General features: G+C 41.3%; 61 protein-coding genes and 2 pseudogenes. 20 read left to right on the forward strand and 43 right to left on the reverse strand.

Translation table 11 applies throughout. From position 1 onward, the window contains the following. Window positions 1–115 precede the first annotated feature (115 nt). Window positions 116–1570, reverse strand: coding sequence for an ankyrin repeat domain-containing protein (locus C7B70_RS12985; RefSeq protein WP_106369461.1), 1455 nt, complete (start codon window positions 1568–1570; stop codon window positions 116–118). Window positions 1571–1886: 316 nt separating this feature from the next. Between C7B70_RS12985 and C7B70_RS12990 the strand changes: the two genes are divergently transcribed. Further along, window positions 1887–3209, forward strand: coding sequence for a glycosyltransferase family 2 protein (locus C7B70_RS12990; RefSeq protein ID WP_106369462.1), 1323 nt, complete (start codon window positions 1887–1889; stop codon window positions 3207–3209). 9 nt (window positions 3210–3218) lie between these two features. Beyond that, window positions 3219–3800, forward strand: coding sequence for a Uma2 family endonuclease (locus tag C7B70_RS12995; RefSeq protein WP_106369463.1), 582 nt, complete (start codon window positions 3219–3221; stop codon window positions 3798–3800). A 5-nt stretch (window positions 3801–3805) separates the two neighbouring features. On the opposite strand, the gene C7B70_RS13000 is transcribed toward C7B70_RS12995, so the two are convergent. Genes C7B70_RS13000 through C7B70_RS13015 form a run of 4 tightly spaced genes read right to left on the reverse strand, consistent with a single transcriptional unit; the run spans window position 3806 to window position 6847 of the window. Beyond that, complete coding sequence (locus C7B70_RS13000) at window positions 3806–4369, reverse strand: Uma2 family endonuclease (protein WP_106369464.1); 564 nt, start codon at window positions 4367–4369, stop codon at window positions 3806–3808. 6 nt (window positions 4370–4375) lie between these two features. Next, window positions 4376–4969, reverse strand: a complete 594-nt coding sequence (locus C7B70_RS13005; protein ID WP_233220919.1) for an SAM-dependent methyltransferase — start codon at window positions 4967–4969, stop codon at window positions 4376–4378. Continuing rightward, the gene (locus C7B70_RS13010) at window positions 4947–5678 is read right to left on the reverse strand and encodes a PIG-L deacetylase family protein (protein WP_106369466.1); all 732 of its coding nucleotides are present in this window, start codon (window positions 5676–5678) and stop codon (window positions 4947–4949) included. The genes C7B70_RS13005 and C7B70_RS13010 overlap by 23 nt, the downstream gene beginning before the upstream one ends. Beyond that, the gene (locus tag C7B70_RS13015; protein ID WP_106369467.1) at window positions 5657–6847 is read right to left on the reverse strand and encodes an acyl-CoA dehydrogenase family protein; all 1191 of its coding nucleotides are present in this window, start codon (window positions 6845–6847) and stop codon (window positions 5657–5659) included. Before C7B70_RS13015 ends, C7B70_RS13010 begins: the two co-directional genes overlap by 22 nt. Before the next feature lie 388 nt (window positions 6848–7235). Between C7B70_RS13015 and C7B70_RS13020 the strand changes: the two genes are divergently transcribed. Further along, complete coding sequence (locus C7B70_RS13020; RefSeq protein WP_106369468.1) at window positions 7236–8111, forward strand: DUF5895 domain-containing protein; 876 nt, start codon at window positions 7236–7238, stop codon at window positions 8109–8111. A gap of 99 nt (window positions 8112–8210) precedes the next feature. Here the strand turns inward: C7B70_RS13020 and C7B70_RS13025 are convergent, their stop codons facing one another. Beyond that, on the reverse strand, window positions 8211–9401 hold the full coding sequence (locus C7B70_RS13025; RefSeq protein ID WP_106369469.1) for a murein transglycosylase A: 1191 nt from the start codon (window positions 9399–9401) through the stop codon (window positions 8211–8213). A gap of 6 nt (window positions 9402–9407) precedes the next feature. Next, window positions 9408–9659 (reverse strand): hypothetical protein, encoded by a 252-nt coding sequence (locus C7B70_RS13030; protein WP_106369470.1) that lies wholly within the window; start codon window positions 9657–9659, stop codon window positions 9408–9410. 500 nt (window positions 9660–10159) lie between these two features. Between C7B70_RS13030 and C7B70_RS13035 the strand changes: the two genes are divergently transcribed. Next, window positions 10160–10465, forward strand: coding sequence for an RNA-binding protein (locus C7B70_RS13035; protein WP_106369471.1), 306 nt, complete (start codon window positions 10160–10162; stop codon window positions 10463–10465). Between the two features lie 146 nt (window positions 10466–10611). On the opposite strand, the gene C7B70_RS13040 is transcribed toward C7B70_RS13035, so the two are convergent. From C7B70_RS13040 to C7B70_RS13050, 3 genes are all read right to left on the reverse strand, one after another. Further along, window positions 10612–11580, reverse strand: coding sequence for a protochlorophyllide reductase (locus C7B70_RS13040; RefSeq protein WP_106369472.1), 969 nt, complete (start codon window positions 11578–11580; stop codon window positions 10612–10614). 206 nt (window positions 11581–11786) lie between these two features. Further along, a complete protein-coding gene (locus C7B70_RS13045; protein WP_146134039.1) occupies window positions 11787–12386 on the reverse strand; it encodes a hypothetical protein in 600 nt (199 codons plus the stop codon). A gap of 204 nt (window positions 12387–12590) precedes the next feature. Then, window positions 12591–14195 carry a CHAT domain-containing protein gene (locus tag C7B70_RS13050; protein WP_106369474.1) on the reverse strand — a complete coding sequence of 535 codons (1605 nt, stop codon included), beginning with the start codon at window positions 14193–14195 and terminating at the stop codon, window positions 12591–12593. A gap of 204 nt (window positions 14196–14399) precedes the next feature. On the opposite strand from C7B70_RS13050, the gene C7B70_RS13055 reads away from it, so the two are divergent. Further along, window positions 14400–15866 (forward strand): HlyD family efflux transporter periplasmic adaptor subunit, encoded by a 1467-nt coding sequence (locus C7B70_RS13055; RefSeq protein ID WP_106369475.1) that lies wholly within the window; start codon window positions 14400–14402, stop codon window positions 15864–15866. A 28-nt stretch (window positions 15867–15894) separates the two neighbouring features. Here the strand turns inward: C7B70_RS13055 and C7B70_RS27730 are convergent, their stop codons facing one another. Both C7B70_RS27730 and C7B70_RS27735 read right to left on the reverse strand, forming a co-directional pair. Further along, complete coding sequence (locus C7B70_RS27730) at window positions 15895–16275, reverse strand: hypothetical protein (RefSeq protein ID WP_233220920.1); 381 nt, start codon at window positions 16273–16275, stop codon at window positions 15895–15897. Window positions 16276–16314: 39 nt separating this feature from the next. After that, a complete protein-coding gene (locus C7B70_RS27735; protein ID WP_233220921.1) occupies window positions 16315–17265 on the reverse strand; it encodes a hypothetical protein in 951 nt (316 codons plus the stop codon). Window positions 17266–17539: 274 nt separating this feature from the next. On the opposite strand from C7B70_RS27735, the gene C7B70_RS26345 reads away from it, so the two are divergent. Next, window positions 17540–17701, forward strand: a complete 162-nt coding sequence (locus tag C7B70_RS26345; RefSeq protein ID WP_158260489.1) for a hypothetical protein — start codon at window positions 17540–17542, stop codon at window positions 17699–17701. 6 nt (window positions 17702–17707) lie between these two features. On the opposite strand, the gene C7B70_RS13070 is transcribed toward C7B70_RS26345, so the two are convergent. From C7B70_RS13070 to C7B70_RS13115, 13 genes and pseudogenes are all read right to left on the reverse strand, one after another. Next, window positions 17708–18394: a hypothetical protein gene (locus tag C7B70_RS13070; protein WP_106369477.1), complete on the reverse strand. Its 687-nt coding sequence runs from the start codon at window positions 18392–18394 to the stop codon at window positions 17708–17710. Between the two features lie 9 nt (window positions 18395–18403). Then, window positions 18404–18658 (reverse strand): hypothetical protein, encoded by a 255-nt coding sequence (locus C7B70_RS13075; RefSeq protein WP_106369478.1) that lies wholly within the window; start codon window positions 18656–18658, stop codon window positions 18404–18406. 9 nt (window positions 18659–18667) lie between these two features. Then, window positions 18668–19363, reverse strand: a complete 696-nt coding sequence (locus C7B70_RS27740) for an RHO alpha subunit C-terminal catalytic domain-containing protein (protein WP_233220922.1) — start codon at window positions 19361–19363, stop codon at window positions 18668–18670. Beyond that, on the reverse strand, window positions 19300–19737 hold the full coding sequence (locus tag C7B70_RS27745; protein WP_233220923.1) for a Rieske 2Fe-2S domain-containing protein: 438 nt from the start codon (window positions 19735–19737) through the stop codon (window positions 19300–19302). The genes C7B70_RS27740 and C7B70_RS27745 overlap by 64 nt, the downstream gene beginning before the upstream one ends. A 95-nt stretch (window positions 19738–19832) precedes the next feature. Further along, complete coding sequence (locus tag C7B70_RS25925; RefSeq protein ID WP_146134040.1) at window positions 19833–20030, reverse strand: hypothetical protein; 198 nt, start codon at window positions 20028–20030, stop codon at window positions 19833–19835. A 175-nt stretch (window positions 20031–20205) separates the two neighbouring features. Then, on the reverse strand, window positions 20206–20481 hold the full coding sequence (locus C7B70_RS13085; protein ID WP_233220924.1) for a pentapeptide repeat-containing protein: 276 nt from the start codon (window positions 20479–20481) through the stop codon (window positions 20206–20208). Between the two features lie 60 nt (window positions 20482–20541). Then, on the reverse strand, window positions 20542–20823 hold the full coding sequence (locus C7B70_RS28345; RefSeq protein WP_339376716.1) for a pentapeptide repeat-containing protein: 282 nt from the start codon (window positions 20821–20823) through the stop codon (window positions 20542–20544). Continuing rightward, window positions 20824–20949: pseudogene (locus C7B70_RS28350) on the reverse strand (pentapeptide repeat-containing protein); the annotation flags it as partial. Between the two features lie 15 nt (window positions 20950–20964). Then, entirely contained in the window at window positions 20965–21219 is a 255-nt protein-coding gene (locus C7B70_RS27755; RefSeq protein ID WP_106369480.1) for a hypothetical protein, read from the reverse strand. A gap of 24 nt (window positions 21220–21243) precedes the next feature. Further along, complete coding sequence (locus C7B70_RS13100; protein WP_199192244.1) at window positions 21244–21531, reverse strand: pentapeptide repeat-containing protein; 288 nt, start codon at window positions 21529–21531, stop codon at window positions 21244–21246. Between the two features lie 60 nt (window positions 21532–21591). Continuing rightward, window positions 21592–22035 carry an HlyD family efflux transporter periplasmic adaptor subunit gene (locus C7B70_RS13105; RefSeq protein WP_106369482.1) on the reverse strand — a complete coding sequence of 148 codons (444 nt, stop codon included), beginning with the start codon at window positions 22033–22035 and terminating at the stop codon, window positions 21592–21594. A 407-nt stretch (window positions 22036–22442) separates the two neighbouring features. Then, on the reverse strand, window positions 22443–22976 hold the full coding sequence (locus C7B70_RS13110) for a hypothetical protein (protein ID WP_106369483.1): 534 nt from the start codon (window positions 22974–22976) through the stop codon (window positions 22443–22445). 42 nt (window positions 22977–23018) lie between these two features. Next, complete coding sequence (locus C7B70_RS13115; protein WP_106369484.1) at window positions 23019–23396, reverse strand: hypothetical protein; 378 nt, start codon at window positions 23394–23396, stop codon at window positions 23019–23021. 1041 nt (window positions 23397–24437) lie between these two features. Here C7B70_RS13115 and C7B70_RS13130 point away from each other — a divergent pair. Then, window positions 24438–25496 carry a glycosyltransferase family 1 protein gene (locus C7B70_RS13130; RefSeq protein WP_106369487.1) on the forward strand — a complete coding sequence of 353 codons (1059 nt, stop codon included), beginning with the start codon at window positions 24438–24440 and terminating at the stop codon, window positions 25494–25496. Window positions 25497–25502: 6 nt separating this feature from the next. On the opposite strand, the gene C7B70_RS13135 is transcribed toward C7B70_RS13130, so the two are convergent. Next, window positions 25503–28025, reverse strand: coding sequence for a peptidase domain-containing ABC transporter (locus C7B70_RS13135; protein WP_106369488.1), 2523 nt, complete (start codon window positions 28023–28025; stop codon window positions 25503–25505). Further along, the gene (locus C7B70_RS13140) at window positions 28025–28786 is read right to left on the reverse strand and encodes a peptidylprolyl isomerase (protein ID WP_106369489.1); all 762 of its coding nucleotides are present in this window, start codon (window positions 28784–28786) and stop codon (window positions 28025–28027) included. The genes C7B70_RS13135 and C7B70_RS13140 overlap by 1 nt, the downstream gene beginning before the upstream one ends. Before the next feature lie 368 nt (window positions 28787–29154). Between C7B70_RS13140 and C7B70_RS13145 the strand changes: the two genes are divergently transcribed. Next, a complete protein-coding gene (locus C7B70_RS13145; protein ID WP_106369490.1) occupies window positions 29155–29607 on the forward strand; it encodes a hypothetical protein in 453 nt (150 codons plus the stop codon). Window positions 29608–29668: 61 nt separating this feature from the next. Here the strand turns inward: C7B70_RS13145 and C7B70_RS13150 are convergent, their stop codons facing one another. Then, on the reverse strand, window positions 29669–30838 hold the full coding sequence (locus C7B70_RS13150; RefSeq protein WP_106369491.1) for a trypsin-like peptidase domain-containing protein: 1170 nt from the start codon (window positions 30836–30838) through the stop codon (window positions 29669–29671). Between the two features lie 487 nt (window positions 30839–31325). On the opposite strand from C7B70_RS13150, the gene C7B70_RS13155 reads away from it, so the two are divergent. Next, window positions 31326–32831 (forward strand): hypothetical protein, encoded by a 1506-nt coding sequence (locus tag C7B70_RS13155; protein ID WP_106369492.1) that lies wholly within the window; start codon window positions 31326–31328, stop codon window positions 32829–32831. A gap of 114 nt (window positions 32832–32945) precedes the next feature. Here C7B70_RS13155 and C7B70_RS13160 read toward each other — a convergent pair whose 3' ends face one another. Beyond that, entirely contained in the window at window positions 32946–34310 is a 1365-nt protein-coding gene (locus C7B70_RS13160; RefSeq protein ID WP_106369493.1) for a phospholipase D-like domain-containing protein, read from the reverse strand. Window positions 34311–34580: 270 nt separating this feature from the next. Here C7B70_RS13160 and C7B70_RS13170 point away from each other — a divergent pair, with 270 nt between their 5' ends. The 4 genes from C7B70_RS13170 (at window position 34581) to C7B70_RS13185 (ending at window position 38881) form a co-directional block, all read left to right on the forward strand. Then, a complete protein-coding gene (locus tag C7B70_RS13170) occupies window positions 34581–35750 on the forward strand; it encodes a cysteine desulfurase family protein (RefSeq protein ID WP_106369495.1) in 1170 nt (389 codons plus the stop codon). Between the two features lie 9 nt (window positions 35751–35759). Then, window positions 35760–36494, forward strand: a complete 735-nt coding sequence (locus C7B70_RS13175; protein WP_106369496.1) for a DUF1995 family protein — start codon at window positions 35760–35762, stop codon at window positions 36492–36494. Between the two features lie 60 nt (window positions 36495–36554). Next, entirely contained in the window at window positions 36555–37184 is a 630-nt protein-coding gene (locus tag C7B70_RS13180) for an FMN-binding negative transcriptional regulator (RefSeq protein WP_106369497.1), read from the forward strand. 158 nt (window positions 37185–37342) lie between these two features. Continuing rightward, window positions 37343–38881: an RluA family pseudouridine synthase gene (locus C7B70_RS13185; protein WP_106369530.1), complete on the forward strand. Its 1539-nt coding sequence runs from the start codon at window positions 37343–37345 to the stop codon at window positions 38879–38881. Here C7B70_RS13185 and C7B70_RS13190 read toward each other — a convergent pair. From C7B70_RS13190 to cimA, 7 genes are read right to left on the reverse strand one after another with little or no spacing between them, the layout of a single operon-like run. Beyond that, window positions 38878–39663 (reverse strand): tryptophan-rich sensory protein, encoded by a 786-nt coding sequence (locus C7B70_RS13190; RefSeq protein ID WP_106369498.1) that lies wholly within the window; start codon window positions 39661–39663, stop codon window positions 38878–38880. The genes C7B70_RS13185 and C7B70_RS13190 overlap by 4 nt on opposite strands. A 3-nt stretch (window positions 39664–39666) precedes the next feature. Next, on the reverse strand, window positions 39667–39978 hold the full coding sequence (locus C7B70_RS13195) for a hypothetical protein (protein WP_106369499.1): 312 nt from the start codon (window positions 39976–39978) through the stop codon (window positions 39667–39669). A gap of 29 nt (window positions 39979–40007) precedes the next feature. Beyond that, window positions 40008–40646 (reverse strand): Uma2 family endonuclease, encoded by a 639-nt coding sequence (locus C7B70_RS13200; RefSeq protein WP_106369500.1) that lies wholly within the window; start codon window positions 40644–40646, stop codon window positions 40008–40010. A 24-nt stretch (window positions 40647–40670) separates the two neighbouring features. Then, complete coding sequence (locus C7B70_RS13205; RefSeq protein ID WP_106369501.1) at window positions 40671–41699, reverse strand: folate-binding protein YgfZ; 1029 nt, start codon at window positions 41697–41699, stop codon at window positions 40671–40673. A gap of 16 nt (window positions 41700–41715) precedes the next feature. Then, window positions 41716–42222 (reverse strand): hypothetical protein, encoded by a 507-nt coding sequence (locus tag C7B70_RS13210; RefSeq protein ID WP_106369502.1) that lies wholly within the window; start codon window positions 42220–42222, stop codon window positions 41716–41718. A 7-nt stretch (window positions 42223–42229) separates the two neighbouring features. Further along, the gene (locus tag C7B70_RS13215; RefSeq protein WP_106369503.1) at window positions 42230–42748 is read right to left on the reverse strand and encodes a hypothetical protein; all 519 of its coding nucleotides are present in this window, start codon (window positions 42746–42748) and stop codon (window positions 42230–42232) included. A 9-nt stretch (window positions 42749–42757) separates the two neighbouring features. After that, window positions 42758–44359 (reverse strand): citramalate synthase, encoded by a 1602-nt coding sequence (gene cimA / locus C7B70_RS13220; protein WP_106369504.1) that lies wholly within the window; start codon window positions 44357–44359, stop codon window positions 42758–42760. Window positions 44360–44409: 50 nt separating this feature from the next. Here cimA and C7B70_RS13225 point away from each other — a divergent pair, with 50 nt between their 5' ends. The 4 genes and pseudogenes from C7B70_RS13225 (at window position 44410) to psb34 (ending at window position 47901) form a co-directional block, all read left to right on the forward strand. Beyond that, window positions 44410–44748 carry a 2Fe-2S iron-sulfur cluster-binding protein gene (locus C7B70_RS13225; protein WP_106369505.1) on the forward strand — a complete coding sequence of 113 codons (339 nt, stop codon included), beginning with the start codon at window positions 44410–44412 and terminating at the stop codon, window positions 44746–44748. 170 nt (window positions 44749–44918) lie between these two features. Beyond that, window positions 44919–45620 (forward strand): cytochrome b/b6 domain-containing protein, encoded by a 702-nt coding sequence (locus C7B70_RS13230; protein WP_106369506.1) that lies wholly within the window; start codon window positions 44919–44921, stop codon window positions 45618–45620. 71 nt (window positions 45621–45691) lie between these two features. Next, a pseudogene (gene thiO / locus C7B70_RS28620) lies at window positions 45692–47599 on the forward strand (glycine oxidase ThiO). Between the two features lie 122 nt (window positions 47600–47721). Beyond that, a complete protein-coding gene (gene psb34, locus C7B70_RS13245) occupies window positions 47722–47901 on the forward strand; it encodes a photosystem II assembly protein Psb34 (protein ID WP_106369509.1) in 180 nt (59 codons plus the stop codon). Here the strand turns inward: psb34 and C7B70_RS13250 are convergent. Both C7B70_RS13250 and C7B70_RS13255 read right to left on the reverse strand, forming a co-directional pair. Further along, on the reverse strand, window positions 47898–48767 hold the full coding sequence (locus tag C7B70_RS13250; RefSeq protein ID WP_106369510.1) for an NAD(P)-dependent oxidoreductase: 870 nt from the start codon (window positions 48765–48767) through the stop codon (window positions 47898–47900). The two genes, psb34 and C7B70_RS13250, sit on opposite strands and share 4 nt — an antisense overlap. Window positions 48768–48770: 3 nt before the next feature. Then, window positions 48771–49637 (reverse strand): alpha/beta fold hydrolase, encoded by an 867-nt coding sequence (locus tag C7B70_RS13255; RefSeq protein ID WP_106369511.1) that lies wholly within the window; start codon window positions 49635–49637, stop codon window positions 48771–48773. A gap of 152 nt (window positions 49638–49789) precedes the next feature. Here C7B70_RS13255 and C7B70_RS13260 point away from each other — a divergent pair, with 152 nt between their 5' ends. The 3 genes from C7B70_RS13260 to C7B70_RS13270 all read left to right on the forward strand — a co-directional run bounded on the left by C7B70_RS13260 (window position 49790) and on the right by C7B70_RS13270 (window position 52655). Further along, complete coding sequence (locus tag C7B70_RS13260) at window positions 49790–50611, forward strand: DUF1206 domain-containing protein (RefSeq protein ID WP_106369512.1); 822 nt, start codon at window positions 49790–49792, stop codon at window positions 50609–50611. A 213-nt stretch (window positions 50612–50824) separates the two neighbouring features. Then, entirely contained in the window at window positions 50825–52132 is a 1308-nt protein-coding gene (locus tag C7B70_RS13265) for a glycoside hydrolase family 10 protein (protein ID WP_106369513.1), read from the forward strand. 313 nt (window positions 52133–52445) lie between these two features. Continuing rightward, entirely contained in the window at window positions 52446–52655 is a 210-nt protein-coding gene (locus C7B70_RS13270) for a hypothetical protein (protein ID WP_106369514.1), read from the forward strand. Window positions 52656–52673: 18 nt separating this feature from the next. Here C7B70_RS13270 and C7B70_RS13275 read toward each other — a convergent pair whose 3' ends face one another. The 5 genes from C7B70_RS13275 to C7B70_RS13295 all read right to left on the reverse strand — a co-directional run bounded on the left by C7B70_RS13275 (window position 52674) and on the right by C7B70_RS13295 (window position 56827). Further along, window positions 52674–53180, reverse strand: a complete 507-nt coding sequence (locus tag C7B70_RS13275; protein ID WP_106369515.1) for a hypothetical protein — start codon at window positions 53178–53180, stop codon at window positions 52674–52676. Window positions 53181–53282: 102 nt separating this feature from the next. Beyond that, on the reverse strand, window positions 53283–54362 hold the full coding sequence (ribD, locus tag C7B70_RS13280; RefSeq protein WP_106369531.1) for a bifunctional diaminohydroxyphosphoribosylaminopyrimidine deaminase/5-amino-6-(5-phosphoribosylamino)uracil reductase RibD: 1080 nt from the start codon (window positions 54360–54362) through the stop codon (window positions 53283–53285). Between the two features lie 126 nt (window positions 54363–54488). Then, entirely contained in the window at window positions 54489–55043 is a 555-nt protein-coding gene (mreD, locus tag C7B70_RS13285) for a rod shape-determining protein MreD (protein WP_199192245.1), read from the reverse strand. A 21-nt stretch (window positions 55044–55064) separates the two neighbouring features. After that, window positions 55065–55820, reverse strand: coding sequence for a rod shape-determining protein MreC (gene mreC, locus C7B70_RS13290; RefSeq protein ID WP_199192246.1), 756 nt, complete (start codon window positions 55818–55820; stop codon window positions 55065–55067). Window positions 55821–55822: 2 nt separating this feature from the next. Next, window positions 55823–56827, reverse strand: a complete 1005-nt coding sequence (locus tag C7B70_RS13295) for a rod shape-determining protein (RefSeq protein ID WP_106369533.1) — start codon at window positions 56825–56827, stop codon at window positions 55823–55825. Between the last annotated feature and the right edge of the window lie 53 nt (window positions 56828–56880).

Here is a 56880-nt window from a genome sequence, read left to right on the forward strand (position 1 = left end):
GTTTCATCATTGTGGTCTGTTTTTCAGCCCTATTAAATAGCTCTTTTTGTGGCTGGTTTGATCGCAAATTGCTGTAAGTGCGCTTAAATTGATAAACCTTTTGTATAAGTTCGTTTTATTGTTTTGATTTCAACAATTGCACTATAGCTTTGTAACCATTAAATTCTGCCAATGCCAAAGCTGTGTAACCACCGCGATTTTTTAGGTATAGATCAGCTTTAGCAATCACTAGCAATTGCACCGCTTGAAAGTCACCTCTTGAAGCTGCCCACATCAAAGCTGTAGCTTGAGACCCATCTTGTAAATTTACATCGGTCTTTGGTGCTAATATCTGCATTACTTCTAGGCGATCGCACTCTGCGGCTTTAATTAAAGCCGTCTTGCCATCTTGAGCTTGGAGGTTAGGATCGGCTCCAAAATAGAGTAACGTCTGTACAGTAGCGCGATTTCCTTGGGCGGCGGCGATGTTTAACAGGGGTTCGTCTAGAGCTTCGCCCTGATTAGCTCCGTGACTCAACAGCGCGGCAACAATTTCGCTGTGACCTTGCAACACCGCTAGGAGTAAAGGTGAATCGCCTAGCTGATTGGTTAATAAGGGATTAGCACCACGCTCTAGTAAAATTTGTGCAACTTCAAGATAGCCTTCAACGGCGGCAAGATGTAGGGCTGTATCCCCATTAATGTCTTGGGCATTGATGTCAGCACCGCTAAGGATTAAGACCATCGCCAGGGAGCTATAACCCCCTGCTACTGCCACCATTAGAGCCGTTTCCTGGGCTGCGTTTTTTAGGTTTACATCTGCTCCATGCTCTAGCAATATTTGGACAATTTCTAAATTGCCCAAGTCGCAACTATGTATTAAAGCTGTTTCTCCGTCACTATCGGTAAGATTAGCATCGGCTCCCTTAGTCAACAATAATGTCACTACCGAGGAAGACGAGACAGCTTGCATCAAAGCTGTTCTTCCCTCTAAGTTCTGATTATTTACGGCGGCTCCATACTCCAACAATACCTGTACTATTGGGCTGTGACCTTGGGCGGAAGCAAGCATTAAAGCTGTTTCGCCATTTTTAGTCGAGTTTATAGCCGCACCCGCTACTAGCAGCGATCGCGCTATTTCAGTATGACCTTGCTGAACAGCTACGATTAGAGCTGTATCCTCGTCTTGATCTTTGATTTCAATATCTGCCCCAGCACCTAAAAGCAGCCCCAAAACTTCAAGATCGTTTTTTAACGCCGCAACCATTAACGCTGTACTACCATCGTCATTTTGAGCATTGACCTCCGCCCCGTGACGGATCAAAATTTGGGCAACGTCAATTTGATGATTTGCCGCCGCTAACATTAAAGCCGTGATGCCGAATTTACGGCGGGCGTTGAGGTCTGCTCCACTCTCAATTAGCAGGCGGACAATTTCGTTATAGCCAGCAATAGTGGCATACATTAAAGCCGTAGTGCGACTTTTTGTTGAAACATTAACATCTGTACCCGCCGTTATTAGCGCCTGTACTTGCTGAATATCTCCACTTTTTGCCGCTTTAATCAACAAAACATCCTGATTATAAGCCATCGCCTATTTAGCACCCTGCCAGATTAATGCTAAAAATTATACTTGATAGCTTCCTATCTATTATCAGTTTCGGGCTTATTTGCCCAAGGAGTTGTCTGGAGGAAAAAATTTAACCAACATTGGTCAATTGTTTCGCCTTCAAGGGTTAAAATCAAAAACCAAAAAGTCACTACGGAGAAATCTTGAGGTTTCTATCCCAGCAATGGCTTTAATTATTACCAATCTTCCACCAGATAGATTTAGAACTAAGTATAAAAAGACAAAATAGTGTTTATAAATCTTCATAAAAATATTATGTCCTGCAATCAAAAGTGCGATGGGAGATGAGCGCTTAGAATTATTTGCCGACTTAGCAAGTAATTCATTCCGGCAATCTCTACCGCCTCTAGTTTCAAAACTGCCCCTAGCTCAATGCGAAATCTGCGTCATTGTCCCCGTTCGGAATGAAGCGGAAACTTTAGAAGCCACTCTTAAAGCCCTAACCTACCAAATTGACTTGAAGGGAAAGAAACTCGACTGGCAGCGCTACGAAGTTATTTTATTAGCAAATAACTGTAGCGATAATTCCGCAGAGGTTGCCCGTTGTTTTGCTAGGTTGCACCCCGAATTAGTTTTGCACGTAGTCGAATTAACTTTACCTCCGGCAGAGGCTTACATTGGCAGAGTACGGCAAATTTTGATGGATGAGGCTTATCGCCGTTTGATTTATTTGGGGCGTGAGCAAGGCATAATTGCTTCAACAGATGGCGATTCGCAAGTTACACCAACTTGGATTGCGGCTAACACCGCCGAAATTGCGGCGGGTGCGGATGCAGTAGGTGGAAGAATTTATACAACCAAGAGCGATCGCGCTACTTTAAATCCTTACGCCAAAGCTTGTTATTTGCGCGAGGTGGGGTATCGATCGCTGATTGCCGAATTAGAAGATTACATTGACCCCGACAAGTGTGATCGCTTTCCGCGCCATTATCAACATTATGGAGCCAGCCTCGCTGTAACTGCCCAGATGTACAACCGAGCAGGAGGCTTACCCGCCGTCCGTACGCCGGAAGATGTAGCTTTTTATCAGGCTCTATTGCGGGTAAATGCGCGTTTTCGTCATAGTCCTTTAGTAAAAGTAGTGACTTCGGCAAGGCAAACTGGACGCGCCGCTTTGGGGTTGTCAAATCAATTAAATGAATGGGCATTGATGGGCATTGATGAGCAGCCTTATTTAGTAGAACCTGCAAAGGCAATCGCGCTTCGGTTGCAAGTACGTCACCAATTGCGAATACTTTGGGCGGGAATTTTGGACGGGTATCAGCCGGATATTACTCCTATCGCTGCCGATTTGGGCATAAATGTGCAGTGGTTAGCACAAGCATTGACCAAACCTTATACTTTTGGATTATTGTTTGAAAAGATTGAGCAACGTCAGCAACAAGAAGGGATTTGGACGCAACGTTGGCAAAAGGTAGAGATTAGACAAGCGATCGCCCAATTAAGACTGTACCTTGATAAGCTGCGTAAACAGGGCGATCGCGCGATCGCCCTTAAGTTGCCTAGTTATTCAGTGGGGAGTTTGATTAATTTACAGATTGAACCTGTAAAGCCTAGGGAGTGTCAAAGTACAATCAATACTAAATCGTCAATTTGTTAGGTGTCTGCAATGACGGCAATTACTCTTAACCTCAAGCCTTTTGTAGAACTAAGTGATGACCAGTTTTACCAACTATGCCTCAACCATCGGGAATTAAAATTTGAACGTACAGCCGCCGGGGAGTTGGTAATTATGTCACCAGTGGGAGGCGTTGGAGGAAGCCGAGAGGCTGACTTAATAGCCGATTTAGTGTATTGGAACAGGCATTCACAACTCGGCGGTAAGGTTTTTAGTTCTTCAACTTGCTTTAAACTCCCCGATGGTAGCGATCGCTCTCCCGATGCAGCCTGGATTACCAAAGAAAATTGGAATCGACTTACAACAGAGCAGCAGCATAAATTTCCGCCAATTTGTCCTGATTTTGTAATTGAGTTGCGCTCAAAAAGTGATGCGATCGCACCATTACAGCAAAAAATGCAGGAGTATATTAATAATGGTTTGCGTTTGGGGTGGTTAATTAATCCTCAAGACCGACAAGTGGAAATATGTACAGCTAATCAATCTAAGCGGGTTATAGACTGTCCCCAACAGATTGATGGAGCGGATATTTTGCCAGGTTTTGTACTTAATCTCTCGTTTTTGTGGGACTAAAAATGTCAATTTAGAAGCAAGTTAAACAACTCTCCTACTGTAAGCTTAAAATCTTGGGCAAATTCAGGTACTGGTAAACGTACATCTAACCCGTCAAAAACTGTTGTTCGTCTATCTGGTAAATAAACAAACACCGATTGCTCTTGAGGATCTATCAACCAACCCATTTGAGTTTGGTAATTGAGACAATGGAGAATATTTTTAGTAACTTTCGTTTGACTTTGATCGGGGGAAAGAATTTCTATTGTCCAATCTGGAGGCTTAGTAAAAATATTAGCAACTCTACCACTTTCCTGACGGGGAATTTGCTGCCAAGTAAATACGGAAATATCTGGGATAATCGAGCGACTTCCAAAAGTACAACGAAGTTCTGTAAAAGCTCGTGCAATCTGCTTTGGCCTAGTTACAGCATTAATTGCCGTTGCTAACTCGGTTTGAATCGCGCTATGTTCTCCTTGAGGCATTGGTTTCGGTACAATTTGCCCATTAATATATTCGCTGGCGGGTTCTGTTTCTTGTAATTGCAGAAACTCGTCTAAAGTTAAGGTTTTAGTCTGTATTTGTACCATTTCGTCCTATACTCGCTCAAATAAATCGAGCCGATATTGTTCTTCTTTTTGCCCTAATAAATGCCGTAATTTAGTAGGAGCAAGTTCAAAAAACGAGTCGTGAACTTCATCGCCACTTAAAGGATAATCACAAGCGTAGAGCGTCCAATGAACTAAAAGCAAATGTCCGCCCAGTTCTAAATGTTCTAATATTAACTGTTGGGCTTTTTTCAAGTCTTGCCAACTCCAGTAATAGCCAACCTCCGAAACTAGCGTTAAATCGAACATTTGAGCGGGGAATTGCTCTGGTACAGACATAATCTCAAAACTTACTTGAGTTAAATTCTGACAGCGCTCGATTGCTTGCTGTTGGGCTAATTTTGATACGTCAATAGAGAGCAAAGCGTCGCAACGCTGGGCGAGTTTCTGAGTTAATACACCAATAGATCCGCCAATTTCAAAAGCCGAGCGATAGTGTTTTTTAGGTAAAGCGGCAACTGTGGCAGCATATTTGTTAGCTTCGTACTCGCTACTCTCAAATTTCCAAGGGTCTGGATCGCTACTATAAAGTTTGTCAAAGTAGCTAGGAGGTAAAGAGTTAGGTTGCGATTCGTTCATCATATTCCTCTAAATACACTTCTACAGGGCGGTTAAAATTTGCTAACATTTCCGGTGTTAGTCGAAACCCCTGGGGGTCATCATCAATTAAATTAGTAATTTGAGAACGATAGGATGCGATCGCCTGTTGTTTCAATTCCACCACCGAACTAATATCTAATTGCCAGCTAGTAAGCTTGTTATTATCCCAGTTTGTACTTTGGGAGTCATCCCAATCCCAGATGGGATACTCTAGCAAACGTGGAGTCATATTTAAGCTAGTTAAAGCCTTACTAACTAACTGAAAACTGGCACGATGATCGGGGTGAGGATCGTAGCGCAGAGGTAAAAATACAATTTCTGGGGTAATTTGCGCTAAATAGCTACTAATATCGGCATTTTGGCTAGAAACAGAGCCGTCTTGTAAACGGAGAAACTTAATCGCCGTTGCTTCAACTCCCAATATTGCTAAAGCTGAGATTGTCTCACTTTCGCGTAGTTCTTGCAGCGCTAGGCGCGGATATTTTCGGGAATTGGGATGAGATAATGTACCGTCGCTAATTACCAGTACGCGCACATCACAGCCTATAGAGCGTAACAAGGCGATCGCTCCTCCACAGCCTAAAGTCTCATCATCGGGGTGGGGTGCAACAATTAGCGCCTTAGCAACAGCAATTTCTGCTACTGCAATCAATGGTAATTCTGGACTTGTTAAGAGAAGTCGGGCAACCATAGGGAATTAACCGGGGTAGTTTCTGTGATGGCGTACTTACCAGCGCTTCCCAAGGCTGCATCAAAAGCAGGTTGGCGCAGATATAAACTTAAATCGCGGATAATGCGCTCCATCGGATAAGGAGGTAGTAAGCCACGAGTACCAACAATTCGTTCGCATAATTGCATCGCATCCATACAAATTTGCTCAATCGCTGTTCGTACCATATTGGTATAAGCTACTAACTTTTCTACTTGGGGATGGTCAATATTAGGATAGCCGCCAAAAATCGGTGCGTAGAGCGCAACTAAGTCCGCCGCACCCCGTAGCCAAAGATTCCCGCTTTCAATTGCGATCGCCATTTTACCAATTCGGGCTTGTTGATGCGCGTCTTCCGTCCTATTTAGCTCGTGCAAATACTGCCGCGTCGCGTCAAATAATGCCTCTGCTCCCCCCAACTGCACGGCGGCAAATCTAATTACTCCCGCCGTCAACCAAGGTTGCCGATAATAATCTCCTGGTTTACCAATCAACCACTTAGCATCTAATTCTACGCCGCTAAAATCTACTTTATAACTAGCCGTTGCCCGCATTCCCATCGGTTGCCACCACGCCGGATCGCTAACTGTCGCTACTTCTTCCATCGGCACAATACACATTTGCCACGTGCCATCACTCAGCGCTCCATTGACAAAAGGGCGCTCGACGTATCCGGAGCCGGAAGCAAAGGTTTTCGAGCCTTCTAGCCTGTATCGTCCATCGCTGAGAGGGATAATTTTTACACCGTCTTCCGCTTCCGCATTCCATACCCCAAAGATTTTTTGGTCGCGCGCATCTGCTGCTAATTCCTCAATTTGTTCTTTTGTCCCAAAACTCTGCACCAGTTGTAAGGCGTTAACGTGTCCTTCATAAATCCGTCCTACCGCTAAATTACCGCTCCCGATTTGCTTAAGCAACATCAGCGTTTCGTAAATGGTACTTGCGTCTATTCCTGCACCCCATCCACCTAAATGTTGTTGCAGTGGCGCGTCTAGCAAGCCACCATTAGCAATTAATTCAAATTCCTGCACTGGAAAAGCGCCTAGGCGATCAATAAACGCAGCATTATTTGCACAATAAGCCGCTATTTCTTTAGCTTTAGCTAGGTGGCTAATAGCTGTACAGCTAACTTTTGACTTCGTGCTATACAATTGAGTGTTGATAGTTCCCCCTTCTGAAACAGCCTTGACAGTACTGCTAAGAATAATGACTTAATAGTCTGCTTTAACACCTCTACCTTCTGCGTGATTTGACGGCTCAGTTGAGTTTTTAGCAGATTTTGCCTTCATCTACTTGTATTTATTTTTTTGCTGTAACTACATAGCCTGTAGTAAGTCACAAATTTAGGCTTTTAGCAGCTAAACCTCCTTGCAGCCTCAGTCCATCATAAATTTGCTATAAAAAGTGCCGATTTTTACAATGAGCAATAATTAAATCAATAATTATATTAAGCTGACTTTTTTCCGTAGTTTACCGGATTCCCTGCTACTTGTAGAATAGATAAGCTTAATTAGCAATCAAATTTTTTATTATCAAAACATGAATTTACCAACAACTTTCGATTTTGAAGACGATAAATTTAACGCTCCACCATCGCAAGTCATTCCTTGGTGTCAACTGATTAATCCCAGGTATGATAACGGTGAAATGCAACCCTATGGATTAGCGATTAAAGTAGACAATGCTGAAGCTGTGGGTTTTACTCCCGATTCAAACTGGCGAGAAGTTGATTATGCTTTTAGCACGGGAGAAATTCAACAACTATTTATTACTAATACACCACGATTAGTTATTATTCGCCGGGGGCCATTGTCGCTAAAAAACCGCGAAACTGGAGAAAAAATTGGTACACTTAAAGACCATTACGATGCTTTTTTAACAGACAAAATTAAATTTAAAACCTACACGCGCCACCTAATTTATTTAGTTGATAGCAACAAAAAATTTCTGCATAAGTCTCCCTTGCAGTTAACAGTAAATGGTGCAGCCGGAGCAAGTTTTAGCAAGGCTTATTACGATTACAATAAGCAAAATAGAGAGTTAACTGGATTTTTGGGCGAATTAGAAAAAGCTTACGCTCAGTATCGTCAACAACCAGTTTCCGCCAAAAGTGGTTTGTTTTACGCTCACGGAATTTTTTGCCCAATAATTGCTTCTGAAGAAAGAGGAAGCGGCGAAAATACGGCTTTAGTTGCGACGACTACAGACTATGAACAGCCTACGGTTGATACTTTAAGTAAATACTTAATTGCGGCTGATGTGGAGGAGTCGCAGATAATTACTCAGGCTTTTGAAGAACATAAAGAGTTTGGTAAAGAAAACATTAAAGTTGAACCTCCTAAAATGGCGATCGCCACCGCTTCTAATTCGTATACTTACGCTGATGACGATGAATTTGATTCTCCACCCTATTAAGCAACGTAGTTAGCTGTTAGTTTTTGCTCGGCTAAGAAAAACAATTACAGCCTGGAATTATTGCTAATTTCAGGCTGCTTATAAAAAATTAAGGCTTTTTCACTTCAGGAGTAAGTAATATAGGTGACCTCTACTACCTGTGACTCCCGCGCGATCGCCTGCAAGTTTGCCCGTACCCATAAAATAATCTACTCGTCCCGCGCCTTTAATGGCACTACCTGCGTCTTGATCCAAAACGTAACGGCTAACATTGCGATACTGCATTGTTGTGGGGGAATTATTTTTAAATAGCGCTGTAGAATACTCCGCAAAAGGCAAGCTAGTATGAATCAGTGCTAAAGCCCCTGGCGGCATTAAAGCCTTATCGGTGGCAATTGAGCGCTCGGCGGTTACAGGTATGCCCAAGCTTCCTGTAGCTGGCGCTCCGTAAGTTTTGCGAAAAAATACAAAGCTGCGGTTGCGAGGTAAATAACTGCTTAATTCCCAAGGTTTTTGCGTAAAATAATTAATCATTACAGGTAAAGTTAGCCCTGGAAGCGGCAATTTGCCATCTTTGGCTAATTCCTTGCCAATACTGGTGTAAGGATAATCAGTTTTAGCCGCATACCCAATACTCATTTGAGTTCCATCAGTGAGATTAAACCTAGCCGAGCCTTGAATTTGAGCTAAAAAAGCTTCTAAGCGATCGCTTAACCAAACTAATTCTAAGCCCTTGAGCTTGCTTTTTACCCCCAATAAACCGTCCCGCCCTTCTAACTGAGCGCGAGTAGGATGAGGCTTAGACCACTTTTTAAAGTTGCTAGGCATTTGATACAACGGAAACCGATACTTCTCCGTTTTGAAGCGACTAGCCTCGTACATTGGCTCGTAATAGGCAGTAAATAAGACTTCTCCTTTACCATTTCTACCCGTCGAACGATAAAAAACAAAATCCCGTTTTACCGCCTGCTGAAGATCGGCGGGGGTTTTGGCTGTAATTACCAATTTGCGGAAGTGGACTAAACTGCGCCGGACGCGATCCCGGGTAATGCCACTAGCGCTATATTTGCGGTAAGCTTTCAACGCGCCAGGGGAATTGACATAACGCAAACTGCTATCGACAGATTTTAGTACCTCTTTCCAGTCACCTTCAACACCGTTTTCACCCCATATTTGCTCGTCTAGTCCCAAATTGTCATTTTGCGTCTGTTGATGAGCTTTTGTGGCTTGCAGTACACCAGCATTTGCGGGAATAGGCGCAAGAGCAATCGCTATCCCTACCGAGGTCAGTAAGCTAATTATTCTTTTCATTAATTACTAATATCTTTCTACGCTAGAACTAAACACTGGTTCTACTCGAATTGCCACAATTTTAGATGGACGCACCACCATGTACTCTCCCTGGACGTTTTTAATCGGTACGCTAATAAATTCACTGGAAGCTGACTTAGGCACAAGTTCGCTACTGTACCATTTTTGAAATTCCTGGATATTACTAAAACGTATTTCTTCCCGGTGTCCACCTTCAATCATTAGGTGTACGACGTACTCGTTAGGAGTTCTGGGCATAGAATCGAGCTACCTTAATTAGTGACGACGAACTGTTATTCAAGGGTAAGTTTACCTAAAAAATGAATGGTTTAACCCCAGTCGAGGTTAGCCAAACAAGTAAATACTAGAGGCGATCGCGCACATGACAATCAATTAACCACGATTAACGCAAATTTTGCAACCGCAGATATAATTTTTTGGTCAGACAACCTCTCTCTAAGCTAAGACGTTCGTTTAGCTAATAATTGTGCCTGAGTTTGCATCGGTTGGAGCTTTTGGGGGAGAGGCGAAACTCTGCGGTCGCGCTCTGTAAATCTTTGAGAAGTCAGATAAAGGTAAAAGTAAAACCCTTAATTTAACTTTTTTAACGATTTTTACTGGTTTAGCAACACAAGATCGATATTTGTGTTAACTTCTTAAATGAAGATTACATTCGGTTGTGCAGTTTATTTTTATCTATAACGATAAGTCTCTCTCCGAATCTAACTCTCATCAACCTATGATTCCAGAGAGCTCTTATGTCAATTTACGTCGGTAATCTATCCTATGAAGTAGGACAAGATGACCTCAAACAAGTTTTCGCTGAATACGGAACTGTCAATCGCGTTCAAGTTCCCACAGACCGGGAAACTGGCAGAGCGCGAGGCTTCGCTTTTGTAGAGATGGGTACAGAAGCAGAAGAAACAGCAGCAATTGAAGCTCTCGATGGCGCTGAGTGGATGGGTCGGGCATTAAAAGTCAATAAAGCCAAGCCCAAAGAAGATAGAGGCGGTTCGTCAGGTGGTAGACAAGGTAATAATAGTGGTGGATATTCTCGCCGTTAATAAGCGGCTTGATTTTGAAGCATTTAGATTAACTACTAAAAATAGTTAAGCCAAACCTACATCTAGTACGATAATATTTAACTGAAAATTTCAGTTGTTTAAAGCAGGCTCCTAGTCTGCTTTTTGTGTATTAGTAAGCAGCTTTTTTAAACAAGTTTTACCAGTTTAGAACTTAGCTCCCACAACTGCTTGGCTTTGCGATCGTCGCTGGCTTCGTTAGAAATTTCTTGAACAAAGGATTGGCGATCTTTTTGTTGACGATTTCCCCAACTCCAATAAACACCAGAACGATTGTATTGTGGTTCGGCTACTACTTCTGCCACTCGTTCTCCTGCCAACTCCTCCGACACATAACCGCCAGTGATATTTTTTTGAAAAAGCGGGAAAAGTTTTTGAAATAAAGGATAATGATTGCGAAAAAGTCCTGTAGTTGCTACACAGCCAGGATAGAGACAACTAAAAATAATCCCTGTAGACTCGTGATAGCGCCGATGTAATTCGCGCATAGTCAAAACATTACAGAGTTTGCTATCTTTGTAAGCTTTACCGGGTTTAAACTTTTTGCCGTCAATCATAGCGATGGGAGCCATGAATCCCGCCTCAAAACCCTGAAGCTCTCCCAAGTCTGGAGGCGCAGGAATGGGAATTTTGCCGCCTAATTCTTTGGGGTTAGCCGTCACTGTACCTAAAATAATTAGTCTTGGCGCTGGTGCGGGGGAATTTTGTAGATCCTCTAACAGCAGGTTACATAACAAAAAGTGTCCTAGGTGGTTAGTAGCAACACTCAACTCGTAGCCGTCGGCGCTCCGCAAGGGTTCTTTCAATAAAGGCAAGTAAACCGCCGCATTACAGACCAAAGCGTTTAAACTTTTACCACTAGCTCTAAAGTTTTGTACAAATTGACGCACGCTTGCTAAATCAGCCAAATCGAGCAGCATGATGGTGTAGTTTTCTTTGGGCATTTCTAAGGCGGTGGCGGCGGCTTGGGATTTTGCTAAATCTCGACAAGCCATGACTACATCCCATCCCGTTTGAGCGAGAGCTTTGGCAGCTTGTAAGCCGACACCGGAAGAAGCTCCGGTAATAACAACTGTTGACTTTTGGTTTTGTTCCATTATGTTTAAACTCTATAGACTGCCGTTGATTGTCTTATTGACGCTCGAAAAATGCCCAGTCTATATATTACCTACAACGAGTTGGTCTTTTATCGAGCCACAGGATAGGTAAACAATTATATTTATTTTTTGTACTAAATCAAAAGTTAGGCAACTAAACAGAAAATTAATATTTTAATGCTAGGAAATAGCTTTAGCAGCACAATTTAGAGAATTTCCTCCTCTGGGGTTTGTTTTAGAGCATAAAGTGCGATCGCCAAACCAATCTTTGCTTGTTGAATTTCTGATAATTTTGTCCATTGTTCAGGAGTGATATTTAGCTGAGCGGCGGTAGCAGTATCCAAATTACCACGCATTGCATTAGCATAGGGACGGGCTAGAACTAGCAAATCTTCCTCTAAACAGTTTGGGACTAGCTCTTGAACACACTGTACTAATTGTGCGCCTAGAGATTTTTGGCTATCAATCATTTGACTTGCTTGCCGCGAAATCGTTGCTAACCACTCTTGAGGAACGTATTGCGCAAATTGTGCAGACAACTTAGCTTGCAAGTGGGGAGTCTGTAGAACTGGGGCTTTCGCCTGCCAAAGGTTATCTAGTTGACTTAAAAAACCGGGAGCCGTGGCGATTAGTTCTTGTTCTAGCCAAGGGTCTGATGCTAATTGTTGTTCAGCTTCGCTAAAGTAAGCTTCGGCGGCTAAAGTGGTGGTATCCCAAGGATAAATTTCCTCTTTTGGCTCCATTAGTAATGATAATATTTCTAGTGCCATTGAGGACAGAGGGTTGTTCGTCGGTTCGTTTGTCATGTTGTAACTCCTAATACATTCAAGCCTTAAAAATATCCTAAGAATAGATACAGCGATGACGCGGCTATTTCCGTAACAGAATCAGAATTCTTAAGGCAGATATTTAATAAATTTTTGGTTCCTCAATACTTACCTCTAAGCAAATGTTTAGTAATTATGCAATTATGTGTAAATAATATTACTGATAATAAAAAATTAACTTGCTTAGGTTTCTACAATGAATTCAAAAGTTTCCCCTTGAGAGCAACCAAATTTTATCTGCATTCCTGATCGCAAAGGCACTTCTTGGCGATGGATATTTTGCCAGCCGTCGCGATCAAAAATCAATGTGCCGAAACGAGAATTATCACTAATAAAGTAAGTTGGGATAGTTTTACCGTCCTTTTTTTCATTGCGGCAAAAGATTTTGGCGTGTTGTTTGCTAATCCAAGGTTCTTCAATAGCAATGTCATTATTTGCGTTGATACGACCTAACAGCGCAAACCCAGTTTGCAACGACCAAACTTTTTCGGGGACACTAAGACTCCGCAAAGAAGCTTTAGGGGATCTCGATCTAATTCCTGACAGCGAATTTTCTGGTAGTTGGGTTACTTCTTCTTGCGCCGGGCGGACAAGTTCGCCGTCAAATTCTGGATGCAAGTAGAGAATAGGTAGCGTCCACGCTGGGTAGTTAAACTTGTAAAGAGTTAGTAGTTGCTGCCTAGCGATCGCACAGGCTCGGTCGATGGAATGCCTAGCCGCTAAAGCTTGAGCAAAAGTTTGAATAAAAGTTAAGGCTTCTTCATCGGTAATTTGGTCACGCATCCCCAAAACTGCGGGTACGCCATGATGAATTAATACTTCTGCCAAAGAACTATTTTGCAGCGCTTGGCGATTGATAGTTGCTGGTTGCGCCAACCAACAGGCATTAAATACGCACAATTTTACTTGGCAGCGAGTTAATACTTGCGCGAGTTCTGTGCCGTTAATAGTTCGATCTGGTCGTAAGTATATGATGCCGCCGTCAGGAGCGCTAAGTCCATGACCAGCGTAAAAAAAGACGTTGTAATTTTTAGTTTCTAGCTGAGTGATTAGTTGCTCTAAAGTGGGTTGCAATAGAGTATCTACATCGCATACCCCTACCCCCTTGCTAGGGTCGTTGTCACTTGTGAGCGCTTTTACTAAAATATCAGCTTCTTTTTCTAGATGCAAATATTGAGTAGAGTCGCTTAATTTACTTGGGGCGGGAAGATTTGCTCCGATTACCAATAAAACTTTTAGATTTTGACTAACGGGTAACGGTTGTAGCGACTCAACGTTATTGGTGGTGCGACTAAATAAAATATGTGGCGACAGTGAAATCGATGGTTTACCAGGAAAAGATTGCATAACTTCCCAAGGTAAAGCAATCAAATCGGGATCGCGAATATCTAGACGCAACCTTAGAGGTTTATCTTTGCCGTTAGCGATGCCAATACTGTGTTCTAAAGTATTGAGAATAGAGCCTTGAAATAGCCAATTCCATAGATTAAGGCCCAAGTCTTGCATTAACCGACCCGTGTAATTATTACGTCCATTACCTGGGGCGACTGATGCTAAGGGGGGTAGAGTTTCTATTAAAGGAGTGAAAGTATTATCGATTAATCGGTCGAGGGCGAACACTTCTTGCCATGCTTGCCAGGAACCTGTAAGTTCTGGCGACCAAAAACAGTTGTGGGGAATCGGCCCGGCAATAAAGGGAGCTTTTACGACCCAAATAACAAAGCTTTGGTTGCCAGTATTAGAGAGACGAGCGATCGCCAAGTTTAGGCATGGATCAGATACAGCCATTAGTACCCATTAGAGTTAAACTGGCATTTATAAACATTTTTTCTTAGTTTAACGAGTTTTTCTGTAATTTTCTCAGAGCATATTTGTAAAGTATTTTCTTAACAACGAGTAAAAAAAGTCAATAAATTTAATTTAACCAATTTAGTCAGAAATAGCAGGGTAAAATCTTGTAGTTAATAAAAATTGAATAATTAAAGCTAATTTATGAAATTTCCTTGGACATCATCACCAACTCAAGCTAGACGAATTAAACAGGAATTAGCAAGACCAGAGGAAAATTTATCCTTTGAACTGGGAAAAGCTGTTAAGGAATTACCACCCATTTACACCCGCGTACTTTCAGGAACTATTAGCGCCCTGTTGGTAGCAATAATTGCCTGGGCGCATTTTAGTAAAATTGATGAAGTGGCGGTAGCGGCGGGGGATTTGATTCCGTCCGTACAAGTGCGCCCAGTGAGATCGGTACAGGAAGGCAAAGTAAGTTCTGTCAAAGTTAGAGAAGGCGATCGCGTTACTCTAGGGCAAGTTTTAGTTCAGCTAGATTCAAAACTATCGCAAACCGAGATCGACAACCTCGAAAAGTCCGCTCGGTTAATTCGGGAAGATTTAGCTCGATTAGAAGCTGAACGTACTGGAAGCAAGAATACAGGAACTTATCTTCAAGATCAGCTTTTAGCCGCACGTTTGCAAGAATTTGATAACAAGCGAGATAGCGCCACCGCCGAAGCGAATAAACAAATTGCCACTATTGACGAAGCCAAAATTCGGCTGGCTCGTCTGCAAGAGAATTTGCTCAATGCCAAAACTACTTTAATGGATGCTCGTCTGATCTTTGGTAATGCTCAAAGCAGCCTCCGCAATGCCCAAGTCAAAGAAAAAGGACTACGCACTCTTGTATCGCCGGAAAATGGGGCCATACCAAGGGTTGATTATTTAGACGCTCAAAACCGCGTAATTCAAGCTCAATCGGAAGTTACCAAAGCCAAAGACGGAATTATTAAAGCTCAAGACACCTTTGTTTCTACCAAAAAAGAAATTGCCGGACAATTGCAAAAAATTCGCCAAGCCGAACAAGGCTACCAAGTGGCGCTACAAGAAGCTAATCGGGTAAGCTCCGAACGTCAAAGCGGCATATTGGCAGAACTAAATAAGCGTCGGGAAGAATTAACCACAACGGAAGGAAAATTAAAACAAGCGCGATCGCAAAAGGATCAATCAACCATTACAGCGCCCGTTAATGGCACAGTGTACGGCATTAAAGTTACGACCGGAGGCGGAACGGTACAAACTGGAGAGGAGTTGCTGTCAATTCTTCCTGATGGCGAGGAAATACTGCTCGAAGTTAAGCTGCTCAACCGAGATGTTGGTTTTATTTCTCAAGGGATGAAAGCAAAGGTAAAAATGGCAGCTTTTCCTTATCAAGAGTTTGGCTCTGTAGAAGGTACGGTAGTGCAAATTAGTCCTAATGCTATTAGTGATGAAGACTTGGGTTTAGTTTTTCCTACCCGAATTAAGCTCAACAAAAACATTATTCAAGTTCGCGGTCGCAATGTCCAACTAGCTCCGGGGATGTCTGGTACAGGGGAGATTATCACACGCGAGAAATCTATTTTGACCTTTATGATCGAGCCAATTGCCCGACGAGTGAATGAAGGCTTTTCCGTGCGGTAAGCCCTCATTTACTGGGTAATTTTTGATATTATTTTAGTCCTAACCAAACCTCTAAGCCACCTTTGGGATTATCGGTATAAACCCATTCTTCGTTTTGTTTAACGGCAACTCTAAGCCCAAAGGGGTTAGTTGTGCCAATAAACAGTCCGTAGTCCGTAGAAACAAGATTTCTCACGCCAATGTTGTAAAAATTACCAAAGCCATGACGATTTACAGGCAACCAATTTTCTCCATCTCGACTGCGCCACAATTCAAACCCGCTTTGATGTTTGACAATGTTATCAATGCCAACTTCTTCCACCAATCGCCGCAACTTGCCCGTTTTTTGCTGGTCAAACTTACACCAACTCAACATCAAGCTAATAATGTTGCAAGTACCCAAGTACAACCAATCTTGGTGAGTTTTCATGCACCAAAAATAACCGTTAAAAAAGTTGCCAAATCCAGCTTAAAAACCACTAATCGGTCGCTTTTTCCCTTCAGGAGTGTTTCTAGTCATTCCTACTACTAGCTCAGTGCGATCGTCTGGAAAAATTCTAATTAATTCTCCCGCCGCAGGGCCGATGCGATTGGCAATATCGTGACCGCCGTTTTGAATCCCCGTACCCACATAAAGCGCGTTGCTAAAAACCTTCATAGTTAAGGCAATTTGATTTAGCGCTCCGCGTCCTGCTCCTTGGTCGATAACTTTTGTCCATTGGTAAGGAGGATTCCCCTGACAATTGCTGCGCCAAACTTGAAAGCCTTGAGAGTTTAAATTCCCTGCATAAAGTTCGTCATTAAAAGCACAAAGGGTAAATACTCCTTCATTTTCAACGTCGCCAAACCCGCCAATACTTGCGGCAAACCATTGACCAGAGGCGGGATCTCGACTTTTGTAAATAATTGGTATTCCTGATATATTTGGCTGACCCCCTCTAGTGCTAGTGGGATCAGTAAATAATCTACCCTTAAAAGGAACCAGTAACCTAGTGCTAGTAATAGGTAAACCAAGAATGCCGTAATCAGATACGGCGATGAAATTTTCGCCATCAAGCGATCGCAATATTACAGGCTCCGGTGCGCGCCCTGGAGCCATCGCAGCGACGTACAAAGCAGGCGCAGGGTTAGATTCTCCTTGAAACACTGTTATAGCTTGGTAGCCCATTTCCTTAGCTACTAATTCTCCTTCGCTCCCCATTACCATCGGTGCAAAAGAAACTTGCTGCCAATTTTTACCTGTAGGTTCGTAGCGCCAAATTTGCGCCCGTCTATCTAGTTGATATAATCCTTCGATATCGTCCGGGCATTCTACGGGCCAAGTAGCTAGATTCCATTCGTCGGCAAAGGTTTGTAGCTTAATTAAACATAAGTTATAACGAGTAGTTCCGGCATACAAATGATTGTTGAACCAAGTCATTGAATGGGCATAGCGATTGTGACCATCTCCAAAACCGTTTTCGCTTATTTAGGAAAAATCAGCAAATTTTAAACCGGGATTTGGTGCTGGCTCAAAGGGGCGTTGTCTTGGTACAGTAGTCATAATTAAAAGTTAAACATAAGTTGGAAACTACATTTATTTAAGAGTGCGTGGCACAATAGGAAAATTGCATTCCTCTACTCATATTTTGTGTTTTTATGTCACCTCAACCTATTTTTATTCTTGCTTCTCCTCGCTCTTTTACTTCGTTGCTTTGCACTATGTTAGGAACGATCCGAATTTTTTAAATTCTCCGGTTTTTAAACAAAGAACTGTAGTTTATCCAAAGTTAGATGGTGCTTTACCTTGGCGCGCTGATGGCGGTGGATTTCTTCCAGCCGTAGCCTTGTTAGTTCAAGAATTAGGTTACGAGTAAAAACTTTTATTTGCTAAAAACTGTCGCTTCTCCCTGACTATTAGCTTGAATTAAATTAGATAGTAAAAAATCTTTAGCAGTGATGACCTCTTGAAGATAAGCATCCCAAAAAGCAATGGTAGTAGTTTGAATATAGCCGCTAATTCGTTTTTGTCTAATTAAGTCTAAAGGGGGTGCAGTATCTCGGTCTATCATCCTACGAAACATTAAATCACCATCAGTGCGATCGCCATAGGAAAAATGATTAGCACCAGCAATTAATAAATGATACTTGTTTGCGGGGGGTAGATAACGAAATGGCTCTAAGCGCCACGCTGGAGGCTGGTTTTCCCATCCTCGATCTTTAGAGCCGCTAATAGTAAGTACAGGAGCATTTACCCCTTGCCAAGAGCGCGAATTTAAGCCAAATTGCCTAGTTCCCTGGGGCGATATAGCTAAAAATGCCTTGGCGCGGACTTCGCCATAATTAACATTTTGCTGCCAGGGTGTATTTACCGTTGCTCCAGCTAGTAGCATTATTACGTAGGCTCCGAAAGAGTGACCTGATATACCTAGACACGAACTATCCATTTTTTCTTTCAAAGCCGAAATTTGTTGCTGCAATTGAGCAAAAGCATCAATGATAAAGGCGATATCTAGGGGGCGAATTTGCCATACTTGCGGATTGTAAACATATTTTTTAACTTCTTGCATCCCACTTTCTCATAAAATATTGACATTATTACCGCAGTGTGTAGAGTGAATACAAATATATCCACAACTTGCTAAAAAGGTGCTTAGATAAGTAAAGGCTGCTTTAGAACCCCCGGCTCCATGAGAAAAAATAATGACAGGAAATAAGCCTGGAGCATGAGGATAGTAGATTTTTAAGGGCAATTGGCGATCGCGTTTGTGGTCGATTAGGATAATATGATTAGCGCTTGATATTTTCAAAGCTGTAGATTTAGGTACGTACATAAGCAGCTTTCATAAATTCGATATAGGTTTTATGAAATTCATGTATGCGCTGTTTTTCTCTACTAAAAATTCCATTTTTTCTGTAATTTCTGATAGTCCCAACTGTACTTGTTCGCAAATCGGCTTATCTTCTTCCCAAGCTACGCGCGTTAATTGCGCCGTAGATTGACTATTCATATTAAACAAAATTTCTTCTAAGGTATCATCATTTAATTTTCCCATAAATCTATAATTAATAGCTTTAGTTGTTGTAGCGTTTAAAGGCTCGATAACGTGAGCAGTTAAAGACATTCCTGAAAAGGTAGCCAAAGTCAGCATTGGCAACACAAAATAATGCTGATAACCGTCTATTTTCAAACTTCGGTTATTAGCCATCGCCAACAATTTATCTCGCTTTCGGTCTAGTTTTGTATGATTGCTTGTATAAATAGAATGTTGTTTGTACAATAAATAATCTTTTTTTGCTGTACCATACTTACTTAAAGAATTTGGGTGTGCAAACCAGGTATGATAACTTTTTAAAGCATTCTCTACTACAACTTTCCAGTTAGCATTAATTAAAATTTCATAGTATTCTACTTGTTTGCCTATAGCGGCGAAAAACTCTATCAATTGTTCGTATATCTCACCCAAATAACTTTTCAGGCTAATGTTATCGTTGGTTTTTTTATAAATACAAAAACCCCGCATTTTTCTACTAGCCATTGCTCTAGTTTTAAAGATTTTCTACTTTCCTCCAATCCCAGAGCAAATTCTTGCTGATGGGGAATTGCAATCGGAATTCCCTCACTATCATAAACCCAAGTATGGTAGAAACATTGTAAAGCACCGTTGCCTTTATTGTTAGTACGAATCCGGCTAAAACGGTGAGAACAAACATTATGAAATGCTCTTAATTCACCATGAAAGTTTTGGACAACAACAGACTTACCTCCGATTTCTTTACATAAATAATCATTATAATGCTCTAAATCTGTTGCAAATCCAGCAAAGTTCCATAATTGCTGACACAAAACAAGTTTTTCTTGTTCAAAGTATTCAATATTTGAATAACAAGTAGGTGCTATTAAAGGTTTCATGAGTTAAGGTAGCAACCTAATATATTTAAACTTAAAGAAATAATTAAAATTCTAATTACTTCTTTAATTATGCAAATTCATTTGAAGGCTAACTTTTATTCTTTGGCTTCAATTATTTGAGAAATTATTTCAATTTCTCTATCAGTTTCATGCAGTAGCGATTGCAGCCAAGCACGGCGATACTTTAGTTGTGCTTGTTGCTCCTGCATCTCCTCAAGAGTGCTTGATGACCTAATCAATTCTCCTGACGATTGAAAGCTACTTTGGATATGTTCAAGAAAATCAATCAACATACTGCGTAAACTAACAATTTCATTCTCAATTTTGGGAACATCTAATTCTGTGATTTCTGATGATTTTTCAAAGCCTTGACTAGCTGCTTCATCTTCAATGGAAAAGTTAGATATAGCTTAATTTTCTGGTTGATTCATATTATTATTTATATACAGTACCGTCAGGCATGATTGCTTAATTTAAAATTACTTCTTTTAAGTTTACACCTGTCAAATTTGCTTTAGTTAAGTTTGCTCCTTTAAGAATTGCTCCAGTTAAATTTGACTTAACTAAATTAGCTCCCGTTAAATTTGCACGGGATAAATTAGCAGATTGGAGATTAGCAGATTGGAGAATTGCGCCAGCTAAGTTTGCTTGACTTAAATTAGCACCGCGCAAATCAGAAAATTGCAGACAGGCGGAAATTAGCATCGCACCGCAAGCAATTAAATAAGCGCTACTACTAGCCACAGCAAAATCTTCAGGAAACTGAGTTTGTAAATTATAAAGTGCTTGAGTTAAGTTAGCTCCTTATAAATTAGCCTCTTGTAGATTAGTAGCTCTCAAGTCGGCAAACTGGAGGTGACAGAACTCTAAGTTAGCTTGATTAAGGTTAGCTTTTCTAAAGTTGGTATAACGAAAATCTGTTTGCACTAAATAGGCTTGCGCTAAGTTGATAGAGGATAAATTAAGATAGCTTAAATCTCCCTGTGGCAAATTAAGCTGTGACAGTTGTGCGCCAGCAGTTATTAAGCAAGCGCCAGTTTTAGTTATGTCAAACTTATCTGGTAGTTGGGTTTGCTCGTTGTAAATTGCATTTGCTAAATTAGCTTGTTGAAGTTGAGCGTCGCGCAAATCGGCTTGTAACAAATTAGTGTAACTTAAATTTGCTTTTCGTAAGTTAGCATTACGCAAGTTAGCACCACGCAAATTAGCTTGTTGTAAGTTGGCTGATTACAAGTTGGCTGTACTCAAATTTGCATCTTTGAGATAGCTATTGGCGGCGATTAAATAAGCACCTTTACTTTGGGGGTTAAAGTTGCGAGGAAACAATGTTGTTTCGCTATAAATTGCTCCTTGCATACTTACACTTTCTAGCTCTACAAAAGAGCTTAAATCTAAGTCTCGGATATCAAGGTTATCAATGTTGGCGTTAGCGGCGATTGAGTAAGTGCCTCTGTTTTGGGGATTAAAGCTGGGAGGAAACAACGTCGTTTCACTGTAAATTGCTCCTTACATATTTGCGCTTTCTAGCTCTGCATTGCTTAAATTGGTGGCAATTAAGTTTGCTTTTTGTATGTTTGCTTTTTGCAAGTAGGCTCCACTTAAGTTTGCTCCTATTAAGTTTGCATTACTTAAATCTCCGCAACTTAAGATAGCCTGAGATAAATTTGCACCGCTTAAATTTGCTGCTGATAACTTAGCAGTAACTAAATATGCTCCGTAAAGATGAATACTAGCTAAGTTTGCTCTGGGGAAATGAATAGGTGAATTTAAGCTATCAATTTCCTGCTCTAACAAACAGGTTTCTTTCAGGTGATTAGTATCTACATACATTTTTGTAATAGCTCTAACTTCTAACTAAGGTAGCCAAGACCAAACTTCAACTTGAATAAAGCGGACAATAGGACGAGTAAAAGCGACAATTAGCGGTAAGGTTTTCCCTTCTATTTTCGCGTATCCAGTCATCCCAGCTTTTAATTTTTCATCGGGATTAGGAACATCAACAATAACATTTATAACTCGCTCGCTTGCAGGATTATTTTCTGTGTTACTTGTCGATTCAGAAACAGCATTAAGTTGAATAGAAAGCACTTTCCCTACTAGCGGTTTATTTGGGTAAGATAAAAGTTTAATTTCAACTTTGCCGTTCAAAACAAAGTCTCCAGTGCTATACTCTAGAATTTGCAACTCGCCGCTAATATGTCGGTCATCTTCCGCTACTGCAAAGGTTTCTCCTTGTTTAAGATAAGTACCTATTTTTCGTTCTAAATAAGGAGTAATCAAACGTCCATCAATTGGCATTAGTAAAGCAGTCCGCTTTACTTGACTTTCAGTATATTTTAATTATTGTTTTAAACATCGAACTTCTGCATCAGCAGCTTCTACTTGATTACGTGCGGCGGTTATATCTTGGGGATGAGAGCCACTTAATACTAGAGCTAAGTTTGCTTTCGCCTCTATTAAACTTTGATTTTTGACTTCTAAATTTTGTTGAAGTTCTATTACGCTTTGCTGCTTTTCTACTATTTCATTACGGTCTAATTCATTCTGCTTTTCAGTATTTTCATGCTGCTGTAAAAAGTACGCGCCTTGTTGATATAATGCTTTAAAGCACGCTCTACTTGGATTTTGGCTACTTCTATTTGTTGATTTGCTACTTTTAATTGCCCTTGAGCAACAGCTATTTTTTGATTAGCTACTGCTACATCTTATGCTCTTGGAGTTGCAATCAATTTGCTTAAGTTTGCTCTTCGCGATGCTAACTCAGCTTGTTGTCTTTTGATTGATTCTCTAAGGGTTTGAACTTCGTTTTCAATATCAATAGATTCCATATTAGCAATAACGTTTTTTTGCTTAATCCACTGACTATCTCCACCTTTAAAAAAAACTTTCGTAATTTTGCCATCAACTTGAGCTTGAATGCTCTGCTGCGTTGGTGGTAATAGTTGAATGTTGCCACCAGGACGATAAGGATAAGGTAATACAAGTATAATTACTACAATAAGCCAAGCTAAAAACTTTGCCCAATATTTCAGTTTAAATTTACGTTTCTTGCTTGCTAGAGGTTGCTCGACAGAAATAGCATCAAAAGTTTTATTAAACTTCCATTTTTTTAAAGTTTTTTGTACGGGCTTAATTAAAGCGAAAGTAGCGATAATACCAAGGATAATTATATCAGTTCCTCTCCCAAAAATTCTAGTAAATGTTTCAGATAATCCATCAGCCCATGAATGAATAATCACGAAGAAAAATCCCCAATCAAAACTTATTGATAAACTACCAATTCATATTAAGACTAATTTTTTTTTTGTAGATAAAGACTTTGGCAATGGACGACGGCTAAGAATCATATCCCAAGTTTTATATACTCTTTTAATATAATTTGGTGGTAATTTTAATAATGTAACTAGCAAATAGTAGCCATCGGTCGGTAATAGCGGACTACTATTAAATAAAAATTCAAGAAAAGCTGAATAAGCAAGGGAAATAGCACTGGTTCCAAGCGCAGTCTTTGTTCGTCCCATAAAATACCAAGTTAGTACGCGAAGAACTATAATTCCTAGGCGGAGTAGTAAAGGCGTTGCAAAAGTCCAAACTTGCTTTTGTCTTGATAACTGAAACATCTCACTACGGTCTATATAAAAACGTGGATGAAACCCCATCGATAGAGCCAATCCAAAATTTTTAACTTCTCCACCGCAAGCAGTAAAAACAATACCTTGAGCAGTTTTGACAATTAAGATTATAAGAGTAAGAGTTAGTAAAAAATGGTATACCTCCGTTCATTGTATAGCGAATATCAGTCCAAAAAAACTCTTGATTATTTATTAAAGTAAATAAAGCAAGCATTAAACCAGGAATTAACGCCCACATTAAAAATTGAAATAATGGTTTAAGTGGATAAAACACCTTCAGTAAAAAGTTAAATACTTTAACTGAGTTGGGTAGTAGCCAGATGTAAGTTTTATTATTTTTTTCGCTCCACATCAGATTTCCTTTGACCATTTTGATCGAGATTAATCAATTTTTTTTCTAAGTTTTATGTTGTCAATTCTGGAAAACTTAAAGAGTTGTTTGAGTTATAAGTAGAATTAGTTTCTAATAATCCATAATCTATTTGTTCCAGAAAGTTTTGAAGGTCTGCTTCGGTAAGTGTCAGAGCAAAACGGCTTTTAAAAGCTGCTACAATCTGAGACGGTGTTGAAGTTCCATTTATAGATTGACATAAAAAATATTCTTCTTACCCAAATTCAAAAGAACAGTTATTTGTAGGTTTTTTAACTAAATATTGTTTGGATAAATTGTTTATAGTACAGGTAACAATCAAATCTTGTCGGAAGCAAGTTACTGGCGAAGTAGGCATTTTATACCAATTTCAGACTGAGAATGTACTTGGTAGTAAAAATGACAATTGTTTAATTAAAATGTTTCTGTGTAGAATAATAGACGTGCATTTGAAAATAAAAGAGCAATCCAAAATCTATCGAATAAAGCTTAATAAGTTAGCTGATAAAAAATGTGGCATTGATTATAAAACCGCTTAAATTTATGGCGTTATAGGCGAAACGAGCGCTGAATAATAAGTATAGTTGTTAAGGATTATAAATATTTTTGAGAAAATTTTGAATGAAAACCAGAGGGTGCATAGTATTAGTAAGTATTATCAATTTTTTGTTAAGTAATAGACATAATTATTAAAACGATTGTTAGTTAACTTATCATTTGTTAGTTCTAAGCCCACAGGCTTAAGCACTTATGCTACTAATTTAATTCCTCATCTTCAGAAGCTGCAACCAATACTACTAAGTTCCCAAGCAATCGATGATTATGATTGTTATCTAATACCAGGGAATTTAACACCAGATTGGGGTAGTAAAGGGCATTTGCGCCGATTGTGGTGGACGCAACGGCAATTACCGAAGATATATAAACAAAAGACATCACCGCTTTTATTTTCACCTATCCCTGAAGCACCGCTATTTACAAACTGTCGTTATATTATAACCGTTCACGATCTTATCCCTTTACGCTTTGCTAAATTATCCCCTCTTGGTGCTTACAGCCGTTATTATATTCCTCAAGTTTTAAAGGGCGCGCAACATATTCTTTGTAATTCCAAAGCCACAGCTAAAGATATTACTTACTTTTTTGGCATCAATCCCTGCAAAATTACCCCCATACTATTAGCCCACGACGCGGATAATTTTTCCTTTCTTAACTTACCCAAATCTAACTACTTTCTTTACATCGGGAGGCAAGATCCTTACAAAAACTTGCAGCGCCTAATTACAGCCTTTGCAGTGATACCAAATTATCACAAATATCAATTATGGATAGCCGGGACTCCCGACGCGCGATATACCCCCGTACTTCAAGCGCTAATAGATAAACTGGAACTAACTAATTATGTTAAATTTATTGACTATGTTGCTTATAGCCAATTGCCAATAATTATTAATAGCGCGATCGCTCTAGTGTTTCCTAGTTTGTGGGAAGGTTTTGGCTTCCCGGTTTTAGAGGCTATGGCCTGTGGTACACCCGTAATTACTTCTAACATCTCATCAATGCCCGAAGTCGCGGGACAAGCGGCGATACTTGTAAATCCTTACAGCACCGCAGAAATTAGTCAAGCAATGGAAAAAATCGCTAATTCTCAAGAATTGACTTCGCAATTATCCCAGCTTGGTTTAGAAAGAGCCAAAAAATTTAGCTGGGATAAAACAGGAATTGCTACGGTAGAAGTATTGTCTCGTTACCTATAAGCGCAATTATATGGCAGCTTGTTGGCGTTGATATAGCGACCAATATAGACCTTTTTCTTGTAGCAAGCGATCGTGCGTACCTTGTTCCATAAGTACGCCTTTTTCTAGCACGACAATTAAGTCAGCGCGTTTGAGGGGTGCAAAACGATGAGCAATCAAAAAGACAGTGCGACCTTGAGAAAAGCTTTGCAAATTTTGCAAAACTTGCTGCTCAGTTTCACTATCCAAAGCACTGGTAGCTTCATCCAAAATTAAAATTGGTGCGGAAGAAAGAAACAACCGCGACAAAGCAATGCGTTGACGCTGACCTCCAGACAAAGACATTCCGCGCTCTCCAACGCTGGTGTCGTAGCCTTGAGGTAAATCAGCGATAAAATCGTGAGCCGCCGCCATCCGCGCCGCTTCTACAACTTTTTCGGCACTGATGTCAGGATTGCCAAGAGTTATATTTTCCCAGACTGAACCATTAAACAGAAAATCATCTTGGAGAACCACCGCCACTTGTTCGCGCAGAGATGTTAAATCAGCACTTTTAATATCAAAACCATCAATAGAAATTCGTCCTGCTTCTGGTAAGTACAGCCGTTGTAACAGTTTTGTAATCGTACTTTTACCCGAACCACTACGTCCTACTACCCCCACAAACATCCCCGGCTCAACTTTAAAAGAAACGCCTTTTAAAATTGCCTCTTGATTAGGACGGTAACGAAAAAACAGCTTTTCAAAACTAACTTGACCTGCAAGGGGAGGTAATACTAACCCTGCACCGGGTTCCGCTTCGGGAGCAACATTGAGAATATCGCCAATCCGGTCTACTGATAGCAGCACTTGTTGTAGAGTTTGCCACAGTTGCAATAATCGAATTAATGGCCCTGTGACTCTAGCTACTAGCATATTAAAAGCTACAAGCTGCCCCACGCTTAGGTCTTGGCTAATAACTAGCTTTGCCCCAAAATACAAAATCAAGATAGTAGTCAGCCCGCTTAAAAAAGTACCAATACTGTTACTAATATTAGAAGTAGTGGAAGCGCGGAAATTTGTGCGGATGTAACGAGCAAATAACCCTTCCCAGCGATCGCGCGCGGCGGATTCTGAAGCATGAGCTTTGACCGCATGAATGCCTGTAACTACTTCTACTAAAAAGGATTGGCTATCGGCGGCGCGATTAAAAGATTCATCTAACCAGCCACGCAAAATTGGCGTTGATACTAAAGTTAGGATTCCAAAAAATGGTACTACCGCTAGAGCAATCCAAGTTAGAGATTGGCTGTAGTAGAACATTACCGCTAGATAAATGACGGTAAAAACGCTATCAATAATTACTGTCGCCGCCGTTCCGGTTAAAAACTTGCGGATACTTTCTAGTTCTTGCACTCGCGCCACTGTATCGCCGACTCGTCGCGCTTCAAAGTAAGCTAAGGGTAAGCGTAATAGATGGCGAAACAACTGAGCAGATAAGCTCAGATCGAGACGACGGGCGGTGTGAGTAAAGATAAATAATCTTAAAGCATCTAAAAAAGCGCTGAAGAAAGCCACGCCAATTAAAGCTATACCCATGACATCCAAAGTTGCCAAACTCTGTTGACTTAAAACTTTGTCAATGATTACCTGGGTAATGATCGGAGTTGCTAAACCTAGCATTTGGACTGTAAAAGAAGCAAGTAAAACTTCTCCCAAGAGTCCGCGAAAACGCCATACAGCAGGTAAAAACCAGCGCAAACCAAAGGTTTCTTGGGTTTGGATTAATTCGGTTTGCCAAATTTTGCCATTCCAAGCCGCTTCAAGGCTGGATTTGCTAATACTTTCACAGCCACCTTTAAGGCTAAGGGGATCGGCAATAATTAAAGTGTCGCCTTTGATTTCGTAGGCAACTATCCAATGTTCTTGTTTCCAGTGCAGTAATATCGGAAAAGAAATTTGTTTTAGTTCGTCCCAACTAATTTGTAGCTGTTGCAGTCTTAATCCTAGTTTTTCCCCAGCTTCTACAACTTGTTTAGGGCGATCGCCGCGCAGATAACGCTTCACCCAGTCCATTGAGGCGGGATTTTCTAGTTGTTGCGCCAGCATCGATAAACTAGCGGCGGCGGTATTAGAACTTGCCGTATAAGGATAACCCGTGATTACCTGAGAGACATTAGCGCTAGGAGGCTGGTAGGACTCTTTTGTTTTTGTCCAAAACTGTTCGATCTGATCAGAGACCAAACCCGCCCAAAGACCTGAATGCCAATGAGCAACAACGACATCTTTGCTGGAGGCTCTAGCTTTCCAATCTCCTGAAAGTTCTAGCAAATCGCCAAACCAGTCTCCCGCTTGGAGAACAACCGTGCGATCGCTCGATACTAGACGAACCTTACCATCAAGCAAAAGAAACTGACTGCCTTTGGATAAATCGCTTGACCAAATAACTTTTCCGGTAGTATAACTCTCGGTTTTTGCCTGACTTTGAATTTGGATTTGTTGTTCGCCTACCAAAAGATTTAAGGGTAGGCGATCCCAGGGCAACTTTAGCTCATCAGTGTTCGCAAGCATTAATTCTCCTGGAGTTTGACAGTCATTTTTTGCATTTTTTGGGATAACCACTGATCAAAAATTTCATTAAGCAGTTGCTCCTCAATTTTTCCTGTTAAAGTTGCAGGTAAAAATTGTTCAACTCTAAATAGGCAGTAGTATTTTTCCATGTCTATTGGTCCTACAATCTCCCCGGGCTGGGCGCTATCAATGGCGGCTCTTAGAGACTCTTTTAATCTGCCGCGACTTAGGGGGCCCATCATGCCGTTAGCAATGCGATCTTCTGTAACAGAGTGTTCTCTTGCTAATTGCTCAAAACTATCGCTCTTTTCCAGAATTTGGCTATGTAGTTCCTCGGCTAATTCCCGATCAGCTACGGCTATTTGCGATAGAACTACACGGTCTAAAATTAGCTTGCGTTCGATAAAATGTTCTTGGAGCTTGGGTTTTGCCACTAATTCTTTGAGCTTATCAATTTTCAATCGATAAATAGTTTGATTGCGAAATCCAGCATAGGCGGAGGCATTTTTTGCTGACCATTCTTGAAATTCTTGCGGATCGGTAAGTTTGTTCTCTACTCGGAAGTTGACTAAAGCTTGCTCTACCAAAAATGGATCGATAGTTAGTTCTTGTCGTGTTTTAAATTCTTGAGCAATAACGTGCTGGCGCAGAATTTCTGTCACAAAGCCTTGAAGCTTCCCACTGCTTTGCAGATAAGCAAATACTTGGGGAACGACAATCGGCTGACCGTCAATTGTAAGCACTGGTGAATTAGGTTGCATAAAATTGTAGTGGCGTTAATTTAACCAAAATATTCAAGGTTTGGCGACTTGGGCGAGTAATTGTTACCTGTTTGTCTTTTGAATGCAAACATCGCCAACTTTGGTCTGGTCAGGCGCGAAGCCCGTTACCGGGTGCTTGCGCGATCACACTTTCCTGTCTAAGTTAAGTAATTACTCACAACTTTAGATACACCAAAGTTGACACACTTTCCGCATTTTTATAGAAAAATCCCGGTATTTTTTTACACTTTGTTATAAAAAATTATTGCGGGGAAGCAATTTTGATTTTGGGAAACAGTTAATTAATTAATTGCGTCTTACTGAAATGACAAAATTACTTCAAGGGCGATCGCGCCACAACCCCTGTTATGAAAAATTTAAGTTCAGCTTTAGTTGCTTCTTTAATCTTAACTCTTAGTTTAGGTAGGGTGGGAGTAGCCCAATTTAATCCCCCTAGCCCTGCACCAGAGCCTAATTCTGGGCAAAAGCCAAATTCCGAGCCACCGCTACCGAGTCCAACTCAGCGTCCAGGGGGAGCTTTCCAAGCACCACAGTTGTTTCAAGGCGAGAGTAGAAATTTAAACTTTAATGATGCCCTGAACGAGGCACTGAATAAAGCTCGTCAATCTACAGGTGTGAACTCTAATTCAACTATCAATTTTAGGGTGATAGATATGCAAGGGGTAGCTGGAGGGCAAAAGGACAATTTGCTGAAGGTGACTATTCAAATATTACCTACGGCTAGTTCTGGCTACGACGATCGCTCTCCTCGTTCTGGCTCACCTAACAATACTCGTCCTGCTCCTCCTTTTCAAAGATAAGCTGCTAAGTTTCGTCACTATTAGAAGCTGCACTATTTAGCCGAGTTAAAATCTCAGCAATTTAACTGTTTAACTTTTTGAGCGCTATAGTGCGGTTTCTTTGCGCGGGGGTAAAGCTAGGATTAATTTTCAAGGCTTGCTCAAAAGCTGCCAACGCCTCTTGATCGCGTCCTAAACTACCTAGAGCAATACCTTTGCCGTTCCAAGCTTCGGCACTAGGATTAATTTTCAAGGCTTGCTCAAAAGCTGCTAGGGCTTGCTCGTGCCGTTTTAACCTACCTAAAGTAATACCTTTACCGTTCCAAGCTTCGGTAAAGCTAGGATTAATTTTCAAGGCTTGCTCAAAAGCTGCTAGGGCTTCTTCCGCACGTCCGAGATTGCCCAACGCCAGACCCCGACCGTTTTGCGCTCTATAATCTTGGGGATTTTGTTTTAAAGCGGCTTCAAAACGAGCAAGGGCTTCGCTATGGACGGACGAGCGCCCTGGATTTGCCGGAATTTGGGCGGTTTGGGCGGCGCTTCCTGCTCTTACGTCGGAGAGAAACGATTGTACTTTTTCGGTAGAGATGGCAAAACTAATACCAATATTGCCACTGCCACCCCCAGGGGTTTGTTTGGTAAATATGCCGCTATTCACGCCAATTAGTTCACCTTTGGTATTGAGCAACGGTCCGCCAGAGTAGCCAGGATTAATCGCCGCGTCAGTTTGAATTAAGCCTTTTTCGCGATCAATACGGCTGATGATTCCTGTAGTCAAGCTACCGGAAAACTGACCGAAGGGATTGCCAATAGCAAATACGCGCTGACCCACTAGCACAGAATTGGTAGAGGCGAAGGGGACTACAGGTAATTTGTTTTGTCCTCTGAGTTTAATTACGGCTAAGTCAAGACCTTTAGCCCCAAAGCCGATAATGTCTCCGGCAATTTGCTTATTGTTAGCTAGGATGATAGTTGCTGTGCGATCGCCTTGCACTACATGAGCATTAGTCAACACTAAACCCTCTGAGCTAATTATAGTCCCGCTTCCCGTCTTGCTGCCCGTATTAATAGATACAACGGCGGGGCTAACTTTTGCATAAACTTTCACGGCGGTTTCGTCACCATCTTGAGCGTAGGCGCTAATAACTTCTTTGGTTGCGGGGTTAAATAGCCCGAAAGGTTTGATGTACCAAGCGGTTGTGCCTACAAAAATGGTAGTTGCGATCGCAATTCCCAGCCCTTTAATATTCATCAGTAGTTTTATTAAAAAATAATTGCAGAAGGTTATTTGTAGTGCTGACGTAACTTGATTGCTTTTTGTAACCCCCCTGGCTCATTTTTATCTATTTCCACCGTATCTTTACTCTTCCACTAACATATTTTTACAAAACCTTTATGAAATTTTTATACAACTTAGTGACAATAATTACTCTTTTATGTAATTATAAGTTCGACAGGGCAGGCATCATTAGTCTTTAAAGTTCATCTACCTAGTAAACGCGGAAAGCTGCTATCTAAATTTATGGATCGGTTTACGCATGACTAAAAATATCGATCCCTGTTAGGCAACGAACATTGTTAAAGCAAGAGAAGTTTAGACTTTTACAGTCTTGATTGCAATGTGTGAATCCTAAATCAAATCCAGGGTATACAGTTAATAATTTTTGCAGATAGTATCTGCGGTTTGGTGCAGTAAACCAAACCATCCTCCTCAGTTTTTACAAAGGAAACTAACCCTCATGTCAGACTTATACTATTTCGATTACAACTACGGTAATGGTGATTCCTACAGTGGTTATGGTTATGCTGACCCAGGCACCTATTCTGCTGGTCAGTACGTAAGCTATCCCGATAGTAATGAAACAGGCTATAGCGGCTACTACTACATTAGTAGCGTTTACAACGGTTATAGTAATAGTGCGGGTACTACCACAGTTTACAACTACTATGACGGTGACACTGGTTACGGTTATGCCTACGATGTAGCGGGTGGCACAGGTTACACCGGACTAGGCTCGGAGTACGGCTACGCTTACAACTCTAGCTACTCCAATACCGATAGCTACTTTGGCAACAACTACTACGAAGCAGATTTAACCAACCAAGGCAACAACGACGAGTATTACAGTTATACCTATTACTACGGTAACGGTGACTTTTACACTGGTTACGGTTATGCCGATGTTAGTGATGGCTACTACGCTGGGCAGTATCTCTACTACCCCGATACCAATGCAGTCAGTGACTACGGTTACTATTACATCGATTCCACCTACGATTATGGCGTTGACTATGGGCTACAAGACTCCATTTATGTCAGCAACTACTATGACGGTGACACGGGTTACGGCTATGCCTACAGTGTTTCTAGTGGCACGGGTTACACCGGACTAGGCTCGGAGTATGGCTATGCTTACAACTCTAGCTACTCCAATACCGATAGCTACTTTGGCAACAACTACTACGAAGCAGATTTAACCAACCCAGGCAACAACGACGAGTATTACAGCTATACCTATTACTACGGTAACGGTGACTTTTACACTGGTTACGGTTATGCCGATGTTAGTGATGGCTACTACGCTGGGCAGTATCTCTACTACCCCGATACCAATGCAGTCAGTGACTACGGTTACTATTACATCGATTCCACCTACGATTATGGCGTTGACTATGGGCTACAAGACTCCATTTATGTCAGCAACTACTATGACGGTGACACGGGTTACGGCTATGCCTACAGTGTTTCTAGTGGCACGGGTTACACCGGACTAGGCTCGGAGTATGGCTATGCTTACAACTCTAGCTACTCCAATACCGAAAGCTTCTTTGGCTACAACTACTACGAAGCTGACTTGTATAGTAGTACTTCATTGTACTACTTCACATACTATTACAACACCAGTGACACTTCCAACTACGACTACTACTACGGCTATGTTTATGCTCCTACCGGGACATACACAACTGGGACTTACTATGACTATTCCAGTAGTGCTAATGAGACGGGTGTTAATGGCTACTACTACATTAGTTCTGCCTATAGCGGCTATAGCCCCAGCAGCAACGGCGATGTTTATGTCTACTCTTACGGTGATGAAGACGGTGCAAACTCTAGCTACACACCTTACTACTATGCTCTTGGTTACACTTCTGGTGAATCCTATCTAGGTAGCGAGTACGACTACATCTACGCCAATAATCAATATTATGATTTTGGTAGAGACTACTACGAAGCTTGGTAATTAACTAAAAACAACCCCTTATTGTTTTGAACAGTAAGGGGTTGTTTCGTATGAGGAAAGAAAAAGCTTAGTGAAGTTGGTTAGATAAGGCTCGTTGTACAAATCCTCTAATTATCAGCTTTTAGAACATTGTCTTTGTGCTTTTTGAATTTTCTGGGTTATGGCTTCTGGTAAACCTAATTGACCCTCAGCATACAACCGCTCAAATTCTTGCTGATAATGGGCTGCAACAGTAGGACTGTGAATAACTAACAAAGCTTCGTCATTGCTACTATTAGCTGCTTCCGACCAGTTATGAGAGCCAGTAATTACAGCACTATTGTCTATTACTGCAAACTTGTGATGCAATAAGTCACCTTTGAGTAATTTGGGTACGCCTACGGTCGTAATTGCCTTTTGCCAAGGATGGTTATTTGCTTCGTATTTGCACTTATTACTAAGGCTAACCCCCATCATATCTAGGGCTTCGCTGTAAGGGCGATAAATAAAATCTCGGTCAATTACCGCGCGAATTTGGACGTTATGGAGGCTTTGTTGCTCTAAAGTATTTGCAATATTTTGGTCAGAAAATACAAATAAAGCTAAATTTACCGATTGGCTAGAGGTAGTTAGAGTTTTAGCAATTAAACCATTGGTGCTTTGACTCCAAGGAGAAGTTGGAGAAGTCGGCGAAAACTGCACGTCAATAGTTGTATTCCCAACTTGGACTTGTTGGGGGGGACGAAAAGGCTTTTTTAAACCAAACAAGGGACTTTTACCCCACATCAAGTTAAACTCTTGGGTAAATAATGCTGCTAATTCGAGGCTATCAATCTTGACTAAATTGTTAGCATTGCCTGTACTTTGGGGATTACTGATGTCTCCATGAATGTCGCTACTGGTGAAATTAGCAGAAGTTACAATTAAAGTGCGGTCATCTACAATTATAAATTTGTGGTGCATCAAATCGCTCCCTTTAGAACCATCCGCCGTATCATCAATGACACGTACTTTGGCGTTGCGAAGAATTAAGAGCGCGTCCCCTTGATTAGCTTCTTGGGCGCTGATTTGACCGTCAGAGTTGCGATCGCTTTGAGTGCGTAATTCGTCATACTTCGCGGCTTCCCTAGGGGTTTTTCTGGGCGGAGATTCGTTTAAGGGGTGATTATAAGTATTTTCTAAAATTACCCGAACTTTTACCCCAGCTTTTTGTCTTTCTACGAGCGCCTGAGCAATTTTAGGTAAACGCAACTCTTGCACTGCAATATCTACACTAGATTTACTTGTAGAAATTGCCGTAATAATTTGTTGTTCTAAATCGTCTCCATTTCTTTGCTGTGGGCGTAGAGTTTCTTGATACTGGGAAGACTCGGTATGATTAAAGTAAACCTGCACCAAAGGCTCTTGCGGTAAAGCAAGGGGCTTCTGCTCGGAATGTACGCCTTGACACGCAATAAGTAAAAAGGGAAGAAGTGTAGAGCAAAGCTGTCTAAGGTTCATAGACTTAAATTGAGCAGATAAAGTTATAGTTCCCCAAAAACTCCTAAACTTACTAAAATTACTTATTTTCTTAGCAGCGCTCTAAAAAGGTCTGGTTTGTAAAAATGTACTCCCCCCAAGCACCCTTTGAAAAAGGGGGGGAATATCTTAAAGTCTTTCTGTTTAAAGGGATCTAGAAGATTGGCTACTAACCGAAAAACTTTTAAAACATCCTCTAAAGTGGAGAAAGAAATAAAATTGTTTTCTCGCCAATGAATTGATTGATAACTCATGCAAATTTATCTAGACTACAGCGCTACAACACCACCACGCACGGAAGCTAACGCAGCTATGCAAACCGTTTGTACTTCTTTGTGGGGGAATCCTTCTAGCTTGCATGAGTGGGGAGAGAGGGCAGCAACGGTATTAGAAACAGCTAGGATGCAGGTAGCTTCGTTGTTAAATGCGCCTAATTCTGAATCCATTATCTTTACCTCTGGCGGTACAGAGGCGGATAATTTAGCAATTATGGGTGTTGCTCGTAATTACACAATACCCCAACACATAATTATTTCTAGCGTTGAACATTCCGCCATTACTGAACCTGCCAAGTTGTTGCAACAATGGGGTTGGGACATAACTTATTTACCTGTAGATGCTACAGGAAGAATTAATCCAATAGAATTACAAGCAGCTTTAAAAGCCAACACTGTATTAGTTTCTATCATTTACGGACAAAGTGAAGTTGGCACAATTCAACCGATTGAAACCTTGGGAAATATTGCTCGAAATCACGGTGCTTTGTTTCATACTGACGCGGTACAAGTAGCGGGACGTTTACCGTTAGACGTGCAAAAACTGCCTGTAGACTTACTTTCGCTTTCTAGCCATAAAATCTATGGTTCCCAAGGTGCGGGGGCGTTGTACGTCCGCCCAGGGGTGAATCTTGTGCCTTTATTATGTGGTGGTGGGCAAGAATTAAAGTTGCGATCAGGTACTCAAGCTTTGCCTGCGATCGCCTCTTTTGGAATTGCCGCAAAGTTAGCCGCCCAAGAAGTGCCGACAGAAGCCGCGCGTTTGATTAGTTTACGCGAACAATTGTTTGATGCTTTAGCAGATACACCGATTTTAGTTCCGACAGGCGATCGCATTTTTCGCTTGCCCCATCATGTTAGTTTCTATCTAGCTACCGCCGACGGCGAAAACATTACAGGTAAAACTATCGTCCGCCAGTTAAATTTGGCAGGAATCGCCATTAGTGCAGGTGCAGCTTGTCATAGTGGTAAACTTTCTCCTAGTCCCGTACTTTTGGCAATGGGTTTTTCGGAAACAGTTGCTAGATCCGGTATTCGCCTAACTTTGGGACGGGAAACTACTTCCGCCGATATCGATTGGACGGTTATGGTACTTAAACAAGTATTACAACGCTTGAACCCGGTAAAATTTGCTGTAAGTTATTAATTTAAAAAAATGTCAGAACTACCTAAAACTCTTGGCGAAGCAGTTTCTCAAGCTAAAATTGCTACTCAAAATGCGATTTCTGATGGTAACAATCGACTGCAAGTAGAAATTCTCTTACCCGAACTCAACCCGATGCCTGTAGCAGAAAGTTTTTTGAGTGCCGAGGAAGGCACTAATCACAGATTTAATAAAATATTTTTTCCCGATGCTGGGGCGGCGGCTTTGGCGCGTCGTGATTGGGGCGATGTCCCTTTTGAGTTATTAGATATTAGTACCAAAAGAGTATCGGTTGAGGAGCAAATACAGCCTGAAGATGAGGCGATTTTGTGTATTGCTCCCACAGCCCAAGAAGTTTTGCAAATAGAAAAGTTGTGTAACGCTATGGGCGAAGATCGTCCGGTTGTATTGCTCAATCCTCGCTTAGAAGATGTATCGATAGTAGGGATTGGGTACGCGGGAAGGCAATTGCGCGATCGCTTTTTAAAAAATATTCAATCGTGTTACTACTTACGCCCGTTGGAAGAAGGGACTTTATTTCGCTGCTACCCTGGATTGTGGCAAGTTTGGCGCGAGACAACTGATGGCTACGAATTAATTAAGGAATTGCCCAACAAACCTGTAGGCGACGATCTCGATCTCATTTTTGCGGGAGAAACGGCTACTCAATCTGAGGATGCACCTAAGCCTAAAAAGTTAAGTATGTTTGCTGGTATGCAAAGGTTTATGAAAGCTCTAACCCGCTAGTTTTTGGTTATGTGCAAATTGCTGATAATTCTAAAAGACTGATAGAAAAGTTAGATATCTATGTACAGACCAACTGCTTTTCAAGAAGACAATGTTGACAAACTGTTTGCTTTTATGCAGGCAAACAGTTTTGCCACTCTAGTATCAATTGTAAATAGTGTGCCTTGTGCTTCACATATCCCTCTAGTTGTTGTGATGCAAGGAGATGTGATTAAGTTAATCGGTCATCTTGCAAAGCAAAATCCTCAATGGCAAGCTTTTGAAACGACTGAATCACTAGCAATTTTTACTGGAGCGCACGCTTACATTTCCCCTACTTTGTATGAAAAACACGAGAGCGTACCAACGTGGAATTATATCGCTGTCCATGCGTATGGGATTCCCAAAATTATCACGCTCAATGATTCGCCCGAATTAATGAACAAGATGATCGACGGGATGATAGATACCTACGAAGCTGACTATAAATCGCATTGGCATGGCTTATCTGATGGATTCCGCGACGGGATGATGAATGGCATTGTCGGGTTTGAGATGACTATCACTCGTTTAGAAGGAAAGTATAAACTCAGTCAAAACCGTAGCCAAAGTGAGCAGCAAAATGTGTCAAATACACTGCTGCAAAGTTCAGATCCGGCTGCTCGTGCTGTTGGTGAGGAAATGAAACAGCACATTGAGGCGAATGAGTAATATTGCTGTAGCAATGCTGTTTTTTAGTAAAAATTTTCTCTTAATTTAGTCTCTTTCAAGTTTCATTTTTATAGTAATAGTTTGAATTTCAATTTTTATAGTCGTGACGACTTAGCAAAGATAAATAGTTGAGCTTGGCTTTAATTAAATTACCAACAATGGACTCAGATATTACCTACTGGTATGAAGGCGTTTGCCCCCAGAGTGGCGAATTGCTCAAATTGCCTCGCACCCAATTAGTAGAAACTATTGCTGGCGAATTAATGCACCAACTCGCCAGTAATGAAGTCTATTCCCGTGGAGGTAAAATGTATGGCGTACTGTTGGGCGAAACTAAGTCAAGGCAACAGCAAGTAATTAAAGCTTTTTCTGGGCTTTTAAATGGTAATAGTACGGTGGAAGGTTGGGTTCCACCTATTCCCGGACGCGATCGCCTATTTATAGAAGAATCTCTTACTCTCGCTAAATTAGCAGCTATAAAGCAAGAACTAATTGCTTTACAAGATATTTGGGCCCAGCAACAGTACGATTTGTTGGCAAAAGAATTTGAAAAGAAGTCCCACGAACTGACTTTACTGCACAACAGGCGTAAACAAGATCGCCAACAGCAACGCCAAAGGTTCGATCTTGAAGCTTTAGAGCAATTAAACGAACAAAGCCGCCTTGATGGAATCGAACGCAAACTGTTTAAACGCGAACGAGATGCTGCCCTTAAGCCCCTCAAAGCTCAAAGCGAGATTTTTTCTGCCCGAAAGCTGGAATTAAAACAACAGCGTAAAGCCTTATCTCGTCAGCTTCAAGCGCAATTGCATGAAAATTTATGGTTAACTAATTTTGCTGGGGAATCTTTAGCGCTAACCGATCTAATCCTGGGAGGTATCCCAACAGGTACAGGGGAATGTTGCGCCCCCAAGTTACTCCACTATGCTGCAACTATTGGGCTTAAACCTCTGGCGATCGCAGAGTTTTGGTGGGGTTCGCCTTCAATAGATAAAGTACAAGGGCAATTCTACGGTGCTTGCGAAGAGCGCTGTCAGCCGCTAATGGGATTCTTGCTATCGGGTTTGCCCTCTGCGCCTATCGTCAATGATACGCCGCTAACTATTTTGTACGAGGATGAGTGGCTAATTGCCGTCAATAAGCCGCCAAAATTGCTTTCTGTCCCTGGGCGTTATAGTCGCGGGAATGAAAGCGTTGCGGGGCTTTTGGGGCTTGCTACAGTGCATCGCCTTGACTACGAAACGTCGGGTATTCTCTTACTAGCACGCGATCGCGCAACTCATCGCCACCTAAGCATCCAATTTCAACAACGAAAAGTTCGCAAGGTTTACGAGGCGATACTTGCAGGAGTTGTAAATAGTGAGAGTGGGACAATTAATTTGCCGCTTTGGGGAGATCCAACAAATCGCCCTTACCAAAAAGTAGACTTCACTCTAGGTAAACCAAGCTTAACTCAATACAAACTTCTAACTACTACTAATGGTCGCTCTCGTCTGGAGTTTTTGCCATTAACTGGGCGCAGTCATCAACTCCGCGTTCATTCTGTGGATAAGCAAGGTTTGGGTTTACCGATATTAGGCGATTTATTGTATGGTTGCACTGAGGCGAAACGCTTGCACTTACACGCAAGGAAGCTCTGTTTTGAGCATCCCCAATCAAAAGAGATGATTTGTTTGCAAACAGAAACTCCCTTTTAATCGGCGATGGATTTAACAGTTTTGTTTCTGCTAAACAATAACAAAATCCCTAGTACGATCGCACTTGCTACGGCGGTAATTGAGATTGTAGGATTATTTAACTGACGAATTGCGATCGCTACATATGCCCAAATAAATACACAAGTAAAAGCTATATCTGCTCTTTTAATTGCCACAATTGCTGCAATTATTGTAGCTACGACTAGCATAATCGCCGTCCAGTAAGTGCCATTAATCCCCCAACCATCCCAGTTAGAACTATAGAGAGCCGAAGCAATATTGACAACTGTGGCTACCGAAATCCAGCCTAGATAAATACTAAAAGGTATATGTGCAAGCCATTGGCGATCGCGTAATACTTGTACTTTTCCTACTCCTAACTGCAAGTAAGCGCTAATCAAAGCTATGAGAATTACCAGCATTGCGACAACCGAAAGCCAAAACAACCTCATTGTAAATAGATATACCCAGGTTATTTGAGCTATACAAGCAACAATTAGCAAGACACTCGCGCGCCCAATAGTGGGATCTCGTCGTTGCGCTGGGCGAAGTTGGTAAATGCCATAAGCAATCAATCCGATATAAATTAAGCCCCAAATCGCAAAAGCATAATTTGCTGGCGTAATCTGCACCCCTTGAAAAACAGTGTTAGAAATTTTGCCGATATTTGCGCCTTTAAGGGGAAAAAAATTCGACAAGGCATTTATAGTTAGAGTAGCCAAGATAGCGACTAGAGCCAAGATCGCTATTCCCAAACTAGATTTTGTTGTAGATGTTTTCATAACCTAAGATTTTGAGACTTCACCAAAATAAAAGCCGATAACAGTCCCCACAATCCCTGTTTCTGCAACTATTATCAAAGTTACTATATCTTTCCAATCTTCAGTTTTACCGCCCTGAAAGATAATTTCAACTATAACTAAAGCAAAACAACAGGCGATCGTACTCCCAAAAATAATTACTAAAGCTTTGGCAATCCAGGCTTTTGTTTTTTCTGAACCACTACGCAGATCGATTAATTTACCTTTTTTATTAATTTGCTTTGCATCACTGTCAACTAGCGTTGTATCTAAATCGCTTTTTTCAACTTCAGACATGGATGTAATTTAATAATAACTGGCTCTCATTAAGCTTGATTTAACTGAACTTTCAACTCGCGCAGCATTTTACTTGTCCCTTCATCAATAGCTTTAAGTACAAGTTGAGGAATAAGTTGAGTTATGGGTAAATTGGGAAAAATCAGGCTACTAGAGGACGGAACATAGCTGTTATCGTTAAGAATATTGATTGTAAGCTGCTGCTCTTTATAAATCCACACTTCAGGAACACCTATAGCGATGTAAGCATTTAAAGTAGTTTTTGAAGTAACATCCGCCTCAATTGCTAGATCGGGTGGTGGATAAATAGATAGATTCATATTGATACATCCTTTGACGCGATCGGCATTTTGGATGTAAAAACAAGTATCAGGTTCAACCCCTGCAATTACTGGACGTTTAAAGGTAGTCGATCCGAAATCCTCCCAATCGCACCCTTGAAAATCTAAAATTGTTTTCACTACATCAGCAATAATGCGATGAGGTCTTTCGTGAATTGCCAAAGGAGACATGATATCTAAAGTTCCTTGATAGTAAGCCACGCGAGTATTACGCTTTTCACCCAAATTATCCAAGATAGTTTCAAAATCCTGCCAAGATAAATTATGGATGCTAATGTGGCTACCCGGAGTAAGTTCAATGGCTTGAATGGGAATAGTTACGTTCATTTTTATCGATCTTAGAGGTGTATGTTACTGTGCGCGGCTTAAAAACGGTACTTCTATTACTTCGCCTGTAGTTTCGCCTATTTGGACTACTAAACCTGCGCCACCTGCTTTAGTGCGAATATAGCCTAAGCCAAAAAAACCGCGATCGCTCTCTACAATACTTGTAAGTTTCCCTACTTTCTCCTCTCCTACCATAATTACACTGCCAACTTCGGCGATCGCATTAAGTTTAATTCCCCACAAGTTTTGTTTTACGCCTTTGTAAGTATTTAGGCGCGCGATCGTTTCTTGTCCGATATAACAACCTTTATCAAAAGAGATTGTCTGCAATAACCCTGCTTCTAAAGGATTGTAATCATCAGTTAGTTCTTGATCTGGAACTGGACGACCTTGTTTAATTCTTAACTGTTCCCAAACCAAATTTCCCATTGGTACAGCACCCGCTTTTACAACCATTTTCCACACATTTGCGGCATTTTCCGCCGGAACAATTAAAGTATATCCAGGTGTTGCAAGTCCGCTTCCTACAGCTACCCGTACATCGTCGATTAACTGATGATTGCCCATTGGTTGACCAATAATGGCATCTAAACCTAGCTTTTCCAATAAATCGTTACTTTTTGCGCCAATTAAGCTAAATATCGCTGTTTTTTCGGCAATGTCGGTTAATTCTACCTTGTCAGCAAAAAAGATATAACGATCCAACCATTCAAGCAAATACTTGTAGCGATTGGGTGAATTAATTAAAAGTACCGCGTCATCGGTAACGTAAGCTGTTGCTAAATCAATGGTTCTAGCGGTAGAAGTTACAAAAACTGTATCGCAACCTTCCCCAGATTTTAAACGCTCAAAATCGTTGGTGCTTTGGTTGTGTAAAAAACGCAGGCGATCGCCTCCTGTAACTTTAATTAATCCCCAATGACTGCGATCGCAAATTGCTACCCCGTTTTGCGCCGCCTCTAATGCCTCAATATCGTTACCAAAACTTATAGGGATATAGGAGTCAAATGTTGCCCCGGCGGCGGTCTGGATGTCTTGTAACTGTTGAATCATAAAATTTTAATTGTTTTTAAGTAGTGGGCAATTCGGCAAATAAGCGCTCGATTAAATGGGTAGCTTTTTCATCCAATAGTTGCCAGTCAACATCGCCTCTTTCATCAATTAAGCTAGTGTCAATCGTCACGATATAGTTAGGCGACTCGGCAAGTAAGGAACTATAGTTGCAAAAACAAACCTGATAGCAGAGTTCCCACAGATCGACTTTGACCGTTTCTAAGCCTTCTTTGTGCAAACATAAATGATAGCCTGGTGTTGGCGTGGGTAGTTTCATTAAAGCTTGCTCAATTTCCTCTACTTGTTCGCCTTGGGCGGATTCTAGTTGTTTGACTAAATTAGCTACTTCAGTTTTTGTTTCTGCGGTAGTTTCCGGCTGCCAAATTAGTACATTTTCGTAGGTTTCTTTCCAGCAACTTGTATCAAGTTGCTTGCGGATGCGATCGAGAATGCGAATAAAAGCAGGTTGCATGAGTAATTCTGCCTGCTGCCATGCAATATTATCGGCAAATTTCGGCGGCATGAATAGTTTATTTTGGGGGAGTTGTAGCTACAAGGGGTTCAAGAATTGTATTAAAAAAATAAACGCGATCGCAATACGTTGACTGACTAGAGCAAACTGCTTCTAAAGTTACATTAGTTGCTTTACTAACATCTAGTGCTAATAACTCTTTATTTCCTGGAGAAATTGTTTTAGTCTCTGTTTTATCGCCATCCACGTAAAAATTTACGGTTACAGGGGGACTATTAGGATTATTGTCCCGCATTCCCACTCCTAGACGTAAAGTTTGAAATAATGGGCGATCGTCATCGTTTCTAATTTTACAAGTTACCGCCGCCGATACTGTACCCGCACCTAAATAAAACGGACTTGTATAAACAGCTTTAGAAATGGCTACATCTAAAGGAACTTGGCGAAAAGTTCCCAGTCCACTACTAACACATTTTGCCTGTACTAAAGACACTTGAGTTTGTGCTTGTAAAGGACTTGCACCCATAGTTACTAAGCTGATTGATAGAATTGCCGCTTGGAGAATTGATTTTTGCATAATAATGTTTTAGTGAATTTCTATTACTGCCGCAGATGGTAATAATAAACCGTATTCCAACCCTTCAACTACAGCTTGGTAAGAAGCATTAAGAATATTAGTTGATACACCTACAGTAGTCCAGCGTTGAAAGTCGCTACGCCATTCTACGAGTACCCGCGTACTAGCTGCCGTACCGCTATATTCGTCCAATATGCGGACTTTATAATCTGTCAATTCAAAGTTGGCAACCTGGGGATAGAAATTGACTAAAGCTTTGCGTAATGCCGCATCTAGTGCCGCAACTGGCCCATTTCCTTCGGCGGCTTCTAAAATATCTTGACCATTTACAGCTAGTTTTACCGTCGCCATCGCGTTACTGTTGCAACTATCGACATCTTGAGATAAATCGCAGTGGACTTGAAAGCCTTTAATTGTAAATAACTGCTGGCGTTTACCTAAAGCTTCCCGCATAAGTAATTCAAAACTTGCCTCCGCCGCTTCAAATTGATAACCTTGACCTTCTAATTCTTTGAGATGTCGCAATATTTGCCTTGCTGCGGGGTCATTTTTATCTAATTCGATCCCAAAAGTCCGAGCTTTTGCTAAAACATTACTAAGTCCTGCTTGCTCAGAAATAACTATCCGGCGACTATTGCCAATTTTTTCCGGTTCAATATGTTCGTAAGTTAAAGGATTTTTTTCTACCGCCGAAACGTGAATCCCGCCTTTATGGGCAAAAGCTGAACGTCCTACAAACGCCGCGTGTTCATTGGGCGCAAGGTTGACAACTTCGCTAATAAATCTACTTGCATTAGTAAGTTGAGTAAGTTTATCGTCTGGAATACAGTTGTAGCCTAGCTTTAGTTGCAGATTGGGAATTACTGAACAGAGGTTAGCATTACCGCAACGTTCGCCATAACCATTAATTGTCCCTTGTACCATTGTTACGCCTTCGAGTACCGCCGCGATCGCATTTGCAACAGCAGTATCGGCATCATTGTGGGTATGGATGCCAATTTGAGTCTCTGGCGGTAAAGCAAGCTTTACATCGCGGACAATTGGGCTAATTTCGTGGGGTAATGTTCCGCCATTTGTATCACATAAAGCTACCCACTCCGCCCCCGCATTAACGGCGGTTAGTAAAGTTTTTAGGGCATAGTCTTTATTTTGTTTATAGCCATCAAACCAATGTTCAGCATCATAAATTACCATTCGCCCAGATAATTGCAAATAGGCGATCGTATCGCGGATCATCTCTAAATTTTCTTCTAAGCTAGTCTTTAAACCTTCTGTAACGTGCAAATCCCAAGATTTACCGAAAATAGTTACCCAGCGAGTTCCGGCTGCTAGAATCGCTTGCAGCATCGGATCATCGGCTGCCGATATATGAGGGCGACGGGTAGAACAAAAAGCGACAATCTCCGCGTTAGTTAAAGGTTCTTCTTGAAGTTGCCAGAAAAATTGGACATCTTTAGGATTTGCCCCCGGCCATCCACCTTCTATAAAAGGCACTCCCAATCTGTCTAACTGTCTGGCGATGCGGAGTTTATCTTCTATAGACACAGATATTCCTTCTCTTTGGGTTCCATCCCTTAACGTGGTGTCGTAGATCCAAAGCTGTTTTGTCATAAATATTAATTAGACTAAGAGGGATATCAAAAATAGGAAAATAGAATAATATGCCCCAAGTTTTTGCTCAGGGTAAAGTAATAGTTTGCAGTGATGGCGACAATCTCCGTCAGGTACTACTCAATAATGATATCAATCTCTACAATGGCAACGCCTCAGTCATCAATTGTCATGGAATTGGAACTTGCGGTACTTGCGCTGTGATGGTAGAAGGCAAAGTTTCGGAAGTAACTTGGCAAGATAAAACTCGGCGCAGTCTTCCCCCTCATTCTCCCTCTAAAAATCTCCGCCTTGCTTGTCAAACCAAGGTTTTAGGCGATGTAAAGGTGACAAAATTTGATGGTTTTTGGGGACAAGGAGAAAAAGTTGTTTGGACTGCAAAAGTTTAGTTTTAGAGGAGGCGGGCAAAACTGTCTAATGGGTGGTGGAATAATTGGTTAGTGCGAAGCCCGTTATCGGGCGCGCTTACGCTATCGCGTTCCTAATCTTCACAAAGCATTAATTCGTAATAATAGTAATTAATGCTTCCATAACTTGTGTTTTAAGTTTTGACCAACCTATGAAGTTTTCCCAGCCCTATCAACCGCTTCTACTCCGCATTTTGCATGGGTTAACAGGTCTATTTTTAATTGCGGCAATTTTGACGGCTTTCTGGACTTACAACACTTTTGATGGACGTTGGGGGAAGCTTCCCCTTCCTTACTACCCTGAAATTGAAGGTTTGCATGGGACTTTTGGGCTATTTACATTGCTCATTTTTCCCCTGTTTGTTGTTTATGCCTTTCATCGGGGACAAAAACGATTACTCCAACCGGATTTTTTAGCCAAGCTGCATCAATTTGGTAAACCTGTTTGGTGGTACACCTTCAACCGATTTTCTAACACCTTGGTAATTTTGGCACTCACGTTTGCCCTTTTTAGCGGCAAGATGATGGACGAAAAGTGGTTGCCCAATGGAGAATTAGATCGCCCTTGGTACTACGCGCACCTAATATCCTGGGTAATTATAGTTGTTTGTATCGCCCTCCATCTGCTCCTAAATGCCAAAGTGGGAGGATTACCATTACTGCTATCGATGCTAAACTGGCGATTTCGTGCCAAAGATAGCCCTGCGTTGTGGTCTACTCATATTGCTAATTGGTGGTCTTGGCGACGGAGTACGCAATTAAGCTTAAAATCTATTTCTCTACTTACTGTTTTAGAAATAGTGGTGCTGATAAGTATTGTGGCTGCGTGGATAATTTCGCTATTGAAATTTTAAATTTTTACTGATTAGCAAAAGGAATAAGGATTAATCGCTAGGCTAGAGATGGGGAAAAAGGAGCATAGGGCATGACAACAGATGTTTTGGTTATTGGTGGTGGAGTAATTGGTTTAGCGACAGCGATTGAATTAAAATTGCGATCGCACTCTGTAACTATAGTTGCCCGTGATTTCCACTCCGCCGCAAGTCACGCCGCCGCCGGAATGTTAGCGCCCGAAGCCGAACAAATTTCCCCCGGCGCAATGTTAGAACTATGCTTGCTGTCGCGGCAGCTATATCCTGATTGGACGAGCAAAATTGAGCATCTTAGCGGTTTAAATACGGGCTATTGGAATTGTGGCATTTTAGCCCCAGTTTACGAAAAAACTAATCGAAACAATGCCCGATGGCTAGATAAAAGCGCAACTTCTAAGCATCAGCCTAATTTAAGTTCCGAAATAGTCGGTAGTTGGTGGTATCCCGACGATGGACAGGTAGATAATCGGGCTTTAACTAATGTACTGCGCGCCTGTGCGATCGCTCTAGGTGTAATTATTCAAGATAAAGTCACAGTAAAAAACTTTATCTATGAACAAAATCGCGTTACAGGGGTTTGCACCACAACTAACGATCTTATCCATGCCGAACATTATGTATTAGCAACGGGCGCTTGGTCACAGGAATTATTACCTATACCAGTACATCCTAAAAAAGGACAAATGCTGTCGGTACGTGCAACTGATAAAGAATTGTCCTTAAAGCAAGTTTTATTTGGCTCAGATATATACATAGTGCCGCGTACAGATGGGAGAATTATTATCGGTGCAACTAGCGAAGACGTGGGCTTTACTCCTCACAATACTCCCGCAGGTGTGCAATTACTTCTCCAACGAGCTATTCGCCTTTATCCGCCATTACAGCATTATCCTATTGAGGAATTTTGGTGGGGTTTTCGTCCCGCAACGCCAGATGAGTTGCCAATTTTAGGCGCTAGTCCTTACTTTAATCTCACTCTTGCCACTGGTCATTATCGTAATGGCATACTTTTAGCCCCCGCCACCGCTAATCTAATTGCTGATGTCATAACTAACAAAACTTCTCCTTTATTAGAACATTTCCACTACTCGCGGTTTTACAGTTAGAGATATTTCCTTTCCCCTTTTTTGAAAATGCAGACACTTAATCACTCCATAGAACAATTTTTAGATCGCCCCTTAACTATTGCGGGTAAAACCTTTCAATCGCGCTTGATGACAGGTACGGGTAAGTACCGCAGTATAGAAGAAATGCAGCAAAGTATTATTCAAAGTGGCTGTCAAATTGTTACCGTTGCCGTGCGGAGAGTGCAAACCAACGCCCCAGGACATGAAGGCTTGGCAGAAGCGCTAGATTGGACAAAAATTTGGATGTTGCCTAATACAGCAGGCTGCCAGACGGCGGAGGAAGCGATCCGCGTGGCACGGCTAGGGCGAGAAATGGCGAAGTTATTAGGACAAGAAGATAATAACTTTGTTAAATTAGAAGTTATCCCCGATCCTAAATACTTACTTCCCGATCCGATTGGGACTTTGGAAGCTGCCGAAAAGCTTGTTAAAGAAGGCTTTGCCGTTCTACCTTATATTAATGCCGATCCAATGTTGGCTAAACGGTTAGAAAATGTGGGTTGTGCAACAGTTATGCCTTTAGCTTCCCCTATTGGTTCGGGGCAAGGGATGAAAAATGCAGCAAATATTGCCATAATTATTGAAAACTCTGGCATTCCTGTAGTAGTAGATGCTGGCATTGGTACGCCTAGCGAAGCAGCGCAGGCAATGGAAATGGGCGCAGATGCTTTACTTATTAATAGCGCGATCGCACTGGCTCAAAATGCCCCAATTATGGCTCAGGCAATGAACCTCGCAACAAAGGCGGGGCGCATGGCTTACCTAGCTGGACGTATCCCCATTAAAGATTATGCGATTGCAAGTTCCCCCTCAATCGGCACAATTACTAGCTAATAATTAACTCTCCAGTCTTTTCTAAGGCTGGAGGGTATGTAAAGATTTATTTCTAAATTTTGTGAGTTTATTTACAACTTTATGTTACGATTGGCAAATTAACTAGCAAAACGGTAGAAAATATGCCATACACAACAGAAGAAGGCGGTCGTCTAAATAACTTCGCTAAAGAGCCAGTAGTTTACCAAGCCGAAGATCCTACAGGTACAGAAAAGCGCAATTATGTCTTTTTGGGAATAGTTGCCGCAGCTTTAGTTGGTGGTTTAGTATTTGTAGCTGTGTCTGTATCCTCCGTAAGCTAAACTTCACAATCAGGGGCGATCGCACTAAATAGTGATGAGTAGTCAGCATCCGCAAACCCGCTAGTTATCGCTATTTCCAATATTTTTTTCACCCCTTCAATACTGCTAATATTCATCCCTTCCCCTTGAGCTTCATTGATAAATAACTCCGTATCTTTCAATAAGTGCTTAGTAGGGAAATTGGGATTAGAATAATTGCGATCGCGCATTCGCTGCAATTTTTTGTCAAAAGTGGGCGCATATAAGGCACTTTGACGGAGAATTTGCATAAAGATGTCTACATCGGCCCCCTGACGCTCGACAAATCCTAAACTGAGAGCAAAAGCTGTACTAAGAGAAGCAATTAATTGATTTAAGGCTAGTTTAATTGCTGATGCTGCGCCTACTTCTCCAATTAGCAAAGGTTTAGCCCCAAAGTTTTGTAACAAAGCCTGCCAACGTTCAAATTGCGCCTCTGTACTGCCTACCATAACTATTAGTTTGCCCGATTGGGCTTCGGGAATGCTACCTAAAACTGGTGCTTCTAAGTATTCACCCCCGGCGGCAATAATATCCTTAGCGATCGCTATACTTTCAGTGGGTGCGATCGTACTCATTTGAATTACAGTCTTTTCGGCTAAATGTTGCTTAATATCCTCCGATAACAACAGGCTACGGATAGCGGAGGCATTAGTAAGCATGAGAATAATACAATCGCTACCGATAATTGCCTCTAGGGGCTGCTGGGCAATCCTTACCCCCGCCTTCTGGAGCGGTTCTAGCTTCTCAAGAGTGCGATTGTAAGCTATTAAGTCAATTTCAGCCTCTACAAGCTTTTGAGCCATTGGTAGCCCCATTAGCCCTGTTCCAATAAAACCTACTTGCATAAATCACACAGTTTCTAAAAATTCTTGCATATATTGATTGACTAACTGCGGTTGCTCTTGCTGTACTAAATGCCCAACGTTGGCAATATACTTGATTTGCAAGTTTCTAACGTAAGCTTGGGTACTGTAAGTCAACTCCTTACCAAGAGCTACATCGCTTTCACCCCAAATCATTAATGTCGGCACTTCCAAAATACTCCAATCTGTACTCAGCATCCTTTGACGCGGAATATTGCGATAATAATTCAACATCGCTGTTAGAGCGCCGCGTTTTGATACGGCATCTTTGTAAGCTTCAATATCCGTTTTAGTCAGAGCATTTTTATTAACTAATTCCGCAGTAAATGCTGTTTCGATTAATTGATAATCCGAAGCTTGAATTAATGCTTCAGGAATCTCCGGTAGCTGAAAAAAGAACATATACCAACTGCGAAGCAATTGCTGGGGAGTGCGTAAACCTTCCGCCATTCTAGCGGGATGGGGCATATTTAAGACAATTAGCTTTTCTACCATCTGGGGGCGAGAGTAAGCAAAATGCCAGGCGATCGCACCTCCCCAATCATGCCCTACTAATACGCACTTGTCGTAACCCAAACCTGTAATTACACCTTCAATATCTTTAATAAATTCATCCATCACGTAAGCTGATTGCGCTTTTGGCTTATCGCTGTCGTTGTAACCGCGTAAATCTAGCGCTACAACTTGGTAATCTGTCGCAAATGCTGGGATTTGATGCCGCCAGGAGTACCAAAATTCCGGAAATCCATGCAGCATTAACATCAATGCCCCATTTCCCTGGGTTACGTAGTGTAGTTTTACGCCGTTTGTTGTAATGTATTCGTGCTGCCAAGAATCTGTAATTGCCGTCATAATTAATACTCCTTAAAATTGGCTACTAATTTAGTATCGCTTGAGTTTATTAAATTAAAATTACCAAACTTGGTTATAATTTATACAGTTAAGCAGATGTATTTATTAATTATTTTTTGGTAAGTATCGTTTGTATAAGTATATTTTTAATCATGGCACAACAATTAATGCAGGAACGTTCTTTATGGATAGAACGGTTAGCCCGATTTGGCTACGCGGCTAAGGGCATTGTTTACGGTATAGTTGGACTGTTAGCCGCTCAAGCAGCTTTTGGTTCTGGCGGACAAACTACCGATACTAAAGGCGCTTTAAGTGCGATTGTAACGCAACCATTTGGAAAATTTTTACTAAGTTTAGTTGCAATCGGGTTAATTGGCTACTCACTTTGGCGTTTTATTCAAGCAATTAAAGACCCTGAACATAAAGGGACAAAACCTAAAGGTTTAGCACAACGTATTGGTTATGCAGCTAATGGTTTTATTTATGGAAGTTTAGCCTTAAGTGCGATTAGAATTGTGATCGGTTCAGGGAGTGGTGGTAATAGTAACTCTACCCAAGATTGGACAGGAAAATTACTTTCTCAACCTTTCGGACAGTGGCTTGTAGGAACAATTGGCGCGGCGGTAATTGGCTTAGGTTTTTATCAATTTTATAAAGCTTACAAAGCCAAGTTTCGTAAAGAAATGGATTTGAGCCAGGTAAGTGATGTACAACAAAATTGGATAATTGCGATCGGTAGGTTTGGTTTAGCAGCGCGGGGTGTGGTATTTTGTATTATTGGATTCTTCTTAATTCAAGCTGCGCGTCAATACGACGTGCGCGAAGTACGTGGGTTAGGTGAAGCTTTACAGGTACTACAACAACAACCTTATGGCCCTTGGCTTCTGGGTATAGTGGCGCTAGGTTTAGTTGCTTATGGCATCTATATGATAATTCAAGGGCGCTATCGTCATTTGAATACACAAGAAATTTAGCTTAGTAATATTTTTAAATAAAGCCGTGCGATCGCATGGCTTTTTTGTGCGTAAATTAATAAAAACCTAGAATTAACGCATTTATTTTATTAATACTTGACCTTTTCCGACTATCGGACATAAGTAATTAGCTTAATTTGGGATTGAAATTAAAATAAAGTTTTTGGATAAAAATTTAAATTTTCCTATTTATCTGCGTAAGGATCGTTGCAAATGTCATTATTAACAGTAATCAATAGCACTGTTTTTATAAAATCTAATCAAGACTTAAGTAAATTAACTAATAAAGATAAGTTTAGGATCAACGCGGGAGAAAAACTTAATATCAAATATGCGTTTAAAGCAGGAGATAGCTGTCTTGTAAAGTTAGAACAAGAGCTTGGTACTGTGGGCAAATTAGGCTATTTTTCGCGAAAAGATATTGATGTTGAAATTGCTGAAGTTCGGGGTATCTGGCTCACAAATGTTGACAGTGATATATTGCATTCTCGCGCTCAGATTGAGGTGGGTTTGCAAAGGCTCAAAAGCTTAGGTTTTAACACTATTTATCCGGTAGTTTGGCAACGGGGTTTTACCCTTTATCCTAGCAAAGTTGCCCAAGATTTTATAGGGTTTTCTGTAATTAAAACTTCTAGTTTTTTTCAAGATAGAGATATGCTATCAGAAGTTATAGAAATAGCGAAACCTCTAAAGTTAAGGGTTATTCCTTGGTTTGAGTATGGTTTAATGACTCTCCCAAACTCTCCCTTAGCTCAAAACCATCTTGATTTATTAACTCTAGATATTAGACAAAATCCAATTAGATTAAAAAGCCACGATAGTAATAAGCGCGATATTCAAGTTTGGTTAAATCCCTGTCAACCGAAAGTAAAACAATTCATGGTTGACTTAATTGCTGAAATTGTCGAAAACTATGAAATTGATGGGATTCAATTAGACGATCATTTTGGATTTCCGGTAGAAATGGGCTACGATTTATTTACCCAAAATCTCTATAAAACTGAACAAAGTATTAAAGATGTTCCTGCTAATCATCAAGATCCAAAATGGGTAAGTTGGGCAACTATAAAAACTACTGAATTACTAGAAAAAATATTTCATGCTGTTAAAAGCAAGCGGTCAGATTGCTTAGTTTCTATTTCTCCTAACCCTCTAAACTTTGCTAAAAAATATTATTTAGCAGATTGGGAATCATGGGTGAAACAGGGTTTAGCAGAGGAAATCGTTTTGCAAGTATATCGAGATAATCTACCTCGTTTTTTGGGAGAAATAAGTAAGTTAGAAGTTATAAAATCTAAAAACCATATTCCGGTTAGCATTGGTATTTTAACTGGACTTAAAAATAAACCTGTTGCTCTTGATTGGATTAAACAACAAATCCATGAAACTCGCGCAGCTAAACTCGCTGGGGTGTCTTTTTTCTTCTATGAAAGTCTGTTTAATGAAATTGTCCTAAATCCCAGTAATATATTGCAGATAACGCCTAGAAATTTAGCACAGATTGAGAATTTATTTGGATAGCATCCTGGAAACAAGAGGAATTAGACGAATATATCTGTTAATATCTTTTCTTAGGTGCGATCACTTATCTCAACCTAAAAGTGAAACTTGCCACCAATTCTCAGTATTATTACCTAGTTTTTTCAGTTTTAATTTGCTGTCATCTATACAAAGACATATTCCTACTATCATTTAAGCGTAAAATTGCTAAGATATAAATCTGATTATTAAGTAATTAGTAACTCTTGTATATTATTGTGTTATTTTTTTGTTATTTTATAGCTGCATTGAGTATATTTTTAAAAGATAAAGAAATTATTAAGAAGAGGTTTCTATGACTCCAGCAATTTTACGTCGGCTGTGGTCGGTAGTCGAAGCTACCCAGGCTCATACTCTACTAAAACTCGATGATGCCAGCCTTGTACAGTGGTTAATTAAGCAAACTACTAATACAACATTTTTAGATGGTAGCCAAACCGATGTCCTGAGCGACTATATAGAGTCACGTCTAACTTTAATTCGAGATTTGGCTCAAGAACGTTAATTAGCACTAAATATTTAATTATAAAGGATTAGGTATTGGTGCTAAAGGCGGAAAACTTTGCAAGGAACGATTGTTAGTTGTTGCCAGCGCTTGAGCTACAAAAGTATAGCCGAGGTAAGCCGGAACAACTATAGCAATGGAGAGCGCGATCGCACTTAGCCACTTGCCAGGTTGCCAAGCAGAACTGTAAGCGCAACGATAGGGATCGCGGTTAAGAAATTCAGGTTTAATAATTTCTCGTAAAGCGATAGGTCGCTTGAAACGCACGCGGCGATCATCTAGTTTTTCCAACAAAATCCAGCCAGCTTCCATTTCTTCGTCACATAAAAGCTGGAAAACTCCTGGATCTTTGAACAAATTACGTTTAGCACGGACAATTTTAAACTCCCATCCTACCAAACGCGGATCTTTAAGTTCTTCTTCTTTGCCAAAGCCATTACTATGATGCTCGGATGTACCGTTAGATTCGTAGGCTTCGTAAGGCGTTAACATTTCTTCTTCCTCCACATTTTGTTTTAGGTTCATAGGATTAGTTGCCCGAATTTTCTGATCATAATTACGACACTACTGAATACTGCACTACTGATAAACAGGCTACAAAAAGAATTTCTCAGGGAAACGAACTTATTACTGGGGTATTTGCTTAAGGGGAAAATACCCTTCAATTAACCAATCTGCTCCTACACTCCGCGCCTTGTAGCGCTCTAGGGTAAGAGCCTGAGTCATGTTGGTTAAATTCAATTCACCCACTGGGGAAAAAGCCTGACTACCACCAATAATTTTTGGGGCAATAAAAGCAAGCACTTTTTGAACTGCACCACAGGAAATCGCGCTGGCGGCTAAAGTACCTCCACATTCCCACAATACGGACATAATACCCAAAGAATATAAATACTTCATTGCCTCAGTTGGTGTCAAAGGGTCTAATTCCACAACCATTACTCCCTTGGCTAACAGCATTTGTTGAAAATCTCTATTCACTCCTACGGCGGTTAATACTAAAGTGGGTGCGGAGGCTATTTCTTGCCATAGGTGAGCTTCGGCGGGTAAATCTAAGGTACGGCTCATTACTACGCGCAAGGGGTTCTTAGCCTCCCCAAGCCTACTCGTCAACTTGGGATTGTCTAACCTTAAAGTGTTACCCCCAATAATGATCGCATCGCAAGCCCCCCGCAACTTATGCACCTCACTCCGGGCGGCTTCCCCAGTAATCCAAGCACTATGACCGTTACTGGTGGCAATTTTGCCATCGAGAGTCATAGCATACTTTAAAATGCCAAAAGGCTGATGGTACACAATCCGATGAATAAAAGCCTCGTTTAACAAACGGCAATCAGCTTCCTCTACTCCTACTACTACCTCTATTCCCGCAGAGCGCAATCGGGCAATACCTCCACCAGAAACGCGCGGATCGGGGTCAACCATCCCGACTACGACTTTGGCTACCTTAGAATCGACTACAGCCTCGCTACAAGGAGGAGTTCGCCCGTAATGATTGCAAGGCTCTAGATTTACGTAAAGTGTTGCACCCGTTGCTCGGCTTCCGGCAGCTTTGAGCGCAAAAACTTCAGCATGGGGTTGACCTGCGCCGGGGTGGAAACCTTCGCCGATAATTTCGCCATTAAGAACTACTACCGAGCCTACGAGCGGATTAGGGGCTGTGCGTCCTAGGGCGTTACGAGCTAGAGACAAACACCGTTGCATCATCTCTTTGTCAAAGGCAGTAACTACTGCCCTTTGCAGCGAATTGTTTGAGGCATCTGAGGGAAAGTTCACGTAAATAGATTATTTTTAATGCTGGGCAATATTATAAGGGCGATCGCCAATAGGTAACTAATTAGTATTTACTGATTGATGCTGCCACCAGCGATTAAGAGGATAATAAACCACTGGGCCCCAAAGACTGCTAACGATCGCACTAGCTAAAGCCCTTTGCTGGTGATAAGTCCATTGGTGGGCTAAAGTCAGCACAAATTTATCTAGGGATAGGTTAGGTTCAAGAAAAGCAAATTGCCAGCCCATAATCATTTCTGCAAGTATAGTCATACCAAAGATAATTAAAGCAATAGAAATAAAATCTTCTTGCAAGTAGCGTGTTTTGTGCAAACGCGCCGTCAAAATACCCACCACTGCCAAACTCAAAGCATGAGTAGGAACGGGGTTTGTCATCCCATCAAGCAGCCAGCCTAAAGTTACCCCCGCAAGCAAGCCAGCTACCATTGAGCGTTTGACACTCCAACACACAACCCAAATTAATAGCCAATTGGGAGCAATGCCCAATAACTCTAGTCCTGGTAAACGTACAGTCAAAAGCAATAAACACAATCCTAGAGAACCAATTACAACTGTCCAATTTAATAAATGGATTTTAACCAAGCTTTGACGCACAAACTTTCTCCTCAAAGCTGATTATTTATTTTCCTGAGTGCCAACATTGGCATATACAAACACCCACTCTAAATAATTTAGCGGTGAAGTGAGAGCAAGTTCAGCTTCTGGGGCAGGACTTTTAGTTAAATCGATTTTTTCTACTCTCCCCACAGGTATACCCGCCGGAAATATCTGACTATAAGGCGAAGTTGCTACAAAGTCACCCAAGCGGACATCGGGGACTTTATCAAAAAATTGCATCACCGCCCGTGTGGAAGATTGCCCTCTAAGCAACCCAGTATAACGACTACGGCTAACAGTTACTCCCACTTGGCTTGTAACGTCGCTAACTAATAAAACGCGGCTGGTGTGGGGAGTAACGCTAATAACTTTACCTACCAACCCGCCGGGAGCAGTGACTACATAGTCTATTTTGATGCCCTCCTTGCTACCGCGCCCCAGAGTTACTTGTTGCCACCACAGGTCAGCATTGCGTCCAATTACTGGAGCGACAATCATGATTCTATTTTTTTGCGCGGCTCGGTAATCTAGTAATTCTTTTAGCTGCTGATTTTGACTTTCTAATTCTACTAAGCGCCCAATTAATTCGATTGTTTGAGCATCCTTTAACCGCTCGACTTGAGTAGGATTTTGAAAGGGGCGAGTAACTATACCTGTTAGTTCGCTAATTGCACTTCCTTGAGTTTGCCGAATTATCCACGCACAAACAAGCGCCAAACAAGTACCGATTAATTGCCACCGATGTTTATCCCACCACCGCCACATTGCATACATCGCTATTGACTTCGAGAACGTCCGCTAAATACTCGTTCCATTTGATTGAAGTTTTCTAATACTTTGCCTGTACCCAAAACTACACAGTTTAAAGGTTCGTCTGCTATATGGGTAATAATGCCCGTCTCATGACTAATTAAGGTATTGATACCCCGCAGTAAAGCTCCACCTCCTGCCAGCATAATACCGCGATCGACAATATCGGCGGCAAGTTCTGGTGGTGTTCGCTCTAAAGTGCGCTTCACTGCTTCAATAATTACAAGTAGTGGCTCTGACATACTTTCCCTGATTTCTGGCCCTTTAACTGTTACCGTTCGTGGCAATCCTGAAAGTAAGTGCAATCCTCGCACTTCCATCACTGCCTCATCATCACCGCGAGTAGGGTAAGCGGAACCAATGCGAATTTTGACTTCTTCGGCGGTGCGTTCGCCAATAATCATATTGTGAATTTTTTTCATGTAATGAATGATTGCTTCATTTAGCTCGTCTCCAGCCACCCGCACCGATTCGCTTTCTACAGTGCCGTTATAACTTAGCACGGCAATTTCTGTTGTTCCGCCACCAATATCGATAATCATGTTACCTATGGGTTCAGTTACGGGCAATCCCGCCCCAATTGCCGCCGCCAATGGCTCGTCAACTACATGAACTTCTCTGGCTCCTGCGCGCAATGCCGCATTCATGAGGGCTTGTTGTTCGACCCCCGTCACGCCGCTAGGAATGCCTACTACAATGCGCGGGTTTACCGTTCTACCACCACTGGCGCGTTGAATAAAGTGCTTGAGCATCAATTCGGCTGTGTCAAAGTCCGCAATCACGCCATCACGCAACGGGCGACTAACAATCACACTACCGGGAGTTCTACCCAACATTTTTTTGGCATCTTCTCCCACCGCCAGAACTTGTTTGTCTTTGGAATCGATAGCAATAACTGAAGGCTCTTGTAAGACAATGCCTTTACCCGATACAAAAACGAGGGTATTGGCTGTACCGAGATCGATACCCATATCCCTAGATAAAGAAGGCTGATTAAAAAAACCAAAAAGACCCACGTGCCACG

This window comes from Chlorogloea sp. CCALA 695 (assembly GCF_003003885.1).
Taxonomy (GTDB): Bacteria; Cyanobacteriota; Cyanobacteriia; order Cyanobacteriales; family Chroococcidiopsidaceae; genus Aliterella.

Coding starts and splice junctions, on each gene's coding strand:
- C7B70_RS12985 (WP_106369461.1), bottom strand. CDS start 1,570: ATGGCTTATAATCAGGATGTTTTGTTGATTAAAGCGGCAAAAAGTGGA.
- C7B70_RS12990 (WP_106369462.1), top strand. CDS start 1,887: ATGGGAGATGAGCGCTTAGAATTATTTGCCGACTTAGCAAGTAATTCA.
- C7B70_RS12995 (WP_106369463.1), top strand. CDS start 3,219: ATGACGGCAATTACTCTTAACCTCAAGCCTTTTGTAGAACTAAGTGAT.
- C7B70_RS13000 (WP_106369464.1), bottom strand. CDS start 4,369: ATGGTACAAATACAGACTAAAACCTTAACTTTAGACGAGTTTCTGCAA.
- C7B70_RS13005 (WP_233220919.1), bottom strand. CDS start 4,969: ATGATGAACGAATCGCAACCTAACTCTTTACCTCCTAGCTACTTTGAC.
- C7B70_RS13010 (WP_106369466.1), bottom strand. CDS start 5,678: ATGGTTGCCCGACTTCTCTTAACAAGTCCAGAATTACCATTGATTGCA.
- C7B70_RS13020 (WP_106369468.1), top strand. CDS start 7,236: ATGAATTTACCAACAACTTTCGATTTTGAAGACGATAAATTTAACGCT.
- C7B70_RS13025 (WP_106369469.1), bottom strand. CDS start 9,401: ATGAAAAGAATAATTAGCTTACTGACCTCGGTAGGGATAGCGATTGCT.
- C7B70_RS13030 (WP_106369470.1), bottom strand. CDS start 9,659: ATGCCCAGAACTCCTAACGAGTACGTCGTACACCTAATGATTGAAGGT.
- C7B70_RS13035 (WP_106369471.1), top strand. CDS start 10,160: ATGTCAATTTACGTCGGTAATCTATCCTATGAAGTAGGACAAGATGAC.
- C7B70_RS13040 (WP_106369472.1), bottom strand. CDS start 11,580: ATGGAACAAAACCAAAAGTCAACAGTTGTTATTACCGGAGCTTCTTCC.
- C7B70_RS13045 (WP_146134039.1), bottom strand. CDS start 12,386: ATGACAAACGAACCGACGAACAACCCTCTGTCCTCAATGGCACTAGAA.
- C7B70_RS13050 (WP_106369474.1), bottom strand. CDS start 14,195: ATGGCTGTATCTGATCCATGCCTAAACTTGGCGATCGCTCGTCTCTCT.
- C7B70_RS13055 (WP_106369475.1), top strand. CDS start 14,400: ATGAAATTTCCTTGGACATCATCACCAACTCAAGCTAGACGAATTAAA.
- C7B70_RS27730 (WP_233220920.1), bottom strand. CDS start 16,275: ATGAAAACTCACCAAGATTGGTTGTACTTGGGTACTTGCAACATTATT.
- C7B70_RS27735 (WP_233220921.1), bottom strand. CDS start 17,265: ATGACTTGGTTCAACAATCATTTGTATGCCGGAACTACTCGTTATAAC.
- C7B70_RS13070 (WP_106369477.1), bottom strand. CDS start 18,394: ATGCAAGAAGTTAAAAAATATGTTTACAATCCGCAAGTATGGCAAATT.
- C7B70_RS13075 (WP_106369478.1), bottom strand. CDS start 18,658: ATGTACGTACCTAAATCTACAGCTTTGAAAATATCAAGCGCTAATCAT.
- C7B70_RS27740 (WP_233220922.1), bottom strand. CDS start 19,363: ATGGCTAGTAGAAAAATGCGGGGTTTTTGTATTTATAAAAAAACCAAC.
- C7B70_RS27745 (WP_233220923.1), bottom strand. CDS start 19,737: ATGAAACCTTTAATAGCACCTACTTGTTATTCAAATATTGAATACTTT.
- C7B70_RS25925 (WP_146134040.1), bottom strand. CDS start 20,030: ATGTTGATTGATTTTCTTGAACATATCCAAAGTAGCTTTCAATCGTCA.
- C7B70_RS13105 (WP_106369482.1), bottom strand. CDS start 22,035: ATGCCAATTGATGGACGTTTGATTACTCCTTATTTAGAACGAAAAATA.
- C7B70_RS13115 (WP_106369484.1), bottom strand. CDS start 23,396: ATGGGGTTTCATCCACGTTTTTATATAGACCGTAGTGAGATGTTTCAG.
- C7B70_RS13135 (WP_106369488.1), bottom strand. CDS start 28,025: ATGCTTGCGAACACTGATGAGCTAAAGTTGCCCTGGGATCGCCTACCC.
- C7B70_RS13140 (WP_106369489.1), bottom strand. CDS start 28,786: ATGCAACCTAATTCACCAGTGCTTACAATTGACGGTCAGCCGATTGTC.
- C7B70_RS13145 (WP_106369490.1), top strand. CDS start 29,155: ATGAAAAATTTAAGTTCAGCTTTAGTTGCTTCTTTAATCTTAACTCTT.
- C7B70_RS13150 (WP_106369491.1), bottom strand. CDS start 30,838: ATGAATATTAAAGGGCTGGGAATTGCGATCGCAACTACCATTTTTGTA.
- C7B70_RS13155 (WP_106369492.1), top strand. CDS start 31,326: ATGTCAGACTTATACTATTTCGATTACAACTACGGTAATGGTGATTCC.
- C7B70_RS13160 (WP_106369493.1), bottom strand. CDS start 34,310: ATGAACCTTAGACAGCTTTGCTCTACACTTCTTCCCTTTTTACTTATT.
- C7B70_RS13170 (WP_106369495.1), top strand. CDS start 34,581: ATGCAAATTTATCTAGACTACAGCGCTACAACACCACCACGCACGGAA.
- C7B70_RS13175 (WP_106369496.1), top strand. CDS start 35,760: ATGTCAGAACTACCTAAAACTCTTGGCGAAGCAGTTTCTCAAGCTAAA.
- C7B70_RS13180 (WP_106369497.1), top strand. CDS start 36,555: ATGTACAGACCAACTGCTTTTCAAGAAGACAATGTTGACAAACTGTTT.
- C7B70_RS13185 (WP_106369530.1), top strand. CDS start 37,343: ATGGACTCAGATATTACCTACTGGTATGAAGGCGTTTGCCCCCAGAGT.
- C7B70_RS13190 (WP_106369498.1), bottom strand. CDS start 39,663: ATGAAAACATCTACAACAAAATCTAGTTTGGGAATAGCGATCTTGGCT.
- C7B70_RS13195 (WP_106369499.1), bottom strand. CDS start 39,978: ATGTCTGAAGTTGAAAAAAGCGATTTAGATACAACGCTAGTTGACAGT.
- C7B70_RS13200 (WP_106369500.1), bottom strand. CDS start 40,646: ATGAACGTAACTATTCCCATTCAAGCCATTGAACTTACTCCGGGTAGC.
- C7B70_RS13205 (WP_106369501.1), bottom strand. CDS start 41,699: ATGATTCAACAGTTACAAGACATCCAGACCGCCGCCGGGGCAACATTT.
- C7B70_RS13210 (WP_106369502.1), bottom strand. CDS start 42,222: ATGCCGCCGAAATTTGCCGATAATATTGCATGGCAGCAGGCAGAATTA.
- C7B70_RS13215 (WP_106369503.1), bottom strand. CDS start 42,748: ATGCAAAAATCAATTCTCCAAGCGGCAATTCTATCAATCAGCTTAGTA.
- cimA (WP_106369504.1), bottom strand. CDS start 44,359: ATGACAAAACAGCTTTGGATCTACGACACCACGTTAAGGGATGGAACC.
- C7B70_RS13225 (WP_106369505.1), top strand. CDS start 44,410: ATGCCCCAAGTTTTTGCTCAGGGTAAAGTAATAGTTTGCAGTGATGGC.
- C7B70_RS13230 (WP_106369506.1), top strand. CDS start 44,919: ATGAAGTTTTCCCAGCCCTATCAACCGCTTCTACTCCGCATTTTGCAT.
- psb34 (WP_106369509.1), top strand. CDS start 47,722: ATGCCATACACAACAGAAGAAGGCGGTCGTCTAAATAACTTCGCTAAA.
- C7B70_RS13250 (WP_106369510.1), bottom strand. CDS start 48,767: ATGCAAGTAGGTTTTATTGGAACAGGGCTAATGGGGCTACCAATGGCT.
- C7B70_RS13255 (WP_106369511.1), bottom strand. CDS start 49,637: ATGACGGCAATTACAGATTCTTGGCAGCACGAATACATTACAACAAAC.
- C7B70_RS13260 (WP_106369512.1), top strand. CDS start 49,790: ATGGCACAACAATTAATGCAGGAACGTTCTTTATGGATAGAACGGTTA.
- C7B70_RS13265 (WP_106369513.1), top strand. CDS start 50,825: ATGTCATTATTAACAGTAATCAATAGCACTGTTTTTATAAAATCTAAT.
- C7B70_RS13270 (WP_106369514.1), top strand. CDS start 52,446: ATGACTCCAGCAATTTTACGTCGGCTGTGGTCGGTAGTCGAAGCTACC.
- C7B70_RS13275 (WP_106369515.1), bottom strand. CDS start 53,180: ATGAACCTAAAACAAAATGTGGAGGAAGAAGAAATGTTAACGCCTTAC.
- ribD (WP_106369531.1), bottom strand. CDS start 54,362: ATGATGCAACGGTGTTTGTCTCTAGCTCGTAACGCCCTAGGACGCACA.
- mreC (WP_199192246.1), bottom strand. CDS start 55,820: ATGTATGCAATGTGGCGGTGGTGGGATAAACATCGGTGGCAATTAATC.
- C7B70_RS13295 (WP_106369533.1), bottom strand. CDS start 56,827: ATGGGTATCGATCTCGGTACAGCCAATACCCTCGTTTTTGTATCGGGT.